The sequence below is a fragment of the Paenibacillus sp. J22P277 genome, assembly GCF_059383675.1.
The window spans coordinates 1-57,671 of the sequence record NZ_JBXENS010000012.1; the positions used below are offsets into that span (position 1 = coordinate 1).

37 protein-coding genes, 19 tRNA genes, 1 rRNA gene and 2 pseudogenes are annotated in these 57,671 nt (G+C 53.4%); 48 read left to right on the plus strand and 11 right to left on the minus strand.

Going from position 1 to position 57,671, the window contains the following annotated elements; all coding sequences use genetic code 11:
• The 20 genes from AC50YL_RS32985 to AC50YL_RS33080 all read left to right on the plus strand — a co-directional run.
• Positions 1-113 (plus strand): 23S ribosomal RNA (locus tag AC50YL_RS32985); the annotation flags it as partial.
• A 114-nt stretch (positions 114-227) separates the two neighbouring features.
• Positions 228-304: transfer RNA gene (locus AC50YL_RS32990), tRNA-Ile, on the plus strand.
• A gap of 5 nt (positions 305-309) precedes the next feature.
• Positions 310-385 (plus strand) — tRNA-Ala (locus AC50YL_RS32995).
• A 14-nt stretch (positions 386-399) separates the two neighbouring features.
• Positions 400-475, plus strand: a tRNA-Asn gene (locus AC50YL_RS33000).
• 5 nt (positions 476-480) lie between these two features.
• Positions 481-571, plus strand: a tRNA-Ser gene (locus AC50YL_RS33005).
• Between the two features lie 5 nt (positions 572-576).
• Positions 577-651: transfer RNA gene (locus tag AC50YL_RS33010), tRNA-Glu, on the plus strand.
• A gap of 13 nt (positions 652-664) precedes the next feature.
• Positions 665-740 (plus strand) — tRNA-Val (locus tag AC50YL_RS33015).
• Positions 741-766: 26 nt separating this feature from the next.
• Positions 767-843: transfer RNA gene (locus AC50YL_RS33020), tRNA-Met, on the plus strand.
• A 27-nt stretch (positions 844-870) separates the two neighbouring features.
• Positions 871-947: transfer RNA gene (locus AC50YL_RS33025), tRNA-Asp, on the plus strand.
• 14 nt (positions 948-961) lie between these two features.
• Positions 962-1,037, plus strand: a tRNA-Phe gene (locus AC50YL_RS33030).
• Positions 1,038-1,067: 30 nt separating this feature from the next.
• A tRNA-Thr gene (locus AC50YL_RS33035) sits at positions 1,068-1,143 on the plus strand.
• A gap of 4 nt (positions 1,144-1,147) precedes the next feature.
• Positions 1,148-1,232: transfer RNA gene (locus tag AC50YL_RS33040), tRNA-Tyr, on the plus strand.
• Between the two features lie 7 nt (positions 1,233-1,239).
• Positions 1,240-1,314 (plus strand) — tRNA-Gln (locus tag AC50YL_RS33045).
• An 8-nt stretch (positions 1,315-1,322) separates the two neighbouring features.
• A tRNA-Lys gene (locus AC50YL_RS33050) sits at positions 1,323-1,395 on the plus strand.
• 13 nt (positions 1,396-1,408) lie between these two features.
• A tRNA-Leu gene (locus AC50YL_RS33055) sits at positions 1,409-1,494 on the plus strand.
• A gap of 8 nt (positions 1,495-1,502) precedes the next feature.
• A tRNA-Leu gene (locus tag AC50YL_RS33060) sits at positions 1,503-1,589 on the plus strand.
• A 3-nt stretch (positions 1,590-1,592) separates the two neighbouring features.
• Positions 1,593-1,667: transfer RNA gene (locus tag AC50YL_RS33065), tRNA-Gly, on the plus strand.
• A 4-nt stretch (positions 1,668-1,671) separates the two neighbouring features.
• Positions 1,672-1,742, plus strand: a tRNA-Cys gene (locus AC50YL_RS33070).
• A 21-nt stretch (positions 1,743-1,763) separates the two neighbouring features.
• A tRNA-Pro gene (locus AC50YL_RS33075) sits at positions 1,764-1,840 on the plus strand.
• 11 nt (positions 1,841-1,851) lie between these two features.
• Positions 1,852-1,922, plus strand: a tRNA-Gly gene (locus AC50YL_RS33080).
• A 169-nt stretch (positions 1,923-2,091) separates the two neighbouring features.
• Here AC50YL_RS33080 and AC50YL_RS33085 read toward each other — a convergent pair.
• A complete protein-coding gene (locus AC50YL_RS33085) occupies positions 2,092-2,352 on the minus strand; it encodes a hypothetical protein (RefSeq protein ID WP_494837637.1) in 261 nt (86 codons plus the stop codon).
• A 266-nt stretch (positions 2,353-2,618) separates the two neighbouring features.
• Here AC50YL_RS33085 and AC50YL_RS33090 point away from each other — a divergent pair, with 266 nt between their 5' ends.
• Positions 2,619-2,963 carry a hypothetical protein gene (locus AC50YL_RS33090; protein ID WP_494837638.1) on the plus strand — a complete coding sequence of 115 codons (345 nt, stop codon included), beginning with the start codon at positions 2,619-2,621 and terminating at the stop codon, positions 2,961-2,963.
• Between the two features lie 138 nt (positions 2,964-3,101).
• Positions 3,102-3,691, plus strand: a pseudogene (locus AC50YL_RS33095) (recombinase family protein).
• Between the two features lie 86 nt (positions 3,692-3,777).
• Here AC50YL_RS33095 and AC50YL_RS33100 read toward each other — a convergent pair.
• Positions 3,778-4,083 carry a helix-turn-helix domain-containing protein gene (locus AC50YL_RS33100; protein WP_494837639.1) on the minus strand — a complete coding sequence of 102 codons (306 nt, stop codon included), beginning with the start codon at positions 4,081-4,083 and terminating at the stop codon, positions 3,778-3,780.
• Between the two features lie 95 nt (positions 4,084-4,178).
• Here AC50YL_RS33100 and AC50YL_RS33105 point away from each other — a divergent pair, with 95 nt between their 5' ends.
• The 19 genes and pseudogenes from AC50YL_RS33105 to AC50YL_RS33195 all read left to right on the plus strand — a co-directional run bounded on the left by AC50YL_RS33105 (position 4,179) and on the right by AC50YL_RS33195 (position 25,094).
• Positions 4,179-5,039, plus strand: coding sequence for a ParM/StbA family protein (locus AC50YL_RS33105; RefSeq protein WP_494837640.1), 861 nt, complete (start codon positions 4,179-4,181; stop codon positions 5,037-5,039).
• Positions 5,029-5,286 (plus strand): hypothetical protein, encoded by a 258-nt coding sequence (locus AC50YL_RS33110; RefSeq protein ID WP_494837641.1) that lies wholly within the window; start codon positions 5,029-5,031, stop codon positions 5,284-5,286. The genes AC50YL_RS33105 and AC50YL_RS33110 overlap by 11 nt, the downstream gene beginning before the upstream one ends.
• A gap of 101 nt (positions 5,287-5,387) precedes the next feature.
• Complete coding sequence (locus AC50YL_RS33115; protein ID WP_494837642.1) at positions 5,388-5,645, plus strand: hypothetical protein; 258 nt, start codon at positions 5,388-5,390, stop codon at positions 5,643-5,645.
• Positions 5,646-5,921 (plus strand): hypothetical protein, encoded by a 276-nt coding sequence (locus AC50YL_RS33120; RefSeq protein ID WP_494837643.1) that lies wholly within the window; start codon positions 5,646-5,648, stop codon positions 5,919-5,921. It abuts the gene before it with no gap.
• Positions 5,922-6,375: 454 nt separating this feature from the next.
• The gene (locus AC50YL_RS33125; RefSeq protein WP_494837644.1) at positions 6,376-7,374 is read left to right on the plus strand and encodes a copper amine oxidase N-terminal domain-containing protein; all 999 of its coding nucleotides are present in this window, start codon (positions 6,376-6,378) and stop codon (positions 7,372-7,374) included.
• A 622-nt stretch (positions 7,375-7,996) separates the two neighbouring features.
• Entirely contained in the window at positions 7,997-10,492 is a 2,496-nt protein-coding gene (locus tag AC50YL_RS33130; protein WP_494837645.1) for a DUF4132 domain-containing protein, read from the plus strand.
• A 417-nt stretch (positions 10,493-10,909) separates the two neighbouring features.
• Entirely contained in the window at positions 10,910-11,317 is a 408-nt protein-coding gene (locus AC50YL_RS33135) for a hypothetical protein (RefSeq protein ID WP_494837646.1), read from the plus strand.
• A 361-nt stretch (positions 11,318-11,678) separates the two neighbouring features.
• Positions 11,679-12,749, plus strand: a complete 1,071-nt coding sequence (locus AC50YL_RS33140) for an ATP-binding protein (protein WP_494837749.1) — start codon at positions 11,679-11,681, stop codon at positions 12,747-12,749.
• Positions 12,710-15,100: a DUF5682 family protein gene (locus AC50YL_RS33145; RefSeq protein ID WP_494837647.1), complete on the plus strand. Its 2,391-nt coding sequence runs from the start codon at positions 12,710-12,712 to the stop codon at positions 15,098-15,100. The genes AC50YL_RS33140 and AC50YL_RS33145 overlap by 40 nt, the downstream gene beginning before the upstream one ends.
• Positions 15,097-16,218, plus strand: a complete 1,122-nt coding sequence (locus AC50YL_RS33150) for a VWA domain-containing protein (RefSeq protein ID WP_494837648.1) — start codon at positions 15,097-15,099, stop codon at positions 16,216-16,218. Before AC50YL_RS33145 ends, AC50YL_RS33150 begins: the two co-directional genes overlap by 4 nt.
• The gene (locus AC50YL_RS33155) at positions 16,182-17,864 is read left to right on the plus strand and encodes a YehQ family protein (protein ID WP_494837649.1); all 1,683 of its coding nucleotides are present in this window, start codon (positions 16,182-16,184) and stop codon (positions 17,862-17,864) included. Before AC50YL_RS33150 ends, AC50YL_RS33155 begins: the two co-directional genes overlap by 37 nt.
• 8 nt (positions 17,865-17,872) lie before the next feature.
• Entirely contained in the window at positions 17,873-18,184 is a 312-nt protein-coding gene (locus tag AC50YL_RS33160) for a hypothetical protein (RefSeq protein WP_494837650.1), read from the plus strand.
• A 7-nt stretch (positions 18,185-18,191) separates the two neighbouring features.
• Positions 18,192-21,653 (plus strand): DUF4132 domain-containing protein, encoded by a 3,462-nt coding sequence (locus AC50YL_RS33165; RefSeq protein ID WP_494837651.1) that lies wholly within the window; start codon positions 18,192-18,194, stop codon positions 21,651-21,653.
• A 181-nt stretch (positions 21,654-21,834) separates the two neighbouring features.
• Positions 21,835-22,200, plus strand: a complete 366-nt coding sequence (locus AC50YL_RS33170) for a hypothetical protein (RefSeq protein WP_494837652.1) — start codon at positions 21,835-21,837, stop codon at positions 22,198-22,200.
• Between the two features lie 141 nt (positions 22,201-22,341).
• On the plus strand, positions 22,342-22,635 hold the full coding sequence (locus tag AC50YL_RS33175; RefSeq protein ID WP_494837653.1) for a hypothetical protein: 294 nt from the start codon (positions 22,342-22,344) through the stop codon (positions 22,633-22,635).
• Between the two features lie 291 nt (positions 22,636-22,926).
• Positions 22,927-23,082: pseudogene (locus AC50YL_RS33180) on the plus strand (TetR/AcrR family transcriptional regulator); the annotation flags it as partial.
• Between the two features lie 3 nt (positions 23,083-23,085).
• Positions 23,086-23,499: a TetR family transcriptional regulator C-terminal domain-containing protein gene (locus tag AC50YL_RS33185; protein ID WP_494837750.1), complete on the plus strand. Its 414-nt coding sequence runs from the start codon at positions 23,086-23,088 to the stop codon at positions 23,497-23,499.
• Positions 23,500-23,553: 54 nt separating this feature from the next.
• On the plus strand, positions 23,554-24,471 hold the full coding sequence (locus AC50YL_RS33190; protein WP_494837654.1) for an oxidoreductase: 918 nt from the start codon (positions 23,554-23,556) through the stop codon (positions 24,469-24,471).
• A 155-nt stretch (positions 24,472-24,626) separates the two neighbouring features.
• Positions 24,627-25,094, plus strand: coding sequence for a hypothetical protein (locus tag AC50YL_RS33195; RefSeq protein ID WP_494837655.1), 468 nt, complete (start codon positions 24,627-24,629; stop codon positions 25,092-25,094).
• A 116-nt stretch (positions 25,095-25,210) separates the two neighbouring features.
• Here AC50YL_RS33195 and AC50YL_RS33200 read toward each other — a convergent pair whose 3' ends face one another.
• A complete protein-coding gene (locus AC50YL_RS33200) occupies positions 25,211-25,423 on the minus strand; it encodes an alpha/beta-type small acid-soluble spore protein (RefSeq protein WP_494837656.1) in 213 nt (70 codons plus the stop codon).
• A gap of 393 nt (positions 25,424-25,816) precedes the next feature.
• On the opposite strand from AC50YL_RS33200, the gene AC50YL_RS33205 reads away from it, so the two are divergent.
• The gene (locus AC50YL_RS33205; protein ID WP_494837657.1) at positions 25,817-26,641 is read left to right on the plus strand and encodes an ATP-dependent DNA ligase; all 825 of its coding nucleotides are present in this window, start codon (positions 25,817-25,819) and stop codon (positions 26,639-26,641) included.
• A 504-nt stretch (positions 26,642-27,145) separates the two neighbouring features.
• Here AC50YL_RS33205 and AC50YL_RS33210 read toward each other — a convergent pair.
• The 3 genes from AC50YL_RS33210 to AC50YL_RS33220 all read right to left on the minus strand — a co-directional run bounded on the left by AC50YL_RS33210 (position 27,146) and on the right by AC50YL_RS33220 (position 28,862).
• Positions 27,146-27,664, minus strand: a complete 519-nt coding sequence (locus AC50YL_RS33210; protein ID WP_494837658.1) for an NAD(P)H-dependent oxidoreductase — start codon at positions 27,662-27,664, stop codon at positions 27,146-27,148.
• A 60-nt stretch (positions 27,665-27,724) separates the two neighbouring features.
• The gene (locus AC50YL_RS33215) at positions 27,725-28,144 is read right to left on the minus strand and encodes an SRPBCC family protein (RefSeq protein WP_494837659.1); all 420 of its coding nucleotides are present in this window, start codon (positions 28,142-28,144) and stop codon (positions 27,725-27,727) included.
• 61 nt (positions 28,145-28,205) lie between these two features.
• Positions 28,206-28,862, minus strand: coding sequence for a TetR/AcrR family transcriptional regulator (locus AC50YL_RS33220; RefSeq protein WP_494837660.1), 657 nt, complete (start codon positions 28,860-28,862; stop codon positions 28,206-28,208).
• Between the two features lie 541 nt (positions 28,863-29,403).
• Here AC50YL_RS33220 and AC50YL_RS33225 point away from each other — a divergent pair.
• Both AC50YL_RS33225 and AC50YL_RS33230 read left to right on the plus strand, forming a co-directional pair.
• Positions 29,404-29,607: a hypothetical protein gene (locus tag AC50YL_RS33225; protein ID WP_494837661.1), complete on the plus strand. Its 204-nt coding sequence runs from the start codon at positions 29,404-29,406 to the stop codon at positions 29,605-29,607.
• Positions 29,594-30,007, plus strand: a complete 414-nt coding sequence (locus AC50YL_RS33230; protein WP_494837662.1) for a YhjD family protein — start codon at positions 29,594-29,596, stop codon at positions 30,005-30,007. Before AC50YL_RS33225 ends, AC50YL_RS33230 begins: the two co-directional genes overlap by 14 nt.
• Positions 30,008-30,405: 398 nt before the next feature.
• Here the strand turns inward: AC50YL_RS33230 and AC50YL_RS33235 are convergent, their stop codons facing one another.
• Both AC50YL_RS33235 and AC50YL_RS33240 read right to left on the minus strand, forming a co-directional pair.
• A complete protein-coding gene (locus AC50YL_RS33235) occupies positions 30,406-32,184 on the minus strand; it encodes an extracellular solute-binding protein (RefSeq protein WP_494837663.1) in 1,779 nt (592 codons plus the stop codon).
• Positions 32,185-32,328: 144 nt separating this feature from the next.
• Positions 32,329-32,478: a phytanoyl-CoA dioxygenase family protein gene (locus tag AC50YL_RS33240; protein WP_494837664.1), complete on the minus strand. Its 150-nt coding sequence runs from the start codon at positions 32,476-32,478 to the stop codon at positions 32,329-32,331.
• 362 nt (positions 32,479-32,840) lie between these two features.
• Between AC50YL_RS33240 and AC50YL_RS33245 the strand changes: the two genes are divergently transcribed.
• The 3 genes from AC50YL_RS33245 to AC50YL_RS33255 are packed head-to-tail and all read left to right on the plus strand — an operon-like array spanning position 32,841 to position 53,170.
• The gene (locus AC50YL_RS33245) at positions 32,841-40,946 is read left to right on the plus strand and encodes a SpvB/TcaC N-terminal domain-containing protein (RefSeq protein ID WP_494837665.1); all 8,106 of its coding nucleotides are present in this window, start codon (positions 32,841-32,843) and stop codon (positions 40,944-40,946) included.
• A gap of 55 nt (positions 40,947-41,001) precedes the next feature.
• Entirely contained in the window at positions 41,002-49,677 is an 8,676-nt protein-coding gene (locus tag AC50YL_RS33250; protein WP_494837666.1) for a neuraminidase-like domain-containing protein, read from the plus strand.
• A gap of 16 nt (positions 49,678-49,693) precedes the next feature.
• Positions 49,694-53,170: a Tc toxin subunit A-related protein gene (locus AC50YL_RS33255; RefSeq protein WP_494837667.1), complete on the plus strand. Its 3,477-nt coding sequence runs from the start codon at positions 49,694-49,696 to the stop codon at positions 53,168-53,170.
• Positions 53,171-53,821: 651 nt separating this feature from the next.
• Here AC50YL_RS33255 and AC50YL_RS33260 read toward each other — a convergent pair.
• The 3 genes from AC50YL_RS33260 to AC50YL_RS33270 all read right to left on the minus strand — a co-directional run bounded on the left by AC50YL_RS33260 (position 53,822) and on the right by AC50YL_RS33270 (position 56,000).
• On the minus strand, positions 53,822-54,601 hold the full coding sequence (locus AC50YL_RS33260; protein WP_494837668.1) for an RNA ligase family protein: 780 nt from the start codon (positions 54,599-54,601) through the stop codon (positions 53,822-53,824).
• A 208-nt stretch (positions 54,602-54,809) separates the two neighbouring features.
• Positions 54,810-55,745: a site-specific integrase gene (locus AC50YL_RS33265; protein ID WP_494837669.1), complete on the minus strand. Its 936-nt coding sequence runs from the start codon at positions 55,743-55,745 to the stop codon at positions 54,810-54,812.
• On the minus strand, positions 55,746-56,000 hold the full coding sequence (locus tag AC50YL_RS33270) for a hypothetical protein (protein ID WP_494837670.1): 255 nt from the start codon (positions 55,998-56,000) through the stop codon (positions 55,746-55,748).
• A 701-nt stretch (positions 56,001-56,701) separates the two neighbouring features.
• On the opposite strand from AC50YL_RS33270, the gene AC50YL_RS33275 reads away from it, so the two are divergent.
• On the plus strand, positions 56,702-57,361 hold the full coding sequence (locus AC50YL_RS33275; protein ID WP_494837671.1) for a hypothetical protein: 660 nt from the start codon (positions 56,702-56,704) through the stop codon (positions 57,359-57,361).
• Positions 57,362-57,671 lie beyond the last annotated feature (310 nt).

Genomic DNA, 57,671 nt, shown 5'->3' on the forward strand with positions numbered 1-57,671 from the left:
TGAGATTTCCCAGTATGTAAGACCCCTTGAAGACGACGAGGTTGATAGGTTCGAGGTGGAAGCGCGGCAACGTGTGGAGCTGACGAATACTAATCGGTCGAGGGCTTATCCTAACGTCTCTTTGCAGAGACAACCAGCTAATTGTTTTGCATGAATCATATTCAGTTTTTTATGGTGTGATCTTTACATAGTTTGAAGACAGACCCACCTTGCAGTGGGTTTTTTATTGGACTTTAGCTCAGCTGGTTAGAGCGCACCCCTGATAAGGGTGAGGTCGGTGGTTCGAGTCCACTAAGGCCAACCATTCTAGGGGCCATAGCTCAGCTGGGAGAGCGCCTGCCTTGCAAGCAGGAGGTCAGCGGTTCGATCCCGCTTGGCTCCACCAATATTTCACACTATTCCCTGATAGCTCAGTTGGTAGAGCACTCGACTGTTAATCGAGTTGTCACAGGTTCGAGTCCTGTTCGGGGAGCCATTTCTGGAGAGCTGTCCGAGTGGTCGAAGGAGCACGATTGGAAATCGTGTAGGCGCTAACCGCGTCTCGAGGGTTCGAATCCCTCGCTCTCCGCCAGATATGGCCCGTTGGTCAAGTGGTTAAGACACCTCCCTTTCACGGAGGTAACAGGGGTTCGAGTCCCCTACGGGTCACCATTTTTATTCCCAAGGAGGCTTAGCTCAGCTGGGAGAGCATCTGCCTTACAAGCAGAGGGTCGGCGGTTCGATCCCGTCAGCCTCCACCATAACTGCATAGCAGTATTTCTAATGACGCGGGGTGGAGCAGCCCGGTAGCTCGTCGGGCTCATAACCCGAAGGCCGCAGGTTCAAATCCTGCCCCCGCAACCAATTACAAACATTATTGGATAATAATACGGAGCCGTGGTGTAGTGGCCCAACATGCCTGCCTGTCACGCAGGAGACCGCGGGTTCGAATCCCGTCGGCTCCGCCATTATAACCAAGTTTGGCTCGGTAGCTCAGTCGGTAGAGCAGAGGACTGAAAATCCTCGTGTCGGCGGTTCGATTCCGTCCCGAGCCACCATTTTCGTACAAGCAGTAAATTGTATAGCATGCCGGTGTAGCTCAGTTGGTAGAGCAACTGACTTGTAATCAGTAGGTCGTGGGTTCGACTCCTATCGCCGGCACCATCATGGAGGATTAGTGAAGTGGCTAAACACGGCAGACTGTAAATCTGCTCTCTCCGAGTTCGGTGGTTCGAATCCATCATCCTCCACCAGTTTTAATGGGGATTAGCCAAGCGGTAAGGCAACGGACTTTGACTCCGTCATCCCTAGGTTCGAATCCTAGATCCCCAGCCATTGTATTTGAGCCATTAGCTCAGTTGGTAGAGCACCTGACTTTTAATCAGGGTGTCGTAGGTTCGAGTCCTACATGGCTCACTTTTCTTACTTCGCGGTTGTGGTGGAATTGGCAGACACGCTATCTTGAGGGGGTAGTGCCCACCGGGCGTATGGGTTCGAGTCCCATCAACCGCACCATCATTTATGCGGTCATGGCGGAATTGGCAGACGCGCTAGATTCAGGTTCTAGTGTCAGCAATGACGTGGAGGTTCGAGTCCTCTTGACCGCACCATCTGCGGAAGTGGCTCAGCGGTAGAGCATCGCCTTGCCAAGGCGAGGGTCGCGGGTTCGATTCCCGTCTTCCGCTCCAGCATGGCGCCATAGCCAAGTGGTAAGGCAAAGCTCTGCAAAAGCTTCACCCCTAGTTCGAATCTGGGTGGCTCCTTGATTGGTTTGTTTTCAATAGCGGGATGTAGCTCAGCTTGGTAGAGCACCTGGTTTGGGACCAGGGGGTCGCATGTTCAAATCGTGTCATCCCGACCATCCTTTTTAATGCGGGTGTAGTTCAATGGTAGAACTTCAGCTTCCCAAGCTGATGGCGTGGGTTCGATTCCCATCACCCGCTTTACTTTTACAAAAGCCTTTTATCCTAACCGGATAAAAGGCTTCTTCTTATGTTCGTTCTCTGTTAGGTGGCCGGCGGGATTGTTGTCGTAGACCAGTTCTCTTACAAGGCTTGAAGCTGCTGATCGCCTTCGGTTGCGAATCCCCTATTTAACAAATAGAGATCTTTCTCATCGTCGAGGGATCGCATTAATTTTTTGCTCGATCGATCGCAGCACGATGCTTAGGTAAAGAGTAAGATCATTTTCCGATAATTCATATTCATCACTACGACCAAATAACGAATACCGGTAACGGCGTTCGCGAACGGGATTATCATCGACCCACATTTTGTTGGTTCGCATCCACTGTCGAGACTTTTCAAGATCAGCCACGACAACTTTACCTACTAATTTTCCGATTGCTAAATTAAGCCCCTTTGAATCCTGCAAAATCCTTTGCTTCTTCCAGCAGTTGTAAAAGCGCGACATGTGATTTCAGCGCGATCATTGGATCAAATCCGCTTATTAAATAACAACACCCTTACTTGATTGTTGTCTTATTATATGCGAACATGCGTTTGTGTATCAACGGATGCCAGCTCCATTTTCTTATAACGGAATTCCAATATTGTGTTTCTAGAGAAATCCATGTAATAATAACGATGAAATTTAAGAAATAACAATAACAATTAGGATAGTCAGAAGGAGTGCATTAAATGAAACATGTGATTACGAACATTCAGGCAGATGTCATTGGAGATCCGCGGCAGAATCCTGATGTGCAGTATATTCTAGGACTACTACTTCGGAATAAAAATATTATTATCCCCCTGGAGATGAATATCCTCGTTTTTGACTTAAAGGCGATATTAGAGTCAGGAGCTGAAAGAGATGATTCCTATTTGGTTCAGATGCACATTAAATTAATCCAAGCTGAGGCAAATCGAGAATTTATAATTATCACAGTTCCGGATTTCAGTTTGTTAGAGCAGATACCAATAAAACAAATTCGGCAAGACATTGAAGCTCGATGTATCATGGTGGAACATGTACAGTTCTAATTTGGAGCCAGCACAAAGGTGCTGGCTTATTATTTTGCAATTTTTTTCAAGACTTACTGGAAGAGGTGGCTTGTTGGCCAATTCAAAGGCGTATCAGAAAGCAAACTTTTTGATACGGTTTTGGGGAGAGTGAAGTATTTGAAGCTAGCTTATGGCTGTGTATCGGCGAAAGATCAGAATCCTGAACGGCAGCTTGTTAATTTTCGAGAGCTTGGCATTGATGATCGATATATTCTCGTTGAAAAACAAAGCGGTAAGGATTTAGATCGTCCGCGTTATCAAGCTATGCGCCTAATGCTTAGTGAGGGGGACCTGGTATATATCGATGCCCTGGATCGACTTGGTCGCGATTATGACGGCATCATTATGGAGTGGAAGACCAACACGCGAGAAATTGGCGCTGACATTGTTTGTCTGGATAATGAAACGTTGTTTGATTCCAGAAAGTTTGATACGATGGGCGATTTCGGAAAAGTTATGGAGGATCAATTTTTAAGTTTACTTGCTTATGTGGCTGAGCAGGAACGAAAAAAGAACCGGCAGCGCCAGGCTGAGGGTATAGAGGTAGCTCGAGCGGGTGGTGTGACCTTCGGGAGACCGCGACAAGAGATTGATGGTTCATTTATTGAAGCTTATCATAACTGGAAGTCTGGGCAGATTATCGCGACTGAAGGATGAAAAAGCCTACCTTCTATAGAAGGGTCAAGGAGTACGAGGCAGCCGATTAATAGTGTCAGAATTTAAGTTTCCTGTATACCTGTATACCTGTACACCTGTACAGCAAAACGGGGGGATTATTTGTTGCCTTAGGTTTTTAAATATCCCAAAATTGATCGGAGCGAACAGACGGATCGATTTCCCGAAGGGCTCTCATTATTTTTTTAATCGTTTTTCCGCTCGGCGTGTATTCATCGTTGCTGCATGCATTAGAAATAGTCGTCCTACCGATCTTACCTTTCACAGCGACCCATTCTTGTTTTATTCCCCTATGATCTAACCACCTTCCCAAAGTGCTTCTTTTCTTTCCAAGTCCAAACATTAAATAACCCCCTTTTCTATAAGCCTGACCAAACTTTCCGATTTCTAAACAACCTTTTCCGATTTCGGGAATAGTGGACAAGCAGTGCTCCATAGGTTCTATTACAAGCGTAATAACGTGTCCGGAAAAAAGGATGCCATTATTACCGACGTAATAAGTTTAGGAGGAGTGTTCACATGATAATTGGAATCGACGCAGGAAACCATGAGGTAAAGGTCATTGGACCAAAAGGGAAGGATCGGTTTTGCAGCTGCTTAGGTGAAGTAAGGGATCGGAAGCTTGTCGCTGTCTATGGTGATGACGACATGGTCTACGAATGGAAGGGAAGGAAAGGGTTTGCTGGATCCCTTGCAAAGTTTGAAAGTGAATTTGCCAGATCGATAAAAGGAGACACGAAGGCACATGAGGATGCAGCGTTGCGCGTTCTTCTGGCACTACACCGTTATTGTAAGAACGGGGAGCATGTGCAGCTCGTGGTTGGCCAGCCAATTAAACGGCATGAACCTGGAGAGAAAGAGAAGATTAAACTGATGTTGCGGGGGCCACATACTCTCAACGTTAATGGAGAGACAAAGAGTTTTAGCGTTGAACGAATTGAAGTTGCTGCAGAAGGGGCCGGTGCTTACTGGTGCAGTCCCCAGCCCGATGTAACGCGTATCATAGATTTTGGCAGTGGGACTGTGAATCTCGGAAGTATATGGAGTGTCGATCATGGGAGCCCCGAGTGTTCCGTGCGATTCATCGATAAGGATAGCGATACACTCGATTTTGGGATGGAAACGAATAAGAGTCAGGATGTCGCTGCTTTGGTCAGCGCAGTGGTTTCCAGAGCAAGAGATAAATGGAAACCAGAAGATAGAGTCTTTGTAGCCGGCGGTGCTGCAGAAACAGTCTTACCCTATGTAAAGGAGCACTTTGTTAACGCCGTTCTGATTACGCCGGTGTTCCGAAATGGATTAACGATCGAGGTGTTGCATCCTGTTTTCGCGAATGCGTCAGGCTTTTATGAACTGGGGCGTGTTATTTATGGCGGGTGACCGAACTGTAAAGAGTATCAGCTTTAATGAATTGGATCCATTTGAGGCGAAGCTGCTTGCACATGCCGGTCAGTTTCGGGTGTTCAGCACCTATATCAAACGACTCATACAACGGGATCTGGAGGAAAAAGGAGTGACTGCTATCCCCATATTGCATAAGGAAGAAACAAAACTCAATCCAACAGTCCTTACTGTACCGAAGGCAAATGTAACGGTATCTCAACTGCAGGTAGTAGGCTTTTATTGATCGCTCCTCCTCCCTGCTAAGAAGACGTTTAATAATGTACGGGAATGACACTTTGATGTCATGACATTGAGAATAATCGATTTGAGGGAGGCGGTAAAGCGATGAAAAGGGGAGAGCGAATCGATAAGAAGCACCGAATAACGCTGAGAATCGATGAGGTAACTCATAGTGAGATCGACGCGCTGAGCTTTCGGCATAATCTATCGCTGAATTTGTTTTACACCGAAGCGGTCGAGTTTGCTTTAAGTAGTGAAATTTTTATGAGGTTAATCAATGAAAAATACAAGCGTGACTTGCGCCGCGGGCATTTTACGTATCATCAGGATATGCAAACGATGAGACGGGGGAGGATGGTTTAAATGTCGTGGCTGGGAGAGGTTTTATTTGGACGCCGGGAACGGCAACCGGTACTCGTCTATCTTTCGAGTCGAGTGGTAAGCGGTATGGAGACGCTGGTGTATCTGCATAATTCAAATACGAACGAACTCGATCACATTTCTATAGATGATATCGTTGAACAATCATTGGAAATGACAATCCGTAAGGCATTGAAATTGTCCGAGGAAAAGAAGCCTATTGAGGAAAAGGACGAATATCATTATGCATGGACTAGGGGGAGACGTCAGGCTAAATAAAAGCAGGAGCACTTCCAGCAATAGGGAGTGTTCCTTGGGCTTCAAGTATGATATACAAGCTAAGCCTAATTAAGCTAATAATTTTTGAGATTGCTTAAGTGGTCTTCAATTCCATTTTACTGAAACGGCTGACGCCCGTCGCACCAAGACACTCGTTTTTTGTCAATCGTATTCAGGGAACTTTAACTAGAGGCTGGATGCTGGTTATGGCGTTCTGCGGAGTTTGGAAACGAACGGAACAACGAAGTGGATCATCGAACAGTTTTGCGAAGTAATTCTGGATCTGGAGCACTCGTTCGCGACATAGGAGGTCGGCGGGAACTCAGCGGCGGTATTAAAAAGCAGGCTTACATTACTGGGATATGCAACCAATTCCGCACTGACGTCGTCTTAAAGGTAATCTAGGACTGGATTACTGACCGATCAACTACAACGAATAGGAGTGGGAGATATTATGAAAAAAAAATTTGCAGCCATGATTCTCGCGACATCGATTATAACCGGTGCTTTCTACACCTTGCCAGAAAAGGACCGGGTAGAGGCGAAAGCAGTCTCATCAGTGATTCAAATTAAAGTGATGGGGAAGGTAACTACAGTGGACACTGCACCAATTACCGATCACGGGCGGGTGCTTGTACCGCTGCGCGCAGTCGGTGAAGCCTTTGGTGCAAACGTAGAGTGGAATGCCAAGACAAACACAGCCGTCGTTCGCAAGTGGGGGGTAACAGTCCGCTTCACTGCGTTTAACAGTAATGCGGTAGTCGAGCGCGATCTGCCTGGTGGTATAAGCAAAGAGACAGGGCGGCTTGATGCAGCGATGAAGCTGCACGGAAATCGTGCCTATGTACCTTTGCGCTACTTGGCAGCTCAATTTGGCTACACTGCCGATTGGCATGACCGGACAGTGTTTATCTCTTCGCACCTCGACAACAAGAAGCGCGATGCGCTGTATAATGGCAGCCTCGCTGAAGCTCGCCTAGTTGCAGTTGGCCTCATCTACGAACAGCAATATGCAATCAAGCCAATGGTGGCAGGGGATGTCGGCGAGGCTGATGGCACGACACTGCTGTTCCCCGAAGGAGAGGCGCTTCGCTTCATCCGCATCGATGGCGATCTTGCACAGCAGATCAGAATTATTGACGACCAGGCCGTTGTGACATGGGCTGGCAGAATTTCCGGGACAATCGAGGATCAGCTCCGTATCTTCATGAAACGAAACTGGACGGACAGCATTGGTGATACACCGAAACCAAGCGGCGATTTCATTTACTATAACAGCGGTATTTTCGGTGAAACAGGATGGAGCGAATACGGTGTGGTTAACTCCGAAGGAGCGTTCACGCAGACGGGCTACAGGCACTACGGTTTCGGTGAGGTGGACGAAACTGGCACACTTGAAATTGCCAAGAAAGACGAGAAGCGTACCGATGCCGTTGGAACCTCATCTGCCTAACGTCTAAAGGCAGCAGATTATTTCGATCTGCTGCCTTTATTATTCAAATAACATCATTCAGCGGGATTCGACAAATTGACATATTCCCGGACTGCATCGTCATGCGCATTGTAGATTTGCAATTACCAGGACAGCCTTTGCACCTTTCGCGAAAATTGCTGCACTACCGTCACACCGCCTCAAGTGTTCGTTCTTTCTTTGCCGTCGTAATAATCAATGGCGTTTATTTAATACACATTGAGAGCGTAACCATCGTTTTTCCGATCATGCCAACCGATGAGGCCGCCGCCCCCGTCGCTGCCTAGTAACGGACAAACATACGCGGATAGTAAGCCTTGAATTTCATAGACATAACTGCCGATTCCTTTACCGCTGGATGCATCACTACGCTGCTAGTTTTGTTCTGCATAGATTCCATTGAAGAAACTCTATTTCAATTGGGCTTTCCCTTAACAGGGAGCCCGCTTTGTGCATTGCTGATACGTTATGAATAATTGGCGCTGGCCAGCAACATGCTTGTTCCACTAGTCACAGACATGGCTGTCCTGCCTTTCACCTAGATTTCAGTAGAGCTGGAATTGGAAGTATAGTAAACTCATGGAAAGACTATTACTTTTAACCTATGCGACAGAGGATGGGATGTATGGCTAGACTTCTTACTGTGGTTTCGCTAGAGGAAATCGTTCGTTATATCAGGGGGAATAAAAATTATTATTACGAGGATAAGAATAAGCCAGCTCAAGCGCCTTCACATAAATCGGAACTGATTGACTATTTCGAAGGACGAATCGCATTCGGGGAATTGTCGAAAGGGCTGCAGTCTCCTCAAAATTTTTCGGAGATGTACCTGCATTACACGATGGAGCACGGTCTCCTTTTTGATCGTATTCTTCCGTTCCCTTCCGAATTGTCGCAGCGGATTTATCGTTTTTACCTATCCACCCAGGATGCCTATCGTCTTATCAAGCAGCAGACAGTGAACCGGAAGATCCCGGTTGCGGCGTTATTGGGGGAACTGGAGACCTATGCCTTCCCAGCAGCGGATATGATCTCAGCCTGGTATCCGAGAACAAGCTACTATTCGGATGCACGGGAATTAATAGAAGCTGAACCCGAGAGGTTTGACTGGCTTATTCGTCATGTTGACGAGTTAACCGCAGCGGCAGCCGAAATTCCCGCCGAAGTGAAAACGCTGCTTGCGGCAGACCTTGGACGCATGGATCAAACCATCTTTGCGCCTGTGCTGTACATGCTCGCGGGCGATAACTCCAAGTCCGTCCGTGAAGCCGTCGCGCAGGTGATGTCTGCAAACCGCAGCAAGTATGAGTCCTTCATACGGGAGTCGTTGTTTTCCAAGAAACAAACGTTCCGCGAGAGCGCAGTCGGCGTACTGTCCACCTGGAAAGATGAGCGATCTATCGCGGCACTAATGGACGCGTACTCGAAGGAAGGGAACGAGAAGCTTCGCTCGCTTATCGAATCTTCTATTAAACGGCGGCTGGCGGCTGAGCCGCTACAAGTTGACGACCTCGTGCGATACTGCAGGGAGAACATCAAACGCGGTAAAAGCAAAGTCGACTGGCTGCCATGGCATGAGCTGCCCAAGGTTAATCTTGTGGGAACTTCCGGCGATCCCCGCGTCTGCTTGGAATACGTGGCATCGTGCTATGCAGGAACCGGCAGGATCAGCGTACCGCTGGAAGCGATCCGGCTGGCCGGCTTTTTTGACGCGTCCTCCATGGGCGAGTGGTGCTTGGCGCTTCTGACGTACTGGCACGAGAACGAGTCGGACTCGAAGCGGAAGTGGGTACTGACGCTGTGCGCTTATCATGGCGACGAGCGCATCATCGCGAAGATGAAGGAAATGATCGCGGACTGGCCAATTATGGGCCGGACCTCCATCGCCTGTGATGCGGTACGCGCGCTTGCGGTATCCGACAAAGACGAGGCACTTCGCCTCGTCGATGCGATGTCCCGAAAGTACAAATCACGGCCGGTAAAGCTGGCCGCGGAGCAGGCTTTCGCATACGCGGCGGCGGAGCAGGACATCGATCCGGAGGAATTGGCCGACCGCATCATACCGGATTTCGGGTTTACGATGCGGGGAGAGCTGACGCTCAGCTATGGCAGCCGCTCGTTTGAGCTTCGGCTGAATGAGAAGCTCGAGCCGGTCTTATTCGACCAGGCTGGCAAGAAGCTAAAGGCGCTGCCGCAGCCGGGAGCGAAGGACGATGAAGAGGCTGCAGCAGCCGCACAGGCGCTATTTAAGGAAGTGAAGAAGCAGCTTAAGGCGACAGCCAAAAGCCAGCTTCTCCGACTGCAATCGGCGATCACTGCCGGCCGGACGTGGCAAGCGGCGCAATGGCGCAAATGCTTCCTTCATAACCCGCTCATGCAAATCTTCGCGACTGGGCTGATCTGGTCGGCCGATGCGGAAGGCGAAGCGGCTGTCGCGTTCCGCAGCATGGGAGACGGAACGCTGACTAATGTCCAGGATGAACAATTTGATCTTCCGAATTACGCCTCAGTCAAGCTGGTCCATCCGGTCGAGATGACGGATGACGACGTGCAGGCATGGCTTGCGCAGTTATCCGACTACGAGGTGAAGCAGCCGCTCCCGCAATTGAGCCGGACAACATACCGGCCGGACGCTGCTCAAGCAGGCGGCATCTATCTTCTGACGTACGCAGGCAGACAGCAAAGCGGACTTACCCTGACAGGCCGCATGCTAAAACTGGGCTGGGTACGCGGACCGGCGGGTGACGGCGGCAACTTCGACTATTACTTGCGTGAGGAGCCGATGTGCGGCTGCGCTGCGGCTTTGACCTTCAGCGGCATGTACAGCGCCATGGACGCCGCGATGGACCAGACGGTTACCGTGTATGAGCTTGAATTTTTCCATCGGCCTCCCGGCGCTGCTTCGGGTTGGATCTATGAGGCGAGAGCTTCGGAGAGTCTGTGCATGCGTGCAGGTGAAACGCCTCTGCGTTTCTACAGCGATGTGATTCACGAAGTAGAGCAGGCAACCGACAATCATCTCGGGTTCAATGAAAACTGGCGGAAAGAGCATTGGCGCAAGTTCGAAGATACGCAGCCGAAGGAGTTGTCGACCCCTTGACAGACCTATTGAGCGTCACCGAAATGGGGCTGCTTGAGCATATCGAGCGGTAGCTGGATAATCTGACATTCGACGGAACGCGTCTAAAGGAACTGAAGGCGTTTTTCCGAGGAGAATTGCCATATGGGCGGCTGAGCTTCAGCGTGAAGGAGCAGTTCGCGGACTATCCGCACTCGCAGTTTGCTTATGCTTTCATACCTCAGGATAGATACGGCAGCAAAATCATTTTTCCATACGACTGGCCGCTTGTTCATCGCGTCTGTCAATTTCTGATTAAAGGTGACATCAGATCCAACAACTCGCTCTATTTCCGGCGTTTATTGGAGCATCTCCTGCCTGCAGAACATGCGAAGTTCTATGACTTGCTTTGCGGGCAAATGGGCCCGTCCCGTTGTCCTTTCGTTCATCGTGGAGGAAATGCTCTATCTGCTTACGTTTGGCACGGAATATCGGGGCAGCACTTTCTATACGGCGTCAGATGAGTGGCTCACGTATCAGGTAATGACAGGGAGTGCCGGCCTGGCCGCAGAGCTGAAGGAAATGTCGCCTAAAGGAAGGGGATTTATGCTGGAAAAACTGGCCGCGCACGATTTTGACCGGCATCTCCCGTTTCTGTTGGAACACATGGGGGATGCGAGCAAAACAGTCCGGGACAGCGTTATCGGGCTGCTGTCTGCAGAACCTGCACTTCTCCCGTATATGGATGAATGCTTGCGCGCCAAGAAGAAGGCCGTACGCGAGACCGCGATTCGCATTATTGGCAGCTGGAGGAGCGAGGATCTACCGAGACGGCAAGCTAGAGACGACTTTCCGCTATATGGGTGACGGTACGATGACGTCGATCGACGATCAAAACTTCGCGGCCGGCAGAAGGCCACTCGGTAACCTGTTTCTTCAATAGATGCACGACCTCCTCTCCGCCATGCGCGGCAGTGAGCGCGAGCACCCACTTTTGTTTTAGCATCCGCTCCTTGATCCAGCGCGTGATGAGCGGCTTTTGACGTTCAGCATCCGTTATCGTGTAAACGATTCGCGAAACGAGTTCGAACTAGAATAGGAGACGCGGTACCATGATCGAAACGATGATTAAACCGGCTCTTGAGCCCAGCCGCCATACGGATAAAGAAAATGACAAAAGGGAGAGAACTCCGTGACGGTACATCGAATCAAAGCACCGCCCGAAGCGATGTTCGAGCGGGAACTTGCGGCGCTGCGCGCTGCGGATCACGGGCGAAAGCCCGATAATTGGCTGCTTAGTCCGGAGGCGGTGCGCACGTTTATTCTTGGGAGCCGCACGCCGCTGACTCACGATGGCGAGGAGATCGTCATATCGCAGAAGTTTTACGGCGATGAAGCGCTTGTGGAACGTTGCATCATCACGCTTGCGGGAAGCCGGGGACTTATGCTCGTTGGCGAACCGGGTACGGCCAAGACGATGCTGAGCGAGCTCTTGTCGGCCGCGATCTCGGGATCGAGCTTGAATACGGTCCAAGGAACGGCAGGCACGACGGAGGAAAGCATTAAATATACGTGGCACTATCCGCTGCTGCTGTCGAATGGACCGACGGAGGAAGCGCTCGTCCCCGCACCCGTGTATACGGGGATGTCGCGTGGAATCATGACCCGTTTTGAAGAAATCACCCGCTGCTCGTCGGAAGTGCAAGACACGCTGATCAGCATCATGAGCGACAAGCTCATGCTGATTCCCGAACTTGGGCAGCAAGGCGTCCTCTATGCCGCACCGGGATTCAATCTCATTGCGACGGCCAATACACGCGACCGAGGCGTCCATGAGATGAGCAGCGCGTTAAAACGACGCTTTAATTTCGAGACGGTTCATCCGATCCGCGACGTCAGGCTGGAAGCGGAAATCATTAAGCGCGGTGCACAGCAGCAGCTTGCGCATCTCGAGACGCAGCCGTCCGAAGATGTCATCCAGCTGCTGGCGGCTATCTTCCTGGAGCTTCGGGAAGGCCTGACGAAGGAAGGTCACCGCATTGACAAGCCAGGCGCCGTCATGAGCACGGCCGAAGCAACGGCGGTCTACGTGCAATCGGTCATGAGCGCGTATTATTACGGCAAGAATCAAATCGAAATGAGCGATGTCGTCTCCCATCTGGCAGGCACAATCGTCAAAGACAGCAGCGAAAGCTTAACGAAACTGGAGCAGTATTTTCAAACGGTCATTAAATCGCGCAGCTTGGAGGAAGGCGGCCGATGGACGGAATTGTACGAAGCACGTTCCAGGTTGGGCTAGAGACGCTGTCGGCGGTTGAAGCGCAGTTCGGGATTCGGTTTCTGCCCATTCGCCATCACAGCTTGGCGTGTTCCCATCATCTGCGGCTGCTGCTCGACGAATACCGGCCGGAGCGCATCCTGATGGAGGCGCCTTGGGATCTCCAGCATTTGCAGGAGATCCTGAGCTCCGACAAAACGCAGGCGCCGGTCAGTCTATACTCCTATTTCACGGACCATAACGGGAAGCTCGGCCCAAAAGACGGTACATATGCAAGCTATTATCCGCTGCTAGATTACTCGCCGGAACTGGTCGCCATGCGCGAAGGCAGACAACGCGGCATTCCCGTGTACTGGATCGATCTGTCCCATCCGGAGCAAGTGATGCTTTGCTCGCCTGCGGCCGGGAAGCCCGCGAACGGACAGCATACCTCGGTATACGACCGCGATCGCGTCAAAGACGAGGAGCGTTTCTTCGAACGGGTCATCGAAAGAGCGGGACACGCATCGTTCCATGATTGGTGGGAACAAGCCTTCGAGATGGAAGGGCTGCAGCTGTCGACGGCGCAATTCAGGGACCGCATGCTTTCGTTCTGTTACCATGTCCGCGAGGTGTCCGGCGAGACAGAGAAGATCGATGAGGCGCGCGAAGCGTTTATGATATCGGAGATCCGCCGGCTCGGATCAAATACATCCCGGGTGCTGGTTCTCACTGGCGGCTACCATACTTGGGGCATCGTGGATGGCCTGCTTCGTCAAGAAGATAAGAATCTGCACCCGCCAGCAGACGGAATTGCCGCCGAAAGCTACGCGATGCCGTTCGGCCTGGAAGATGCCGATCCCAAGAAAGGCTATGCGAGCGGCATGCCGTTTCCGGCGTATTATCAGCTTGTATGGGACAAACTTGCAAGCACCGTTCAGCAGCCGTTCGAAGAGGCTGGCATCGAACTTCTCCTGCAGCTGGCAAGACAACTGCGAAGACACGACGAAGCGGCAGCGACGCCGGACGTGATCGCTGCTCTCGAGCTATGCCATGGCTTGAAGGCACTGCGGGGAAAGCCGCAATTCGGCGTGAAAGAGCTGCAGGATGGCGTACTTGCGGCATTCGTAAAGGGAGAACGGACGCTCTCCAACGATATGCCCGTGCGACTCCTTGATCGCATGCTTCAGGGAAGTTTGCGCGGGCAATTGGATCCCGCTTCCGGCGTACCGCCGCTCGTTCACGATTTTTTCGAGCAATGCAGGGAGCTCCGGCTGAAGACGGCTACGACGGCTGAGCAGCAGCTGGCGCTGCAGCTGTATACGAAGCCCCGGGATTTGCGCAAGAGCCGGTTTCTCCACCGGCTGTCTTTCTTGGCGGTTGATTATGCTACCTTCCAACGGGGGTTCGACGCAAGAACCCGGACCGGTCTGAATCTGATGCAAGAGTATTGGCGGACGAAAATGACTTCGTCCGTGGACGCAAAGCTCATTGAACGCGCCTCGTATGGGGCAACCGTACTTGAAGCCGCTGAGGCTTGCTGGACAGTGCGCGTGCGGGAAGCATTGACGCTGGAAGCGATGACGCTGCTTATCGTAGAAGGATGCCGCATGGGATTGGAGCATCCGCTGGAGACGATGCTTCCTCAGCTGGAACCGTTTATCCGAAACGAAAGCTCGTTCTCACACGTTTCCGAGGCGATTCGCCGGATCGGTTTCATGCTGGACATGGCCGATCTATGGCAGCTGGGGCATAAGCAGGACCTGGAAACCCTCTACGAGCAATTGATTGATAAGGGTATCTGGCTGATGGGTTCCGTCAGCACATGCACAGCTGAAGAGGAGAATGGAATAATTAATGGCATGAAAGATCTATCCGCTCGTATTCAGGAGGGCACGCGGCCTCAACAGATGCTGCAAGCGGCCCTGAAATCGCTGATGAGCAATAAACACGCTAACCCAGCTATCGAAGGCGCTGCTGCGGGACTGTACTACGGTGCCAGGTGTCTCGAGGCTGAACAAGTGGCTAGGGCTGCCGAGGGCTTTTTCTATGGATCGCGCGTCCATCAGGCTGCACGGTATTTGAAGGGACTTTTCATGACCGCGCGAGATTTACTGCTGATCGAGCCGAGATTTCTGACTGGCATCGGCAAAGTGCTCGCGAGCATGGGCAACGATCATTTTCATCAGGTCCTGCCGGATTTGAAAATGGCGTTCAGCTTCTTCACGCCGCATGAAATCGATCAGATCGCCAAACAAGTGGCGGATGAAGAGGGAGCGGACTCGGACATGCTGACGATTCCTGTGACTGCGGCAGCCGAGACGATTCTGTCAGGCGGGAAGCTGGACGATGAAATCAAGCGTCAGTTGACAGAATGGGGATTGCTGCCATGAACGAAGAAACGAAGCTGCGCTGGCGGCTCCTGCTGGGAAGACACAGCGAAGATCATCTTCCGCTTGGCGGCGCAGCCGGATGGCAGGAGAAAGATGCCGCGCTGGAGTTTCTATATGGACGGGAATATGGCGAGGAGCGCGGCATGCGCCAAGGAAATCTGGGGCCGACCAATTTGACCGTACCGAATTGGGTCACTCGGATCCGCGAGCTGTTTCCGAAGCAGACGGTCGAGCTTCTCGAGAAACACGCACTGGAGACGTATAAGCTGACAGAGCTGGTGACGGATCCGGACGTGCTTCGCAGGCTGGAGCCAAATATGGCATTGCTCAAGAGTATCCTGCAGTTGAAGCATTTGATGAAAGGTCCTGTACTTGCGCTCGCCAGGGAGCTGGTCGATCGTATCGTAAAGAAGCTTAGCTTGGAGCTCGAAGCGAAGATCGAAGCAGCCTTCATGGGCAGTCAATCGTTGACCGAGCCGGGCTATCGGCCATCGCTGCGCGATTTGGATATCAGGCGGACGATCCGCAGCAATATGAAGCATTACGATCTTCGGCAGCGGAAGCTGTTTATTGAGAAGGTTTATTTTCATCGCAGGACGAAGCCGCGCCAGCCCTGGCACATCATCACGCTGGTCGATCAGAGCGGAAGCATGCTGGATTCCGTCATTCACAGCGCCATCCTATCGTCCATCTTCTATAAACTGCCGATGCTGCGTAATCGACTCGTCCTGTTCGACACGCAGGTCGTTGACGTCACGGATGTCGTGGACGATCCGGTACAAACGCTGCTCAGCGTACAATTAGGCGGCGGAACGAACATATCGGCCGCGCTTGAATATGCGTACGCGCATGTGACCGACCCGTCGCGCACAATCGTTGTCCTCATCTCCGACCTGTACGAAGGCGGCTCCTATGAACGGATGTACAAGTGGGCTGGAGCGATAATGGAAACGAGGACTCGCTTGATCGTCCTGCCTTCCTTGGACCGTGAGGCAGTTCCCGCCTATGACAAGCACGCGGCACAGAAGCTGGCTTCGATGGGAGCAGCAGTCGGCGCAATGACACCGGAGGAATTAACGAAATGGATCAGAACGGTCATTTCCCGCAAGCATGGGTAGATTGGTTGTCCCAGGTCACCGAAGAAGAGCTGATTCGACTGACGAATCGGGGAACGTACCAGCGGGCTAGGAAGGAAAGCGAAGGCATCGCTCTTCTAGAGGTTGTGTTCGATGGCGAACAAGCGCAGGTTCAGCTCCCCGAGGAAATTCGCACGACGCTGCATCCGTGGTTGACCGAGTGGACATGCAGTTGTCCATCCCGCTCCATATGCAAGCATATTATGATCAGCTTGCTCCTCTTGCAGGAACGATTGGTTCATGCTGCAGAAGCACGCGCAGAAGAACCAGTCACTGCCGCGCCAGACAGATTCGCGGAACTGTACGCAGTACCGTGGCAGGAGATCCGGAAGGAGATCGGAGATCGGGCCTTCGACGAGCTGCGGTTTCGACTGGAGCTGCCTGTTCCCATCACGATCCGTGAAGACGCATATCTAACCGTCTTGTTCGAGGAAAGCGGCATCGAAGTACAGCTTCCGCCGAGGGACCCGCTCCTTCATGCGTTCGTGAAGCCGGCGGGTGTGGATCGCCGCCTATATGCCGCGGAAAGCCTGCTTCGCCTTCAAAAGAGCCGCGGACTGCTGCGGCTCGAAGAACTGCGTGCAGGGAGCAACTGGCAGCCGAATGAGGAGCTGTTGTCGTCGCTGAAGAGCTTGCTCGCGGAGCTGACCTCGCTCGGACTTGCGCGCATGCCGGAGAACGTAACCGAGCGGCTGGAGCATTTCGCCGTCAAAGCACACCGCCACGACATGCCGCGAATCGAGAAGAAGCTGCGGAACTTGAAAACGCAGGCGGAGGCGTATGCGCGAAAATCCGCAGCATTCTCGGCTGCAACCTTCAAGCGAAGCATAGTTCGACTTTTTCGACATGTACATCTCATGCAGCGGCAGCAGCCTGTTTCAGATCCGCAGCGGCTGGCTGGGGCATTTAAAACCAGTTATTACGGCATTCCGCCTGTTCGTCTGCATGCCTGCGCCATTCAGCCTTGGGCAGCAGCATCCGGTTACAGCGGGACGACCGTTTACTTCTACAGCGAAAGCATGAAGCGCTGGTTTACATATACGGAAAGCAGACCAACGTACTACGAACAGCCTCATGTTTCAGCACCTGCATCATCTGCGCCATGGGGACTGAATCTGCCCCTTCAACAATTCAGCCGTTTGGTGCTGCTGCTGCGTGAAGGACGCGCCAATCGACTCGGGCGGCTCTCCTCCAGCGAGCAAAGCGCGGCGACGGCAGAAGGGCAGACACAGATGGCTGCATTAAACGTGCCGATCTATGAGCGCTGGCAGACATTGGCCGAAGATTATATCCGGCATCAAGGTGATCAGGATGACGATGATCCATCCGCGCAAGGGCCATTCGTCAGCTGCATCCGGGTATTTAAATGGGAGAAGCCTGTCTTCAACGAGAAAAGCCAGCAGCTGCTGACCGCGCTTTTGGATGCCGACGGCAGGGCGCTGCTGATCCGCATTCCATATCAGCCGGCAACAAAAGTGCAACTACGCAATGTCGAATTCCTCGCTTCTTCGCCGCACGGTTCCGGCGTCATCATAGGCGTCATTCATGCGGTGGATGGAATGCTGCACGTGAACCCGATCACATATTTTGATCAAGCAGGCTCTCGTCTTGATTTATGCATGGAATGAGGTAGAACATGGGTCAGCTCGACGAATGGATCGACAAACTGGAAGATGCGACGGATCGCTTGTTCATCGCCGGCTTAGACAGCGCGACGGCAGGCAGCCTGGAGAAACTGCGAGCATTGCAGCGGCCCTTTCAAGATGCAGGACTTCGGTATGGCTGCGAATTGATTACGGACTTGATTCGACAGCTCGAGCACAGCCGAATGAGCTTTGAAGAACGAAACGGCAGCCATGAAGCGTTTATTCGGCTGCAGTCCTTCATCGACGCAGCAAGACGGATTCGGCAGGACAACAAATTGCGAAACTATTACGGAGTGGAGTGAGTCGTGCGTGGCAAATAGTGTGGCGGCAGCAAGCGGGCTGGATCAACTGCTCATTAACATCGGGCTCGATGGAACAACAGCTGCAGAGAGCGTGCGATATATGGAAGGGACAGGAGACATGCCGGCTGGTTTGCCGATAATCGCATTCCAGCGCAATGATCATAACGGCGTCGGACGCATCTGGTCCCATATTCGAAAGCTTCATTTGAAGGGCCGTGAATCGGAACTGCTGGGCAGACTGCTGACCGTCATGCTCAAAATCGGCAGTAAATCGTTCCTTGAGGCCAGCAGCGGATATGTGGAGGATGCCCTTTGGCGAAGAGGATGTCTGACGTTAATCAGCACCTACTCCATTCCGCTTGAAATCGTTTGGGGATGGTACCTTGAACATAACGAATTATCGGAGCGTCTGGGAGAACACCGAATCGCTTTTCTCGATCTTATGGCTCAGCGCGAGCCGGCGCTGCTGCAGGAGTACGCGGCTTCCCGAAGCGGTTTCGATCAATTAATCATGACCGCCTCCCTGGCGAAGGTGGGCCTGTTAAGCGCCGCCTCTTTTATCCGGTTCGAGGAATCCTTTATTCAATGCATGGAGCGTGCGCTTCAATCCAAGACGGCAGGCAAAGCGGCTGCCATTTTGCATGCAATCCTCAGCGGCGCCGGCGCCGAAGAGATCAAGACGCTCATGCAGCGCGTCAAATGGGACTATAACGATCGCGAAACATGGTTGAATTATGCGGTCTACGTGGCAGAGGTAACGGAAGCCATGTTTCCTTTCTCGGCGTCGTTCATTCGGTTTCTCATCTTGTGGGATTCTTCATTCTTCTTTACTGTTCACTCCTTTGCTGTTTCCGGAAAGTACGATGAACGGCGGCTGCAGATTCCTGATTATTATGAGCGCTACGGTCTTCCACGGGAGATATACATCAAAGAGCTGGCCAATTATCTTTCCGATCATCGCTATGATGATTTATTACCGCTTCGTAATGAGCTGCTCCGGGATCGAGCGTGCTACGAACGAGCGATCATGCGTTCTTCCAAGCTGGAGACGCTGCAATTATGTAAGGTGCTTTGGGAAATCACCGACGGACAGCCCTATCTTGACCGTGTGGAGGAGCAATTCCTGTTTAGGGCAGAGGAGATCTTGAAATCAGAGCAGGTAACACCAGGGGATTTAGCTGCAATTATGGCTTATTTCCGGGGAGCTCCGCTGTCTCATGCGCTGAAGGACACTTGGAGGCGGTATAAAGCGAAGGGCTTGTCATTCGGAGGATTTTCAGCCGCAGAGCATCTTTGGCCGCATTCCTCACTCTTCGGACGCGTGGTCTGTTTTCTTGCGCATACGGATGAAGGCACGTTAACTTATCTTTGCAGCTGGAGCTTGAGGGAGCATGGTTTGCATTACAGCGCGTTTATCGAAGCCTATCGAGAGGCGGGCGGAGAAATAGAGGATTTGATTTCGTATTTTGTCCACACGGCCCAGCCCGAGCGGGCGGTTAGCGATGTGCAGCCTTGGTTTCAAGGAACCTTGGCATACGTTAACGCCAATATGGTGGTGCTCAGCAGCTCTTTCATCGCTTACTTGCATACGCAAGTAGATGCACCTCAGGAAAAATCTCTGATTCTTACGCTTCTCATGACGCATGACGCTGAACGTTACGCGGACATTGCCATTCCTTATTTGGCGGATGACAGCAAACTGGTCAGGGACAAAGCAGTTTTGCTCCTGTCCTCCAGCATGGAGCAGACAGAAGCCATCCTGCCGCTGCTCGTCCACAAGAAGCCGGCCGTTCGCGAGAGCGTCGTACGTCTGCTGAGTCAATGGAACAGCGAAACGGTCGAACAAGCGCTTCAAGCTTTATATAATCGCGAAAAGACCGCCAAAATCAAAGAATTGGTCGCCAATGCACTGCAAGATAAGCTGGCAGCGCCGGATCCAAACGCAGCACCGGTTGCTGTAGTCAACACCGTTCATCTGAACTGGCTGGAGCTTGCAACTCTGCCACGTCTGCGGCTGCAGGCAAGCGATGACCTGGCTGACGAAACAGTGACGCCTGCCATCTTGAATGCCTATGCCGTTCAAGGGGAAATCAAGCGCAACTGGAAGGCGCAGGAGCTGGCCGCGCCGCTCAGCGAGGAGGATTTGGCTGCGCTGGCCGACGAGGTGCTGAAGCGGTGGCTCAAAGAGGGAGCGGAAGCGAAGAAAAAGTGGGTATTGGCCTTCGCGGCCGCATTTGGCGACAGGCGCGTCGTGCTTGCGCTTCAAGCCCGAATCTCGGCATGGCCGCTTGAATCACGGGGTGCAATCGCATGTGAAGCCGTAAAGGCCTTGCTGTTATCTCCGCTGGATTCGGCCTTGCTATTTATTGATCAAATCTCGCGTAAATTCAAATTCAAGCAGGTGAAGCAAGCGGCTGCCGCTGCATTCAGCCAAGCGGCGGAAATAGCGGGCATCTCCGCCGAGGAGCTCGCAGACCGGGTTGTGCCGCATTTAGGCTTCGATGCGAATGGCCGCCGAACAGCGAATTACGGTCCAAGGCAGTTCACGCTGCAACTGATGCTGAATCATGATATTCGCATTTCGGACGAAAGCGGCAAGCACTATAAGACATTGCCTGCTCCCGCTGCGTCCGACGATGCGGAACTGGCTGCGGCATCCATCCTGGAAGCAAAGCAGCTGAAGAAGGAGCTCAAAACCGTCACCGAGTCCGTTCAAATCCGGTTGGAGCAGTCGTTTGCAACGAGAAGACGCTGGACGTACGCCGCATGGCACAAGCTCTTCGTAGGCAATCCGGTACTGCATGCTTTTGCATCGGGGCTTGTATGGGGCGTTTATACGGACGAAGCACTCGTATCCACATTCAGATATATGGAAGACGGCAGCTTTACTTCTGCGGACGAGAACGAGGCCGAGTTTTCCGAAGGCGATGCTGTCGCTCTGGTCCATCCGTTGGAGCTGGAAGAAGGCGAAAGACAACGCTGGATGCAGCAATTCGCGGATTATGAAGTGACGCAGCCGCTGCTTCAGTTGAAGCGGAATACGTTTACGATTACGAACGAAGAACAGAGCGCCTCGAACGTCATGCGCTTTGCAGGAGTCACGATTAATGGCTTGTCGCTTCTCGGCGGGCTCACCAAATTCGGCTGGGCCAAAGGTTCAATCGTAGATGCCGGTGCTTACTTTGATTTCTACAAAGAGCTCGAATCCTTTGGCATTGGTGTTCAGCTGGCCATCAGTGATCTTTCGGTCGGAATGGAAGACGAGAGAGTCACCATTTACGAAATGGATTTTTACCGTGCCGGCAAAGTTGCGCGCGGAAGTTACGTCTATAGCGAGATCAAGGATGAAGATCGCATTCGGCCGATCGAAGTTCCGAAATCGCTGTTCAGCGAGCTGCTATTTGAAGTCGACACCGTTCTGGCCAAGCGGCTGGGCGTCGATGAAGATTGGCGGTTGAATCGTTCATAATTACAAGGTTCTTTGATTCAGTATGGGTCAAGTAATTGTTAAAACTTAATGCAGCTGCATTTATCGGACTTGTTTAATGATTGATTCTTAGGAACTTAAATCAAATCCGGCTGTAGGAAGAGCACATGCGAAAACAGCTTACTTACCTAAGCCGCGCGTTGAATACAAGGGAGGTTTTAATGTGGAAGTATTCGAGCTTGAATCACAAAAAGAAATCTATGAGCAGTGGAGAACAGACAACCCAGATGGGTTTGTGATGAATATTAACACATGGGACCAAGATTCAAAGAGATACAAAAATTTGATTCATATTGCCGCCGGATGCCAATCGCTTAACGTGCCTCCAGCCAAGAATAAAGATCGTCCAGTCACACCTCTGCACCCTAAGTTCTGTTCAAAAGATATAAACGACATCATAAACCATATGAAATCGAAGGGGCTTTACCGGACGGTTAATCCGTGCCATCACTGCAAAATAAAATTTCCGGATTTCTTCACGCTTGCCAAGGAAATTCAATGGGAGCACAAAAAAATAACGACGTCCTGATGGTCTGTCATTTTTTGGCTGCTATGGACGTACCTGGTGCCTCTCGCCGGTCTTGAATCCAACTGCGATTGAATAAGGGCAGCCTGTGGGCAGCCTATCCCTTGATGGGCAGCAATACGCAGCCTCCAGGAAAGGATATAGATGATGAAAAACTTAACTCACCCACTCCCACAGAAGAGAAGAGATCAGATTCCGATCATTGCTTACAAAAATAGCACGATCTTGTTTGAGGCCGCGTCATATCAAGAAGCGATCAAACAACTCAAACGAACCTTATCTTGCAGCGGGAAGGTTATAGAAGATGCAGTTTGGGATGGTGCCTTTAATCTTGCGACTTGGCATTATAATGGAGAGGAGTACGATTTCCGAACTAGTAAGGAGAGGCAGCAGTTTGGTGTAATTCGAAGGGGAAAAACTCAAGTTGACAGCTGCTAGGGACAGAAAAATCATAGGAGAGATTAGAAGGCCATACAGCAACGGTTTTCATGTCTTGTTCACATGATACAGCAACGGTGCGAAGAACAAGCTGTCCCTGACTGGCACTTTATGATTACATGGCGTATGAAATAAATTAAATTAAAAAGCCGTCCAATAATGGGCGGCTTTATTTGAGTTTCCCCTGGCAGTCGATATGACCACCCCGTACCACAAGTGCAGAGAACGACTTCCGTTGTAACATTTCTGAAGACGCTTGATTTTAAATGAATAATTGTTTATTATAAATTCATGAGAATAAGAGATGACAATAAAATTGATTCCATTTTTCAAGCCACAATCCGGATCGTCAACGAGATCGGTCTCGCTCAGGCTACCGTCGCCAAGATTGCCAAGGCAGCCAATGTATCCGCCGCTACGATCTATATTTATTATCAGAACAAGGAGGACATGTTAGAGAAGACGTACGTGAAGACCAAGGAGTTGATGGCGGAAGTGGTGCTAGGCGGGATGGATGAGCATTTGCCGCTCCGGGTGAGGTTCGATCTGTATACACGGAATTTTGTTGATTTCATCCGCCAGCATAGCGATTATTTTCTGTTCATGGAGCAGGTGTCGAATTCTCCTTTGTTGAAGCAATGGTGCTTAGATGGGGTTCACGATTGGTATCAGCCGGTGTTCACATTATTCAATGAAGGGAAGCAGCACCGCTTGTTCAAGCAGGAGGATCTAGGCCTGCTCGTTCATTATTCTGTCATGCCGCTTGCCCAGTTGGCAAAAAGCCATATTAAGGGTGAAATTCAATTGGACGATCAAACGCTCGACACCGCCATTCAAATGAGTTGGGATGCGATTCGGGCGTAATTTTTTTTATTTATAAATAAATAAATATTCATTAATTATAAGGAGTGATATTCAATGAACACCAAAAACTGGAACGTGAGAACTATGCCGCGAATGGATGGGAAAACAGCAGTTATCACGGGAGGCAATACCGGGATCGGCTACTATACAGCGCTGGAACTGGCCAGAGTTGGGACTCGGGTTATCATCGGAAGCCGCAATCTGAGTCGGGGGCAGAAAGCTGCAGCCGCGATCGAACAGGAAGTGCCTCAAGCTCAAATCATTGTCAAAAAACTCGACTTGGCTGATCTGAATTCCGTCCGTAATTTTGCCGACGAGGTTAGGACAGAAATTAAGAAACTGGATGTCTTGTTGAATAATGCAGGTGTGATGGGGTTGCAGAAGAAGGAGTTAACCGAACAAGGGTTCGAAAAACATTTTGGAACGAATCACTTGGGACACTTTGCGCTAACTGGTTTGCTCCTTCCACTATTGAAGGAAGCAAACGGCCGTGTCGTGACCGTCTCCGCAGCATCGTCTCGTTCGGGAGCCATCGACTTCACCGATATCAATATGGAGAAGGGATATTCACCGATGGCGGGATACAACCGCTCCAAACTATGCAATGTTTTATTTGCTTTCGAATTGAATAAACGCGCTCAGGACTTGGGTGTAACAAGCATGGCTGTCCATCCAGGGACAAGCGTTACCGGCATTCAGCGCCATTTTCCAGCATGGATCCGTGTCCTTACCAGCCAACTGCTTATTCGTTTCATTGGGCAGTCAGCTGATCAAAGTGCATGGGCATCGTTGTACGCAGCTTCCATGCCGAACGTTCGTGGCGGGGAGTTCTACGGACCGACAGGGCGTTTTGAATTGAAAGGCCCTCCAGATGCCGTTCGGAGGCCTAACTTGGCAGATGATGAGCAGACGAGAATACGGCTTTGGAAATTGTCGGAGCAAATGACTGGTATTTATTATCATTTCGAATAAGTGAATTTTTTGGACGCAAGTTATACTACTCCACATAAGCTGTATTTTAACCGAAGAATAAGGGGAACGGACTCATCTCGGAGTGAGTTTAATTTGAAACGAACAATGTCATTAATCGTTATATAGAATAACAAGAAGCGACGGAGGTGTCTGAGATGGATTTTCTGAAGGGCATTGGGAAGTTGGCGGGAGATGTAACGGGCAAAGTGCTTGGAGGCACAGTGCGCGTTGCGGGTGAGCTTGTTCATAGCGATTACATTAAAGAAATCGGCAATGACGTGGAGCGAGTGACGGCGAAGACGGGGGAAATCGCTGGCCAAGCCGCGAGCGGCGTATGGGATGTAGGAGCCGGCTTGATTACGACGGATAAGCATCAAACGCAGACTGGCCTGGGTGAACTCGGAGATGTTGTAACGACAACGGTTAAAAGCGCTGGTCAAGGACTCGAATACGTGGTTGACAGTGGAATCGATTTGGTGACTGGCATTAAGGACAACGATAAAGAGCTCATGAGAGAAGGTGCCAAGAAGCTGGGAAGAGCAGCCGCGGTCACGGTTCTTGCCGTCGGCGTTGTGGATATTATCGATGGTCCGGACGGTCCGGATACATCGGGTACGGCTTAATTAATAATTGAGACATTACGCAGTAGAAGATGGCTACTTTTCGATTGACCCCGCAACGAGGGAAACGACAGAATATGAAAAAACAGGACAGCTATTAACTGTCCTGTTTTCATGTTTTATCGGAAGCTTTGTGCTCCTCCGAGGCTTTGTTCAGCAATTTGACACAGTCTGCGAGTAATCGAGCCACCTATCTTGCCGGCGTTGTACGTTGTTAAGTTTCCGTTGTATCCATCAGGAGAAAGCTGAATGCCAAGTTCTTGCGCAATTTCAAATTTAAGCTGATCAAGCGCATGTGATGCTTGTGGTATGACTAACGAGTTTTTCGCCATTTGTATGCCTCCTATATTGGGGATTGGCGTTAATTTCCCCCAAATAAGCAGAAATATGCAAGGATACGGACCCCTCGGAGACAGAGAGAATCCGGTTTAGGGATTCTTCTGTGTCCGAGGGGTGAAGCAAGCCTAAGGCGCGGTAGGCTTTTGCCAAAACCATTGATTAAAATCCGCATGTGAGTACCTCACCCGGCGAAACTGTATTGGATTGCAGAAGAGATATCACAAACAAGCTCCCACAGAAAAGCAAGTCGATCTCGCGCCCGCTAACAAAAGACAAATAAGTAACTCATTTTCGATTCAAGTAGAGAGCTTGTATGATTTACCACCTACTACCTCGTCAAAGCAGGCTTATAATGATATTGGGTGATAAAAATGTTTGTATCTCCAATGTTGTTGCAGTATGCGGCGGACAACCAGCCGTTTGATAAGGAGCATCACGTCGCGGAGCTGAAGCTTGACGGCATTCGGCTGATCGTATCGACAATGGACGGGCTGCGGCTATACACGCGGCATGAGAACGACGTCACCATTAAATTTCCAGAGCTGCATAGTTCTCCACTGCCGCCAGGCACGATACTGGACGGCGAGCTGATCGTCACCGACGCGGCCGGGAAGCCGGACTTCGAGGCGATGATGTCGCGGTTTCAATCACGGAGCAGCCACGTTAGGGCGACCTTCTGTGCCTTCGATATCATTCGGTATAAGGGCATCGATGTCACCGACCTGCCGCTGTCGCGGCGCAAAGAGCTTCTGGACGAGGTGTTTACAGAGACGGAGCATTACACGAAGGTAAAGCCGGCGAAGGGCAGCACGGTCCAGTACTTCAATGCCGTCAGCGCGCACGGGCTGGAAGGCGTCGTAATCAAGGACCTCCGTTCGAGGTACGCGATCGGTACTCGGTCGTGGTCCTGGCAAAAGGTCATCAATTGGACGCGGGCTGAGGTGTTCATTACCGGCATCCGGCGCGAGCAGCTCGGCTGGCTTACATCGGTGATGGAAGAGGACGGCCGGATCCGTCCGGCGGGGATCATCGAGTTCGGGATCAACGAGGACCACAAGCGGGCGCTGCGGAGCGTGCAGAGCCAACTCGTGTACAAGGAAGATCGGTTCGCAGTTCATTTCAAGCCGCTGCTCCGCGCGCGGGTCAAAACGCGGAACTGGACCCGCAACGGTATGCTCCGGTCGCCGGTGTTCGAAGAATTCATTCTATAGCACTTGTTCCTGGGAGCGTCCATTGCGGGCGCTCTTTTCGTATACATCAGCACCTGTGTTATTGATGGAACCCAAACCAGAAACCAATCGGATGAATAGACTGTTCTACTTCGTTCCTGACGACATCACACTCCTTTAGCATCCGTGAATGCAGCGGATTAAGGTTCGGATTGCAGGCGCCAAGCGACGAGCGTCAATAATCGTCGCACCTTAATCGGCTGCTGAGCCTTTCCGGAAAATAGCGCATGTGTCTATTGAAAATAAAGATTTAGACTGGAGTTATTGATCTAAGCGGGTTTTCAAATATAAGTTTGTCAGTCTTCGCTAAATAAGTTTTAGACTGGATTAATTATAGAAGTAGCGGAGGACTAAGACCAGAAAAATATAGTCTTAGACTGCCGCTACTAACTCAGTGATGCATTATTCGGGTTGGAGTAGAATTAGGGAGGACCATATTGGTCCTCCCTAATGAACGAACTCATCGCGTTGCTTGCCTTAACGGTATTAATTCTTGCTACTCAATTCGGCGAGCATCCGTTGACGAACGACAACCGGGTTGAGATCGGGAGACGTGATGTGCTTCACATAATCCGCGGCGCTATGTTCGATTTGGTCGTCTTTCGTTTTCGCCGCTCCATAAAATTTGAAATGCGGCAGGAAGACCATCCCGATTTGATTGGAAAATGCCTGAACGGGCCGAATCAGCTCGCTGATCGTATACCCGATCAAGCCGCCCGACTGGTAGGAGGCTTCATCGCCGCCCATCGATATGGCAACGATAAGGTCTTTACCCGCTATGGCTCTGCCGCCGGATCCGAGTAACCAGGCCGTTGTAAACACGTCATCAAGCCACTTCTTCAGCAACGCTGGGGTGCTGTACCACTGGATCGGAAATTGCAACACGATGCGGTCATGCCGAGCAACGAGTTCCTGTTCATGTTCGGCGTTGATGGCAAAATCGGGATAAGTCTTATAGAGTTCATGAACCGTTATATGATCGGGATATCCGCGTAATTCCGCCAACCAGCGTTAATTTGACACGGGATTGTCCGATATTCGGATGAGCCGCAACGACCAAAATCCTCATAGACGGACACCCTTTGCTTCAGCCTCGATCGTTTCCTTCATAACCTCCGCTCCGCGGTGCATCCGTGCGTGAATTTCGGTGCCAAGATGTTCGGGTAGAAAATCGGTTATCCAAACGAGCCTGGCATTGCTGTCGCCATGGGGGGAGACTTGAAACGACGCATGATGATGCAGCAGCGGCATGCTTCCTTCTTTTACCGCATATGCCATCCGGCGTTCCTGTGGATCAATGGACACGATGAGCTCGCGAACCGTGCCGCCTTTGGGCAGAATGAGCGTTCTTTCGTGACCATTCATGATCGTATTCTCGGTATAGCCGGGAACCAACCGACGATGGACGGCACCTACATCGCTGACCGCATCCCATACTTGCTCTGGTGATGCATCAATCAAAATCTCCTTGCGAATCGTTGGCAAATGATCACACTCCTTGAATTCATTATATTTTTGATTGAGATCTTAGTCAACTTAAAACGAGTCATGAATCCAGTTTGAAAAACGAAACGGCCGATACGGCGATTTGTTCGATTTTTTCTCCGATAACGCGGGTTATTTCCATATCCGTCATGCCTTGCGCGGCCAAATCCTGAAGAAGCTGATCCAGATAGGTCATGCCTTGGGAAACAGCCCCCCAAAACTGCATGGCCATCAGATAGGTGTCTCCCGGACGAACGACGCCTTGATGGATACCGTTGTCAATCGCCTGGACCATCGGCTTGATAAAACTCTTCATCCATTCAAACGGCGACAGTTCTCCGGGCTCGTACAAATGGTGGAGATCCAGACTGATTCGCATATAGAAACGCTGAGTCTCGGGATCCTTGATGACACGCTCGCAGATCAGCACGGCGTAGCTACTGAATTGCTGAAGCACCGGCGCATCCTGAGCGAAATAGGCCGTCGTATAAGTAAGCGACTGATCCATCATGTACTCGTATAGCTCGCGAAACAGCATTTTTTTATTTTTAAAATAGTAGTATACGAGCCCGTGTGCAAGGCCTGCTTGATTTGCAACATCGCTTAAAGTCGTGGCTGCGTAGCCCTTTGCCACATAGACGCGAATTGCCGCATGCAAAATTTCTTGCTTGCGCTGTTCTCGAATCGCTTCGTTCTGTTTCTTTGTACGGGGGGACACGTCATCACACCTTGCTAAGATTTATAAAGATAGTATACGTCATCCGATCCGAAATTCCATAACTCCAAATTGGGATTGACAAATAAGTCCATTAGGAATGAACATTCCTTTTAATTGTTCACTAATATCTGCGACCGCTCAGTCTAAAACTTTATTTTCGCAGTCTAACACTTTATTTTTCAGTCTAATACTTTATTTTCACTGAACAGCATGCGAAGGCTGCTCGGCAGCATCGATTAGTGCCCAGTCCACCGCCTGTAGATTTGCATACTTTATTCCTGATGCATTTACACGGGAAAGGGCGAAGTTTTATGAAACAGCATCGCAAACGGAGCGTTATGCCTGTGAAGAAACGGGCGGCTGTCGAGCATGACCGGGCTCCGGAGCGGATCGATTCGAACTTCAATGAGCTCGAATGGTTGGATGAGAAGACCCCACTAAATCAGAAGAGGCGCAAGCCCAAGCATTAATTTCCCACTTGCATGACGAACGTACATTCGGGTTATAATAAGATCATACGTTCGCATCGGAGGGATTGCACATGACAATCGATCGGTATGTTGGCCGCGTCGTGAACATCGTTTATTTGGACCGGAAGGGCCGGATCACGCAGCGCAAGATCGAAATCAAGGCGGTGGTCGACGGGCATATCCGGGCTCACTGTTTCAAATCTAAGGGGCCGCGGGTGTTCGCGGTCGAAAATGTCCTGGCGTTCGAGTTGGTGAATCGACATGCAGCCGGATAGAATGAAGGCGATGATGACGACCGAGGAGCGCGAGATGCTGCGGGACAACATCATTTTGCTGATGATGCTCAATATGATCGATTATAACCTTAAGCAATTGGAGGGCTCGTACAACACACTCAAGCCGCTATTCCTGATGGCGACGGACCGGCTCATTGATCTGATCAACGCCGATATCATTGCGATCAAGAAGCATTTCAGGTTTGCAAAAATTAAGTGGTGGGAGCATGGGATGAGCGATGAAAACTTTATCCTGTCCTATCGCTACGTTTGCCGCGGGTATGAGGATACCTTCGGAATGACGCGAGACGTCGCAAAGACGCAGCTGTCGATTAAGTTCGGGGAGTATTTCGCGCGAGCTATGAAGCCGTTTAAGCAAGCGGCAGCAGGAGACCATTGAGGGCTAAACAAAAAAACCGCTTACTCAGATAACTGGTAAGCGGTTTTTAATTAAAGACAGCAATCTCTAACATACATTCCATACATCATTAATTGCCAAGTAACTTCATATAACGATCACAAGTGCAGAGCTAATTGATATAAGGAAGACCGGTTCGTGGTTCACTTCAAGCCGCTTCGCGCGCAGGCCAAAACGCGGAACTGGACGAAAGAGGGCATGTTGCGATCACCGGTCTTCAAAGCATTTTTACTATCAGTTAATAACTTTAAATATTGACGTTACACATGTAAAGTCAGCGAATACCTGCCATTTCGGCTATCCTTTAGAAGGAACACATATAAAATGATAGTCGAGGTAACGATCTCATGAAACCCAAACTATTTTATAACCTTAGCTTCTCAACCCTTAATCTTCTCCAAATCCTCCAGCATGGCCTTGTATGACGCGGATGCCGTGAGGGTCTTCGTATATTGCTCCCAGTCGTTCAGGGAAACCGCGCCCATAATGACCTTGATCTTCATTTGCTGCAGATCGGCATTCAACTCCGCGTATTTGCCCGTGCTCCACATTCGGGAGAAGGCGGGAACGACTTCGTTCGCGTAGGAGGTCTTGCGCCATTCGGCGACAGCCGACTCGAACGCTGCGCGCGTCGGTTCTTCGAGCGTCTTGAGCGCGGCATCGTCCAGCAGATCGGGCTCGCCGAAGATGCTTTGAAGCGCGGAGCGGTCAGCCTGTTCGAATCCGTCGACTTCATCCCATGCTTTCGATTCGTTCATCGCAAGGCCTCGGTCCAGCCATTGCAAAATCGTCTTCGGCGCGACGCGCGACATGCGCGAGATGATATACGTATCCGGCTCGTTCGTATTCCATGGCACGATCGGAGCACGGAGCGAATCCGCCTTCAAGCCTGCCAAAGGCGTCCACGCCACTTTATCGTGCGTGAGGGATGCGACATCCCGCAAGCTCAGGGCAGCTGCGCCGACACGATTGTCGCGAATGCTCGCCATCGCTTGTTCCTCGCTCTTCACGGCGAACTCCTTGTCGATCAGACCTTCCTTATAGGCGCTGCTCAGCCATTTTAACGCTTCCGTCTCGCCGGTTCCCACCGCGAGATCCACGACTTGGCCATCCCGCAACGCGAAACGTTCCGGACTGCCGGTATACGCTTGCTCGACCCAGGCAAACGAACCGAGGGTCGAGGCCGTCACATAGCCGGTGATCCCGAACGTATCGTCTTTGCCGTTGCCGTCGGGGTCGCGCTGCGTCATTGCCTTTAGTACAGCATAGAGCTCATCCATCGTCTTCGGCTGGGCTAGATCAAGGACCTCCTGCCAGTCCTTCCGAAGCGCGGGGAAAGGCGCATCATGAGGATCGCCAGGGCGCGGAATCCCGTATATTCGTCCATTCACGGTGCGGGCTCCGTCCGTGCTCTCGACCAGCTGTTTCAAGCGCGGAAACGCCTTCAGTTCGTCCGTAAGATCCATGGAGAAGCTTTGGATCAGCTCGTCGGGATAGGAATAGCTGTCCTCGATCAGCATCATGGAGCCCATATCGCCTGCGGCAATCATGACGCGGTTCTTCTCCAGATAGAAGTCGGATTGAAGCAGATTCACGTCGACGTCGATGTTCATGTTCGAGCGGAAATAGTTCATCAGGTTCAGGGGCGGTTCGACGCTCCCGTTGTCCGCCCGAGTCGTAAGCCTGATCTTCGGCAGAGCTTGTGGATCGGTGACGACTGCTTCGCGAATCGCTCCGTTCCATGCGACATTCAGACCGGCGGCTTCGATCGCGAGACGCAGGGGAATCTGGAGCGTGCCGTCTGCTAAGTACGGAGCTGTCGGGCTCTTCTTCGTGCCGCTGCCGATGGTTACATTAACGCTGCCTACTTGAAAGACGAGCTTAGGCTTACTTGCATGGTTGGCTGTCAGCGTCTGACTGGCGGCATCCCATTTCAAGTCGTAGCCGATAGCTCGCAGCAGGTCGCGCCCGGGTACCATCAAGGTACCATTGAGAAGTTGAGCGCGAAGGGCAGTGGAGTAATCCGACAGAATCGCGGTGATGGGTCTCGGTGCGAGCTGGTGCGTAATACCTGTTTCTTGCGGAGCGGCTGCCGCAGTCGACAGTCCACTCAATAAGACGGATGCCAGCGTGGCGATCGTTAGTTTGCGACGGTGCATGAGGGGTCTCCTTCCATAATTAGACTATTATTCAAGACGCAGGAAGGAGAAGGAAGTTGCACGCTGGAATGGAATTAGCATCGCTACAGGGAAATGCTCAGCACTCCGTCCCGGACAATTCATTGGTGAACATTCGTTTGTACATCATTTGTATTCCTGCAGGTTTACCCGTTCCGAAGAGATGGGCACATAGTGAAATAGAAGCGCCCTTCTCCGACCGGAAGAGGGGTTGCTCGGCGTGCCGTGATACAGCATCCCGCGAAAGAATAAAGCGCCTCCCGGCCGAAGCGGCACATGTCACGTCCCGCTCGACGGGAACCTGCGCGTCGCACAGCTGCCAGTCCCGCACCGCGTAATGCGGCGTCGCGCCTTCCCGATGGGAACCGGGAATGACATGCATGCACCGTTATGTTTTCCCGCTGCGGAGCAGCCCCCGCAATGCAAATGAAGCATTCTCCCGAATTCGTCAAAATATAATATGATGGCATGTTACTTGGATACTACTGCGTCAGGTCGAACTGGCTGGTATGCCGACGGATGATGACGAATGGAAAAGAAAGCTATACAAAAAAATGGTCGCTTGGGCTTATTGGAATAATTCACCATTACACTGAATATTGAGGAGTGGGATACGCCGTTACAGGAGGATGACTCTTATGGTTGCATCGGATAAAACAGCAAATCCGAACAAAGATGAGCACGTATTGACGACACCTTCTATCTCATTGCCCAAGGGCGGCGGGGCGATCCGCGGCATGGGCGAGAAGTTCGCCGCCAACCCGGTCACGGGCACCGGTTCCATGAGCGTACCCATTGCGACAAGTCCAGGGCGTTCGGGTTTCGGGCCTCAACTCTCCCTGTCCTACGACTCCGGCGCCGGCAACGGCCCGTTCGGCTTCGGCTGGAGCCTGTCGTTGCCGTCGATCACGCGCAAGACCGACAAAGGTTTGCCGCAGTATCTCGACGATGCGGTTGATTCGGATGTCTTCATCCTTTCCGGCGCGGAAGACCTGGTGCCGGTTCTTCAGGCTGACGGTAAAAGCTTCCGTGACGACACAACCGCGCCAGGGTTCGTCATCAATCGCTACCGTCCGCGTATCGAAGGGCTCTTCGCGCGCATCGAGCGTTGGAGCAAGATCGGCTCGCCCGGCGATGTCCATTGGCGCTCAATTTCCAAGGACAACATTCTAACCCTCTATGGCTATGACGCGAATTCGCGCATTACCGACCCGCTCGATGCCAGCCGCATCTTTTCATGGCTGATCTGCGAATCGCGCGATGACAAGGGCAACGGCATTCGTTACCTTTACAAGAAGGAGGACGGCACCTACCACCCCCGGCCAGGTCAAGACGATCCGTTCAATCAAGTCCACCAGCGAAACCGGGGCCTTGCCTCCGATTCACGTCGCACCGCGCAACGCTACCTGCAGCGGGTGCTGTACGGAAACCTCAAACCCTTGCTGGATGCCCAGGGCCGGCGCCCACGCTACCTGAGCGATCTGCCTGATCCGCCGTCGGACACCGACGCCGATTGGTTGTTCGAGGTGCGCTTCGACTATGGAGAGTTGGATGAGGGCAACCCGTCGGGTGAACCGGAGAAGCCCTGGCTCTACCGCCCGGATGCATTCTCTAGCTACCGCTCGGGTTTCGAGGTTCGCACCTGCCGCCGCTGTGAGCGGGTGTTGATGCTGCACCACATCCCCGATCAACCGGCTGGCCAGGGCCGAGCGGCGCAACCCGGCTACCAAGGCGTGGTGCGCAGCAACGAATTCATCTACGACGACGAGATCGACCCTAACCTCAGCACCCGGCCCGTCTACAGTTACTTGAAGCAGGTGGTGCAAACGGGATGGAAGCAGGAAGGGGGGGCGACCACGCGTCGCAGCCTGCCGCCGGTGGATTTCACCTACACCGAGTCGATCGTGCAGGAGCTCGTCGAGGAGGTTGACCCCGCGAGTTTGGAGAACCTTCCCATCGGCCTGGACGGCAGTGCCTACCGCTGGACCGATCTGCATGGCGAAGGCATCCCCGGCATCCTAGCCGAGCAAGCCAGCGCCTGGTTCTACAAGCGCAACTGGAGCCCAATTCCTCAGCAGCAGACTGACGGTAGGGAGGCCGTTAAAGCGTACTTCGCCCCGCTCGAAATGGTCGCTCTCAAGCCCAACGTGACCTTGAGCGCCGGTGCCGAATTCATGGACTTGGCCGGCGATGGGCAGCCCGACGTAGTTGTCATGGAAGGCCCCGTCCCTGGCCTGTACGAACACGACGAGGTCGAAGGCTGGCAGCCCTTCCGCCCTTTCACTTCGCGCTTGAAGCGCGATTTCCGCGACCCCAACCTCAAATTCATCGATCTGGACGGCGACGGCCACGCTGATGTGCTGATCACAGAACACGATGCCTTCGTATGGCATCCCTCGCTCGCCGAAGAAGGTTTTGGCCCGGCACGCCGCGTGGCGCAGGCGCTAGACGAGGAGAAAGGCCCGCGCATCGTCTTCGCCGACGGCACGCAGTCGATCTACCTGGCCGACTTTTCGGGCGACGGCCTCACCGACATCGTTCGCATCCGCAATGGCGAGGTTTGCTACTGGCCCAACCTGGGCTATGGCCGCTTCGGTGCCAAAGTAACGATGGACGGCTCGCCCTGGTTCCACAACCCGGACCAGTTCGACCACAAGCGTATCCGCCTCGCCGATATCGACGGCAGCGGCACCACAGACATCATCTACCTGCATCGCGACGGTGTGCGCCTGTATTTCAACCAGGCTGGAAATGGCTGGAGCCAACCGCAGCTGCTCAAGGTATTCCCGCGCATCGATGACCTAGCGAACATCGTTCCGATCGACCTTCTCGGCAATGGCACCGCCTGCCTGGTCTGGTCATCGTCCTTGCCCGGTGATTCACAGCGGCCGATGCGTTACGTCAACCTGATGGGAGGACAAAAGCCCCATCTGCTGATTAAGACCACCAACAACCTCGGTGCCGAAACCCAAGTTGCCTACGCCCCCTCGACCAAGTTCTACCTGCAGGACAAGCGTGACGGCAAGCCCTGGATCACGCGGTTACCGTTCCCGGTGCACGTCGTCGAGCGTGTCGAAACCTTCGACTACATCAGCCGCAACCGCTTCGTCACCCGCTACGCCTACCACCATGGCTACTTCGATGGCGAGGAGCGCGAGTTCCGTGGATTCGGCATGGTGGAGCAGTGGGACACGGAACAGTTCGCAGCCCTTGCAGATGGGGAGACGCCGGCGGCCAACATCGACGGTGCCTCGCATGTGCCGCCGTTGCTGACCAAAACCTGGTTCCACACCGGGATTTACTGCAGGGCTGACCGTGTCTCCAACTACTTCGCCGGATTGCGGAATCACTCAGCCCGAGGTGAGTATTACCGCGAGCGTGCTTGGCTTAACAACGACGACGAGGCAAAAAATCGCCTGCTGCGGGACACGATTCTTCCAATAGGGCTGAGCGCGGAAGAGGAGCGTGAAGCGGTACGGTCCCTCAAGGGTATGATGCTGCGCCAGGAGGTCTATGCGCTCGACGGCCTCGATGCGGACGCCGACTACCCCCATGGCCATCCCTACACCGTCGTCGAGCAGAACTTCACCATCCGCCAGGTGCAGCCGCGTGGCTCGAATCGCCATGCCGTCTTCTTCAGCCACGCACGCGAGGTAATCAACTATCACTACGAGCGCAACCCGGCCGATCCGCGCGTGCAGCACGCGCTGACGCTGGAAGTGGACACTTTTGGCAATCTGCTTCGGTCACTGGCCGTAGGTTACGGGCGGCGCCAATCGCCGCTGATCGACAAGTGGGACCGCGAAAGGCAGACCAGGACCCTGATCAGCTACACCGAAAACACTGTCACCGATCCGATCGGCGCGACGGATGGCCCTGAACTGGCGAAACACACTGATGACTATCGTGCTCCTCTACCGGCTGAGGCGATCACCTATGAGGTCTACGGCTTCACACCGCCCGAAGATCTCGGCCGCTTCACCTTCGATGAGTGGGAGGAAGAAGGCTTCCAACGGCTGACCGATTTGCAAGTGATTCAGTACGAAGATACATCTCAGGTCGGCAAACGCCTAATTGAGCGCCTGCGCACGCTCTACCGGCCCGATGACTGCGGGGTCGGCAAGGAAGATGCCGGTGCGCTGCTCACACTAAAGACGCTTGAGCCGCTTGCCCTGCCCGGCGAAAGCTACAAGCTCGCCTTCACCCCCGGGCTGCTGGATCAGGTGTTCGAGCGCCCGAGCCAAGGGCAACCCGATGACCCACTGCTGCCGCCGGCTGCCCGGGCAACGATCCTCGGCGGCAAGACCGGCAACCAGGGTGGTTACGTCGACCTGGACGGCGACGGCCACTGGTGGATCCCTTCGGGCCGGTCGTTCTGTCACCCGGACGATGTGGCAGCCTCTGTTGAACTGGCCGAAGCGCGCAGCCATTTCTTCCTGCCGCGCCGTTACTGCGATCCTTTCGGTCAGAGCGCCGTGGTCGACTTCGACGCCCAAGACCTGCTGATGGTCGAAACCCGCGACGCGCTCGGCAACCGCGTCACGGTGGACGCCAACGACTACCGCGTGCTGCAGCCGCGTCTGGTCAGCGACCCGAACCGCAACCAGATCGAATTGGCCTTCGACACGATGGGCATGGTGGTCGGCACCGCCGTGATGGGCAAGCCTACGGACAATCCGCACCAGGGCGACCGGCTCGATGCCCTGTTCTCGCCCGATCCGCTGCCGGCAGTGCTGGATGCCTTTATCGACAAGCCGCGTGAAGCATCGCCCGACCCGAAGGCCAGCGTAGCAACTCAGGCCGCGTACGACTTGCTCGCCAACGCTACGACGCGCGTCGTCTATGACCTGACGCGCTACATACGCTTGGGCGAGCCGCCATTCGCGGCCACCATCGCGCGCGAAACCCACGTCAGCGATCTGGACCAGGGGGCCAAGAGCAAGCTGCAGATCAGTTTCAGCTACTCCGACGGCTTCGGCCGCGAAGTTCAGAAGAAGATCCAGGCCGAACCCGGTCCGCTCGACGTCAACGACACCGTTTCGCCCATCGTCAACCCGCGCTGGGTCGGCAGCGGCTGGACCGTGTTCAACAACAAGGGCAAGCCGGTCCGCCAGTACGAGCCCTTCTTCACCGGCACCCACCGCTTCGAGTTCGACGTCCGCATCGGCGTCAGCCCGGTGCTGTTCTATGACCCGGCCGAGCGGGTCGTCGCCACGCTGCATCCCAACCACACCTGGGAGAAGGTGGTCTTCGATCCGTGGCAGCAAACGACATTCGACGTCAACGACACGGTGCTCTTGCCGGTGCGTGCCGACAACCCGCTTCGCGATGCTGACATCGCCGGCTACTTCGGCCGCCTGCCGGATGCCGACTACCTGCCCACTTGGCACGAGCTGAGAACCCTGCCTGCCCATGCCGCAGCCTTTGCAAACCGCTACCCGGCCGCCGAGGATCGCATTAACGAAACAAAGGCCGCTGAGCGCGCCGCCGGCTATGCCGACACACCTACTACCGCCCATTTTGACGCCCTGGGTCGGCCCTTCCTGACCGTGGCTCGCAACCGGGTGATCTGCGAGGGTCACTTGCTCCACAACAAACCCGACGAGGAATTCCGCACCCGAGTCGAGCTGGACATCGAAGGCAACCAGCTCAAGGTGTTCGATGAGCGCTTGCTGCCCGACGCAGACAACTTACCCCTGGGGGCGCTGGAGCAGCGCATCGTCATGCAGTACGCCTACGACATGCTTGGCAATCGCATCCATCAGCTCAGCATGGAAGCCGGCGCGTGCTGGATGCTCAACGACGTGGCTGGCAAGCCCATCAACGCATGGGACAGCCGTGGCCACAACTACACGACAAGCTACGACGCGCTGCGCCGCCCGATCAAGCAGCACGTGCGTGGCACCTTCAGTGATCCTGATCCACTGAAGCCGAACTCCGACCCGCACACGCTGAATCCGCCGAACGAGGACGGATTGCTGGTGGACAAGATCGAATACGGCGAACCACCTTTGGGCGCCACGCCAGCCCAGGAGGCCGAGGCACAGCGCCTCAACCTGCGCACCCGCATCTATCGGCATTCCGATTCCGCAGGCGTCGCCACCAACGCAAGGCTCGACGCTGCCGGCAACCCGTTCGAGGCCTACGACTTCAAGGGCAACCTGCTGCGCAGCACGCGGCAACTGGTCAGCGACTACAAAGCCATCCCGGACTGGTCTCGGAATCCCAGACCGAATCTCGATGCCGAGACCTTCGAAGGCGGCACCCGCTACGACGCGCTCAATCGCCCCATTCAATCCATTTCGCCGCGCAGCAGCCTGGGGCGCGGAAAGGTCAATGTCATCCAGCCGGTATTCAGCGAAGCCAACCTGCTGGAACGGGTGAATGTGTGGCTGGAACGCGCGGCGGAACCCGCCGTGCTGCTGGATTCGACGAACGAAAGCCCATCGTCGGTCGGCATCGCTAATATCGACTACGACCCCAAAGGCCAACGCCTGCGCATCGACTACAAGAACGGTGCCAGCACCTTCTACAGCTACGACCCGCTCACCTTCCGCCTCACCCAATTGCTTACCAAACGCAAGGCAGCGGACTTCCCCGGCGACGACCCGCTGGCCGCTGACCCCAACTGGCCAGGCAAGCAAGTGCAGAACCTGCACTACACCTACGACCCCGCCGGCAACATCACCCACATCCGCGACGACGCGCAGCAGGCTATTTACTTCAAGAACCAGCGCGTCGAGCCGAGTAACGACTACGTCTATGACGCGATCTACCGGCTGATCCAAGTCCAGGGCCGTGAACACCTCGGCCAGGCCGGCGCGCCCATCCCGCACAACTACAATGACGCCGGCCGCGTCGGTATCATCAGCGCCAATCCACCTGGACGCTTCGCGCCAAACGACCGTGGCGCGATGGGCCGCTACACCGAGCGCTACGTCTACGACGTGGTCGGAAACTTTCTGCAGATGCAGCACGCGCGACACGATGCTGCCCTGGCGGGCTGGACGCGCACCTACACCTATGGTGACGCCAGCCTGATCGAGCCCGGAAAACAGAGTAACCGGCTGAGCAGCACCACCGTCGGCAACGCCGCGCCGGAACCCTACCGCCACGACTTCCAAGGCAACATGCTACGCATGCCGCAAATGCAGACGATGCAGTGGGACTACCGCGACCAATTGCAGATGACTCAGCGGCAGAAGGTCAACGACGGGGACGCCGACGGCGTCGCGAGACACGGCGAGCGTACCTGGTACGTCTATGACGCTGCGGGGCAGCGCGTACGCAAGGTGACCGAGTTGGCCAACAATGGCGGGATCAAGGACGAGCGTATCTATCTCGGCGGATTTGAAGTGTATCGCAGTTATCAAGGCCCATTCAATGCGCGCGCGCTGAAACTGGAGCGCGAGACGTTGCACGTGATGGACAACAAGCAGCGCATCGCGCTGGTGGAAATGCGCACGTCAGGCATTGAGGCGAATGTTCCTCAGCGACTGATGCGCTACCAGTTCGGCAACCACCTCGGATCAAGCAGCCTTGAGCTGGATGAGCAGGCTCAGATCATCTCCTACGAGGAGTACGCGCCCTACGGAAGCTCCACCTATCTGGCCGTGCGAAGCCAGACGGAGACCGCGAAGCGGTATCGGTATACGGGGAAGGAACGGGATGAGGAGAGTGGGTTGTACTACCACGAAGCGAGGTATTACGCACAGTGGCTCGGGCGGTGGGCAAACTGCGATCCCAGCAGACTCACCGGTGGCATTAATCTGTTTGCCTACGCCGAGGGCCGTCCAACACGGTTCGTCGATTCTTCTGGCCTTGCTCCAGAGACTCCTGAACAAGTGTTGGCAGAGGTAGACAGACTCCATGCTGAACGACTGAACCTTCAGGCGGGGCTGAGTGGAGCTGAGCAACAACTTAAGCGTGCGAGCGACACAGCGATGCACATTCGCGCTGACGTTGAAGCGGCCGGCAAAGGGGGCGCGCTGAGCTATTTCAGTGAGGAGCAGAAGTTTCTGCGCGCCGCGGAGCGTGATGTCGCTAAGTTGACAGAGAAGGTTACTTTGGTGTCCAGAGCGATCGAAACAGTGAAAACCAAGCTTGCTGTAGCCGAAAAAGCACTCCGTGAGCATGGACTGGAATGGTATGCGAAAGGTTTGGAAGCCCAGGGCGAGAAAGAAGCAGCGGCGGAGATCCGGAATGAATTGATAGAGACTACAGAAGACAAGTTCAAGCGGTTTGCCGAAGAGGAGGCAAAGAAGGCGGGCAAGAAGCCTCCGGGAGGAAGCGGTGGCACAGGTGGCAGTGGCGGAGCACCGCCGCCCAGCCCTCCTGCCGGCGCAGGAGGTGGAGCCGGCGAAGCCGGGGCAAAGGCGACTACGAGTACGGAAACGAAACTTGGAGAGAAAGAACTTGAGAAGGGCGGCGAGAAGCTCGCCGAGAAGGCTGCTGAGAAAGGCCTGCTCAAAGGCGCGGCAAAAGTCGCCGTGAAAGCTGCACCGGTCGTTGGGATAGGGGCTGGTATTTATTTTGTCCAACAAGACATCAAGGCGAAAGAGTATGGCAGGGCTGTTGTCGATGCGGCTGAGGCTGTCCCCGTCGTCGGCGATATCGTTCTCGTCGGAGACGTGGCCTACCAAGTCGGAGCTTGGGGTTTAAGAAAGTGGTCGAACTTTGTTGCCAATGTCACGGTTTCGAATAATCGACAGTTACGCGAACTAGATGGACAACCCCGCTATTGATTGCGCCTGTCTTTTAACGCGAGCAAGCGTAGGTTGAGCCAAGGAGGCTACCAACATGAACAAAATCATTTCGCCCCTGATACCCGACATGCGGGGCGCGGCGGTGGCCGATCTCCAAGTGGCGCTGAGACTCCTGCTGGATCGCGGCGCGATCCAGCAGGACGACGAGGGCGCTGGTTTGGAGCGCGAACAATCCACCCAGACCTATGGCCAAGCGACTCGCAATCTGGTCGGCATCTTCCAGAAGACTTATCGCCTCGAAGTAAGTGGCAAGGTCGACGAGCGCACCGCGGCCACGCTGAACGACGTCCTCAAACAGCTGGGCGCAATCGACGTCGCCCCGGCGATCCAGAAGCGCGTCGTCGCCGGCCGGGTGATGCAGGAGGACCAGAGTCCGTTCAAGGGCAGGGTCGTCCTGTTCCATGAAGGCGATCAGGGCAACATTCGACTGGGAGAGGACACGGTCGGCGCCGATGGCCACTACACCATTCGCTACGAAACCTTGCCTGGTGTGGACGGCGTCTATGCTCGCGTGGCCGCCTTGGACATGGCCGGCCGTACGGTGAAAAGCTCGGAGATCGTGCGTGGTGAAGGGCTGCTCCAGGTCATCGACTTCGTCGTGCCGGTGGCGCAGCCGATGCCGGATGCGCGTCGTGTGGAAGGGCGGATCGCCTTCGATCACGGCGCCCCGGCACAGGGGCTGACGCTCCGTCTGTATCGCCTGGGCTTCGGCGGCGCCGAAGCCGCTGTGCGACTGACCGAGACGAAAACCCTCGAACACGGCGTCTACAGCTTGCCCTACGTCGCCGATGGCAACGCGGCCAACCTTGAGGTCCGGGCGGTGGACGAGGCTGGCAATGAGGTGGCGCTGTCGAAGATCATCCGCAACGCGGGCGAACGCGAAGCCATGAATCTCGTCGCTCCGGCGTTCACCAAGCCGCTGGCAGCGGAATTCACACGTTTGGCAGGTGACTTGCAGCCGCATATCGGAGACCTCGTACAGCTCAGGAGCGCGCGGGAAACCGCCGAACGGCCAGACCTGACGTTGTTGCACGAGGAAAGCGGTTGGGATGCGAGGCTAATTGCGACTGCGACGCTGGCGACTCGGCTGAGCGCCCAGGAGGAAACCGGACTGCCGCAGGAGGCGCTTTACGGCCTGTTGCGAGCCGGCCTGCCCAGCGACAAGCTGCAGCTAGCTCAAGTGAGCATGGAGGCCTTCGACCAGGCGCTCAACAAGGCCCGCGTGGCCGGTATCGTCCAAATTGACGAGGCCGCTCTACCACAGATCCGGAAGGATTTCGAGACTTTCAGCGTCAACAGCCGGCTGGCGGTGCAAGCGCCCGGCTCGCAGGCGACCTATGGTCAGATGCTCGCCAAGTTGGACCTCGGGGAGAACGAGCAGAAGACCTTCGCAAAGCTCTACCAGAACCACCGCGGCGATGCCAAATCGCTGTGGGAAGCGGCCGAGAAATCCGGACTGGGCGCCGTCGTGCCGAAGCTGCAACGCCAGGGCAAGCTGGCCTTTCTCACGACGAACAATCCCGATCTGACCCACAAGCTCCAGGGCGACCTCGGCGAGGCAGGTCCTGATCAGCTGGTGAAGATGGGTCTCTACAAAAAGGAGAAGTGGCTTGACCTGATCGACGTTGTTCCGGCGGCGTTTGCCGGTGCGCAGAATCCCAAGGAGACCTACGCGGAGGACATGGCACGCAGAGTGCGGATCAGCTACTCGACAGAGGTCACCTGGAACATGATCGACTCTGGTGAGCTGGAGATTGAGGGAGGCAACGCCAACCTCAGTGCCTTCCTCAAGAACGCCATTGCCAAAGGGTTCAAGCTGGGGCAGACGTCCATCGAGCCATTCATCAAGGCCAACTCTGACGTGTTCGATGGGATCGCAGACGCCGATCACGATACCACTAGGGAGATGGTCAATACCCTCCAGCGTGTCTACCAGATCACGCCCGGCAACGACGCAATGAAAGCGCTACTGAACGCCGGACTTCTCTCGGCGCAAGAGGTGCTGGCCTATCCGCTCGACGTGTTTCTTGAACGCTTCGGCGAGCTCTTCCCTTCGCCGGAGCAGGCCGTGCTGGTGTATCGCAAGGCCGAGCAGGTGAGCAACATCACCTACAGCATTTTCAGTCTAGCAAAGGAGCTGGACAGCACGCCGCCGGTGCATGCTATGTCAGGGTCAATGGAGGCACGGAAGGAGGCGAAGGGAAGGCTGCTCAATACCTTTCCGACGATGGAGAGCCTGTTCGGCTCGCTCGACTATTGTGAGTGCGAAGAGTGTCGCTCCGTGCTTAGCCCGGCAGCCTATTTGGTCGACCTGCTGCAGTTCCTCGACCGCGACCCCAAGCTGTGGGCGAACACGCTGAAAGACTGGAAGACCAAGCACAAGGATGAGAATGGACAAGCGCTGGCCTATCCGTTCAAGAACGCGGGCGAGCGCGATGCGTTTTTCTCTCGTTGGCGTGCCGTGCACACGGGCGAGCCAGACCCGAACACGGAGCAGACGCCGTATGATGTTTTAATTGAGCGCCGGCCCGACCTGCCGCACATCGCCCTGACCTGCGAGAACACGAACACGGCACTGCCGCAGATCGATCTGGTCAACGAGATCCTCGAGTACTACGTCGCCAACAACAGGCTCAATGCGGATGCGGTCCGCGACACCGGCGACGAAACCACGGCCGAGTTACTGGCTGAGCCGCAGCATGTGATCACCGAGGCGTATGCCGCGCTACAAACTGCGGAATATCCGTTGGCACTGCCATTCGACCGGTGGATCGAAACCGCACGTGCCTTCAGTGCCTACTTCGATGTGCCGTTGTGGCAACTGCTGGAGACGTTCCGGCCGGTCGATGAACTGTTCGCGCCTACCACAATCTACGACCGAACGGCGGTCTTCTACGAGTCGCTGGGCCTGTCGCCGTCAGAGGTCGCCTTCTTCACCAACCCTGACCCGCTGTCGGAGTGGTTCAGGCTCTACGGTTTCGAGACGGCCGCGAAGGCACTGGATGAGGCAACCGACTCCGACACCGGCCAGCGGATCGATCTCAACTCAGCCAAGGCTCTGGCCCGCCGCCTGGATGTGACCTACCAGGAACTCACCGATATTGTTCAGACGGCGTTCGTCAATCCGGGATTGGCCGACCTGGCGCTCCTGTACAAGCTGGGTGTGACGATTGTGGATGCGCGCTTCTACATTGAGCATAAGGCGATCAATGATCAGAACCAAGACATCGTCGGCAAGCGACGTGCTGACCTAGCGCCCGCCGATCAGCAGCGCTTCGACGCGCTGACCAAGAAGCTCGACGGTAGCCCGCTGACGGGCTGGGACATCGTGAATGAGGTGGCAGCCTTCGAGCACCGACTGCACGATTTGGCGACGACGTTCAACACGCCACTGGACGCGCTTCGAGCTGCCGTCCTGGCCATCCCCTTCAGCAAGGTTCTCGTCCTGGCCGCTCCCGATGCCGGCAGTGACTTCGACCTGACGCGCCTACAGTACGCCGATGGCAACAAGGTGGATGGCATTGCCCTGCTGCGCATCAACCTCTATGTGCGGCTGTGGCGCAAGCTGGCTTGGAGCATCGAGGAGACCGACCGCGCGTTGACGACTTTCACGCCGCAGTCCACCCCGTTTGACGGCAATCAAGCCAACCTGGACAAACAGCCGCTTCAGACCGCGTTGGTTTACCTGGCACACCTCCAGGCGTTGGATCGGGTCGTCGAGGTCGGAAAGCAGAGCCGCCTCAAGCTCCTGACACTGTGGTCACATATCCCGACCGCCGGCAAACAGCCTCTTTACGCCCAGCTGTTCCTGACGCACGGCGCACGCAAGAGTGCCGAGGTCGAAGTCATCGTTCCAGGCGAGCCGAAGCCACGTCGCCTCTCCGTTTTCGACGACCCGTTCGGTCGTTACCTGGAGACTGCGCAGTTGGCGCACCTCGCCGATCAGGTTCGCTACGAGGTTCGCCTCCCGGGTGTCAAAGAAGCCGACCAGATCAACGCGGCCGCCTTTGCCGGTGAGGAGCGGATCGACTCGCGCTATGACGACCTGGGCGAGGTCCAGTACCTCAGGTACGTTGGCATCTTGACCGATGGGGAAAAGGAACGGCTTGACGGCCTAGCACCCTCCGAGGTCTTGTCGAAGCTTCTCGCAGCTGTCCAGGCGAAAGCCGCCGAGTTCCGGCTCATCAAAGGGCACCTGCTCTGCCTGCAAGGTGCGTTGGGCCTCACCGCCGACGAGATCGGCGCCATTCTCGTTGATGCGGATGCCGACTCCTCTCTCGACAACGCCGCACTCGACCTTACCAACGTCTCGATCCTCTACCGATACGGCCTGCTCGCCAAAGCGCTGCAGCTGTCGGTCGGCGATCTGATCACACTCAAGAATCTCTCCGGCCTCAACCCATTTAAGCCACTGCGTTCCGGCCCACTGGACCAGATCGATGACGACTATCCCTTCACACAAACCCTGCGCTTCGTCGAGGTTGTTGCGGCCGTGAAGGACAGTGGCCTGAAGGCCGAGGACCTTGACTATCTGCTGCGCCACCGCTTCGACAAATCGGGCAAGTACCGCGCCAACCGTGATGCCACGCTGACACTGCTGAAGTCACTGGCCGTAGGCATCCGCGCCATCCGCGCCGAGCATGCGGTGCCGGACGATCCGGCGGCGCTGAGCGATGAGGTGCTGCAGCAAAAACTGGGCGTAACCCTGCCTCCTGATGTCGTGGCGACTTTCATGGCCATGCTCAACGGCACAGTCGAGTTCAGTGCCGTACGTGACTTGGCTCCAGCAGATCAATTGCCGCAGACCGTGACGGACCAGCCGGGTATCCATGAGGTGACCTACGACACCACACGGCAAAGGCAACGGATCACCTTCCAAGGTGTCTTGCTCGATAGGCGGAAGAACGCGCTGAAGAACGCCATCAATCCCGTGCTCAATGCGGCACAGCAAGCCGTATTTGCCGAGTTACTTGAGGATGTGCAGCAACAGGCGTGCGACTTCTTCAATACGCACCTGAAAAAGCAGACCGATTCACAGCCGGAAAGTGGCATTCTGGATGAGGTCTATTTCGACTATCTGTTCGCCGCCTCGCCGTTCGCCTTCAATTGGTCGGAGAGCACGTTACAAACGTTGGATGGAGTCGGTTCCGCAGAGATAGCTGTGCCCGACCCGGTCAAGAACAAGTTCGCCGAGCGCGACGTTCTCCTGTCAGACGAGGCGAAAATTGTCCAAACCGGAGAAAACCTCTGGCACATACGCGATAGCGAAAAGGAATTCTCACTCTTGAAGGCGCGTGATGTTCTCGATATTGAACAACAGACAGGAGCATCAAGGGCCGAACCATTCTCGGTGGATTTGTTGGTTTCAGGAGGGTCCAGTCTCAGGTCGGCTTTGGAAGGCGTTGCCAACCCAACACAGGTTCCCGACGAGATCAAAGGAGCATTTGCTGCGCGCGGGATTCAATTTTCGGACCAGGCAACGATCGAGAAAACCAGTGAAATGCTGTGGACGATTACCGACCACACGGATACCTTCCGGGTCTCCAGGGCCAGCGGGCTCCAGGTCAAGATCGAGAAAGTTGGTGTCGTGGCGGGTGCCTTCCTGCCCGTCTTGCAACAACGCCTGATTCGGCAGTTCGTCGTGCAGAACCTCGTGGCCGAAACTGGCGCCGATCCAGTGCTGGTGGAAAGCCTGGTCACTGATGTTCGTTTGATCAAGGCAAACGACAAAGCGCTCCTGGCAACATTTTCCGCCATCGCCGAAGACAGGAGCGCTGAATTTGGCGATCCGTTGAACGCAACCGACAGTGCGCACTTCGAGGGTTATCTGGAGGTCGTGACGTCGGGCGCCTATCGCTTCGTTATCAACCTCGAAAAGCAGCACGCTGAGGCGGAACTGCGTTTCGACCATCTGCCGGAGCCTGTATTCCTCCAACTCGTAGCAGGCACAGACAACGCCACCTTCGGCAATGGGCTATCGGAGTTTCTGGAACTGAAAGCCGGCGTGCCCTACCGGTTCGAGTTTGAACTCAGAAAACTGAACGGCGGGAAGGCTCGGCTTTTGATGCAGGGTGAAACCGTACCCAACGGACCGCTGTCGCGTCTGAAGATCTACGACGGAGCGGCGTGGGACGCGGCGGAGTGCGCCCTCTTGCTCCTCGCCAAGTCGTTGCAGTTGGTGCAGAGCCTTGGGTTGAACGAGCGGGAAATCCGGTACGTGTTGACTCACGCCGAGGACTTTGGGAATGCGAAGCTCAGCGACCTGCCGGTTCAGACCAAGGACGATACAGATGACGAGATGGCAGCAGCTGCCACACGCTTCGGCTGGTTCCTTCGCGTAGCCGTATACCGACAGCTGAAACGCGGTCTCGCTGGCGACACTGACGACCTTGTCGGGATCTTCGAAGCCAACGCTGCGGCGTACCAGCGGCGGAAGAAGCGCAACGACGGTACGGACGACCTCAGCCAAGTCTTCGAGGCCATCGACAAGACTGTTTACCCACTGATCGCCCAACTGACACGCCGTGACGAAGAGACAGTGAAAGTGACGTCGAGGGCACTGGCCCAAACTCCTGCCTTCGCAAGCGAACAACCGCTGGAGCGGCTATGGAAGGCTTTGCAGGTGGTTGAGCGCTTCGGTGTACCCGTGGCCTTGCTGCTGGAATGGACGCGGATCGTCAGCCCGAAGGCTAGCCCGGCGCAGCGTGCCGACATCGCCTCAGACCTCAAGGAAGCGATCAAGGCGCGTTTTGAGCCGGAGACATGGCTGCGCATTGCCCAGCCCATCTTCGACAAACTGCGTCAGCGCCAGCGCGATGCCCTGGTCGCCCACGTGATGCATCAACACGGTTTCGACCGTATTGAGCAGCTCTTCGAGTTTTTTCTCATCGATCCCGGCGTTGAGCCCGTCGTCCAGACGTCGCGAATCCGCTCGGCAATCGGTGCCGCGCAGATATTCATCCATCGCTGCCTGCTCAACCTCGAACCGGCTGTCGCCGCCTCGGCCATTAATTCAAAGCAGTGGCAGTGGATGAAGCGCTATCCGGTGTGGGCTGGCAACCGCAAGCTATGGCTGTTCCCGGAGAACGTGCTGGAGCCGGAGTTTCGCGACGACAAGACGCACCTCTTCACGGAACTGGAAGGCAAATTGCTGCAAAGCGACGTGAGCAATGACGTGGCCGAGGATGCCTTCTTCACCTATCTCAAGAAGCTGGATGAACTGGCGCGGCTCGACATCGTTGCCATGTACTGCGAGGAAAGCCAGCTCGATCCGGCGTCGAACTTGTTGCACGTCATCGGGCGCACGTATCTCGAACCCTATCGCTACTTCTATCGCCGCTACGCCCACGGCATGTGGACAGCCTGGGAGCCGATGCCGGTTGAGATCGAGGGGAACCACATCGTGCCCGTCGTATGGCGCGACCGCCTCAACGTGTTCTGGGTCACTTTTATCGACAACCCGGATCCTGACGCAGGACTCTCTGACGATGCATTGGACTTCACGAAGGTGGATGTCCAGTACCCGGCCGGGACAATGTACTCGGATGTAAACGTCATGAAGCTGTCTGTTGCACCTAACAAAGAGAACCCTGCGGGCAAGAATCTCACGGAACTGTCGTTGGGCCAACTTGCAGGTGGAGTTCGCTCAGCGATGACGCGCAAGCTGGTCAAGGTGCAGCTCCATTGGAGCGAGTATTTCCAAGGGGAGTGGAGCGTGCGCGAGTCCGGCGGCTACAGCGCATCACTCGAAAAGAAAGTCCCGCTGGACTTCGACAGCGCCACGGTATTCATCCACGCTACCAAGGAGTTCGAAGGCAACGAGGAACGTGGGGTGATGATTCACCTCGGCGGGACGATCGATAAGGCATTCCGTGTGGTGAGCCGTAACAGCCGTCCAAAGGGGGTCTCGGGTGCGGCGACGCCCCCGCCAATGCCGTACAACGCGAAGAAGATCCAGGCCAACCGCTATGAAGGCAGCGACGCATTCAAGGTGACTTTCAACCAGCGGATCGTGACCGAGGTGGGAAAGGAACCCATAATCACAAATGCGACCTCTAGCATCCTGCAAGAAGAGGGCGGCGACTTCACGATACTGCCCTGCGCCAACACCATTTCCCTTGGCACGCCGGAAATCGCCTCGCTCGTGTCGCCCTTCTTTTACCAAGACGACCGCTCGAACACGTTCTTCGTCCAACCCTTGTTAAAGGAAAAGACGATCGAAGAGTGGCAAGAGTGGGTGACTCGGACACCCCAGCCGGAGGTCGAGTGGGATCACCCGCATTGGTGGGACAAACTGGACATCCAACCCTTGGTGCCCAAACTGAAGCTGCCGATCCCTGTACGCCCCGAAGATCCAATGTGGAAGACGCAGATCGATCCCCGGGCGCGGTTCGAGCTCACCCCGCGGCAGGATTGGCTGGTGAACCCGCAGACGCTTGTGCAGTTCGACGGGGAGCTCGTCGGGTCGGCCGGACGCGCCGGGTTGTCGGTCCAGCCGGCAGAGCGTGTGAGCACCCCCGAGGGAGCGGCACCAGCCATCACGGTGAACGCCGGTAGTGCCATTTCGCCCGGGAGGGCTGTCATCGCTACCGACACCACGGCGCTCGCAGCCGCAGGACTATCGCTCGGCGGCGCCGGGCTTAACATCATCGGCGGCACCGGTCTGAATTCGGCGCTGCTCAAGAAAGTGAATCTGCCCAAGGGCATGTAGAACGGGAGGAACGACCATGAACCCCAGCATCGCCAACAATTTTCATGCCTACGTCGACACTGAGCTTGTCCACTTCCACCCAAAGCTCGGCTCGGCCGGCGTAATCACTACAACGGAGACCAAACACATCATCACCCAAGAGCGCGAGGTCAGCTACCAGTTTGAAACGCATGCCCACTCGTTCGTTCCTGCCTTGATCCGCCGATTGATCGAGCGGGCCGTGCCCGGCCTGCAGGCAGCCGACACGGACTACCAACGGAATTCGGATGGATCGTTCGTAACATTGCCGGATGACAAGTACAGGCCGGTCTTGTATGACCCCTATTTCTCGCAGAACCGTTACAACCCGTCGGCACTTGTGAGTGAACCGCATCCGGTCAAGGACCTGGACTTCTCTTCCGGCGGCGCGTACGCCGTCTATAACTGGGAGCTGTTCTTCCACGTGCCGCTGATGATCGCGATGCACCTGAGCAAGAACCAGCGTTTCGCTGAAGCACAGCAATGGTTTCATTACATCTTCGATCCCACCGACGACAGCGACGGGCCGATACCCGCGCCAGCGCGGTTCTGGAAGGTCCGTCCGTTCCATTACACGCACGTTCAGCAGATCGAGCAGATCCTGAACAACCTGTCGACGGGCGCCGACCCGAAGCTGCGCGACGAGACGATCCGCAGCATCGAGGCGTGGAAGGATTCGCCGTTCCGCCCGTATGTCATTGCACGCTATCGCCAGCAGGCCTACATGTTCAAGACGGTCATGGCCTACTTGGACAACCTAATCACGTGGGGTGATTCGCTCTTCCGACAGGATACGCGCGAGGCCATTGACGAAGCGATGATCGTGTATGTCCTGGCCGCGAACATTCTTGGCCCGCGCCCGCTGCCAGTACCTAAGAAAGGGACGCTGCGGCCGCAGACCTACGCCAGCCTGCGCGAGGATCTCGACAAGTTCGGCAACGCCTTACGCCGCTTGGAATCCGTCGCACCATTTGATCTGACCCCTCACCCGAGTGAGGCCGCCGATAACCAGCGTATGGCCGTGCTGAACGGCCTCGGCAAGGCGCTATACTTCTGCGTGCCGCGCAATGACAAGCTGCTCGGCTATTGGGACACGGTTGCAGACCGCCTCTTCAAGATTCGCAACAGCCTCAACCTACAGGGCATTTTTCGTCAATTGCCCCTGTTCGAGCCGCCGATCGACCCGGCCCTGCTGGCCCGCGCCGCCGCTGCCGGTTTGGACGTTGGCGCCATCGTCAACGGTCTCAACCAGCCGCTGCCTTTGGTGCGGTTTTCATTCCTCGTCCAGAAGGCTGTTGATATCGTCCAGGAAGTGAAGTCTTTGGGAAACGCGTTGCTCACCGCCATGGAAAAGGAGGATGGCGAGGCGATGGCGCTGCTGCGGGCGAAGCAGGAACGGACGGTGCTTGAGATGGCCGAACACGTGAAGTACGCCCAATGGCAAGAGGCGATTAAGAATCGCGAAGGCTTGGTACAAACGCTCGCAAACGCCGTTCAACGCTATACCTACTACGAACGGCAACTCGGCAAGAAGCCCGACGAGATTGCCAAGGCCATCCCAGACATCGGCGACCTGGACAAGGACAGCCTTGAAAAGATGAAGTTCGCGATGAAGGAACCTGAGGTCACATTGCGAGACATTCCGGTTGATATCGCTGACGGCGGCGCCGGCACGGTTGGGAGCGTCACACTCGGCCTGATGGGCGCTGGCGATATCACGGGCGGCAAGAAGCTCAACAGCCATGAGACCGAGGAACTGAACAAGCTGGAAATCGCCCATGCGTTGCCCGGCGCTGCCAAGGCGCTGCAGGCGTCGGCAGGAGTCCTGAGCCAAATCCCACAATTCCCTATCAACCTGCACTTCTGGGGCATAGGGGGAACAATTGAACTGGGAGGCCGACAGTTAGCCGCCGCGGCCAATTTCGGGGCAGACATGGCCCTGTCTGAGGCGAACACGATGACCTATGAGGCCAACCGTGCGTCCAAGCTCGGCGGCTACACCCAGCGTGAGCGCGATTGGGCCCTTCAGAGCGTAGCTGCCGCCGGCGAAATCAACCAGATCTTCAAACAGCTCCGCGCAGCGCAAATTCGTGAGGCGATGGCCGAACGTGAGCTGCAAAACCACCAACAGCAAATCAAGCACGCCCAAGAGATTGAGTTCTTTCTCACGAGCGAAAAGAACCCGGACTGGACGCAAAAGATCGATCCCAAGGACAAGAAGACCACCAACAAGGCGCTGTATGCGTGGATGAAGCGCGAGGTGAAGGGGCTATACGCGCAGTGCTTCCAGCTCGCGTTCGACGTAGCGAAGAAAGCCGAACGGGCGCTGCAACACGAGTTAGGTAACCCGGGACTCAGCTATCTCCAGTTCGGCTATCTCGCGGGAAAGGAAGGTTTGCTGGCAGGCGAGAAGCTGTACCTAGACATCAAGCGCATGGAGATGGCCTACCATGACCAGAACCAGCGTGAATATGAGCTGACCAAGCATGTCAGTCTGCTGCAGATCGACCCAATAGCGCTCATTCAACTGCGCACCACCGGACGATGCACGGTCCGCCTGCCTGAATCGCTGTTCGATATGGATGGCCCAGGGCACTACTTTCGGCGCATCAAGTCCGTGGCGATCAGCATCCCTTGCGTCGCGGGTCCGTATGCGAGTGTGAACTGCACGCTCACACTGCTCAAGAGTAGCACGCGCATCAACCCGAGCTTGCGTGGCGGAGAGTACACACGCCAAGAGGACGATGACCGCTTCAGTGATCACTTCGGAAGCCTGCAATCCATCATTACCAGTTCCGCTCAGAACGACAGCGGCCTGTTCGAGGCCAACCTGCGCGATGAACGGTACCTGCCATTCGAAAACTCAGGGGTGATGAGCGAATGGCAACTACAACTGCCAGCGAATCCCAGCAACAAGGACCCGGCGCAGTTCGACTACGAAACGATCAATGACGTGATCTTGCACCTTCGCTACACCGCGCGTGAGGGGGGCGGATTGCTGCGCAGTGGCGCATTGACCAATCTGAAGGAAGCCATCAAAAATGCAACCGCTGCAGGCTCTGTCCGGCTCTTCTCCGTAAGACAGGAGTTTCCTTCTGAATGGGCCAAGTTCCTGACCCAAACGCCGGCTGCTGGTCACCGGTATGAATTGGCTCTCACCTTGGGGCCGGAACATTATCCGTTCTGGGCTAGAGATCTGCTGAATGGTGTGTCACGAGTGGACATCTTGGCACGCAGTACGAAAGCCCAGCCCCCTGCCAGCATGGACATCTTTAACCAGGTTAATGATCAGCCGCAGGAGGCGAAGAAGGATAACCTAGCCAAGGCCGCAGAACTGTCCAACTTGCTGGTCGGCAAGCTTACTGGCGGAGCAGCCGGCATCGCATTGCCGGCAAAACCGAAGGGAGAGTTGAAACTATTCTTCGGCGAAAATTCCATTGCCGACTTGTGGCTTGCAATAACCTGGAATGGATAGTGGCCGTGGCGAAATGAATCAGAGGCTTAATATCAACTCTATTTACTGACTAACACGATCATCGTTTATATCATTTAACATACTGTTCATCCCATTTAGCCGTACCAGCAGGATCGCGATCACTAACAACATTTAATCATTAGTTGCCCATGCTGCGTTTTCAATATTATCGAGTAAAAACACCGCCAAACGTGATGGTTCACCATTCACGTTTGGCGGTGTTTTTGTTTTTTAACACGGGAAGCTTCAGATTGAATCCATTTGAATTCCTTTCTGGGATTCATATTCAAACACATCTGGACCACTTGAAATCTGTCTTCACAGCGGCGTTTCCTATATACGGGCCGATGACTTATATCCTCGAACAGGCATTCTATCGGATCTACCGGCAGTGGGACTTTGTTTCCGGACACAATGTTTATGAAGGGCAGTTGGAACATGCCGAGTTGTTCCCACAAATGAGGATTTATATTATACGATCGACGATGTCTCAAAGGTGATTCTAGCCCGACCGTTGGAGCAAGAACCTGACCCGCGGATCGATCCAGCAGCCGTCTGCGATGGTTGGACAGACATGCTCTCATGGAGTATTAGGGGGAAGGGGAGCCAATAACATTCATTTGCCTTAAAAAATTCGACTTACTTATCTGATTATTTTCTGATTGTTCTCTCGTAATCTTCAAACCGAATTTTTCTAATTAGCTTTCTATCAAACGAACGCACAATGATTCCTTCTGATTTACCAACAGAATCAATGCCAACTTTCGTATGTTCAAATTTCTTTAAATAATCAAAAGTATCTTCTAGTGATGAAGGGAACTCAGAACCATTTATTTTAGCGAGAAGAGGGGCACTTTCAATTTCATTTGCTTCTACGAATCGAGTTTTTTCATCTTCGTTATAGAATGGTTGATTACCATGTTCTCGCCACTCTGCAATCTTATCACTTGGTAAAGCAAGAAGATGGATTAGTTCATTTTCAGTTAAAGAAAACACATCGAAAACTCTATAGCCTTGAGTTTTATTTTCAGTATAATTTTTAGAGGCTTTCGTTTTGCCGCCATATGACTCCTGATATACGACGGTTAAAGCCCAATCACCTTTAGGAAAGTTGTTAACAATAAATTTCTCAGCTATAGGCTTTAAGAAGTCCGCTATGTTCCCATATGGATTACCAATTCTATCTCCCTTTGCAAATAGTAATTCTTCTCTAGAACCAATTAAATAATCAATCTCATTATATTGATTTTTAAAGTAAACAATTCTGGAATTTTCTCCGTCCACTTTCTCATAAACATATATTTTATCTGCTTCTTTTAAATAACCTCGTTCTTCAGTCAAATCTTCATTTAATTTCCCACGTTCACCGAGTTTGTGATATGTAAGAATACTAGGATATTTAGTTAAAGAGTTGATTTTCTTTAGATCCATTTTTTGTTACCTCCCTTAAAACTATCTTTATAAAGGTCCCTTAGCGAACTCTTCTAGCGGCTGTAGATTGTTATGAATTAATACCATAAACGAGCCTCTTTCAAAATTGCTTCCACTATTTCATGAATGCCGCTTATTTAGGGGATTGGCATTAAATTTTTGCTTAAAATCAATAATATACATTTTATCCGCTTAATAATTCGGTCTATTATCGATTTTGGTTGTAGGGTCTGGTTTGTGGGAGTAAGGGCTGAATGGTCATCATCGCTTCCTTTTTTGCCTGATCATTAACGTGGGTATAAATTTGAGTGGTGGAGATGTTTGCATGGCCAAGCAGCTCTTGTAACGTTCGTAGATCAACTCTTCCGGTCGCGAACAAATTTGTAGCAAATGAATGTCGTAATTTATGGGAGGACAGTGATACGTCCTTATATTGATGATGGGACTGTTTAAACAAATGGAATGTCTTCTCCGCCACATCTTGGATTGCGCGCTTGGAGATTCGGCGTCCGAGACGTGATATGAAGAACGCTGATTCCTGGCTTCTCCTTGGCTGCAATCTTTCTGCGCGGCATAATTGCAGAAGTTCGATCAGAGAGGGAGGAAGTGGGATATATCGCCATTTTCGTCCTTTGCCAAGTACAGCAAGTTGACTGGCTTGTTCATTGAAGTCAATCAGGTTAAGCCGATGAATCTCACCAACGCGAAGTCCACAATACGACATCAGGGCGAGGATCGTAACATCGCGAGCCTGATAGCGGGTATTAACCATCTCAAGTAATTCTCCAAGATTATGCTGCTCGATGTACACGGGAACTCTGTTCTTTTCTATTTTTGACTTTGGCACATCTACCGCCGGATTTGTTTCCGTGCGATTAAATTCCATCATTACCTTAAAAAAAAGCCGGATAGCAGATAACGATCGATTTCGGGCACCGTCACCCGCGCCATGTTTCCGAATCTTTGTAAGATGAGCCATGACATCAATTTTGCGTAGTTCATGGCTAGGCTTCTCAGGGTTATTGTTTAAGAATGCTTGTACGTCATGTAGATAGCCGTTCTGCGTGTCTTGCGAATAAGATCGATCCTTCAGCCAAATTAGAAACATTTCCAGATCTTCATCATGCAACTCTTCTATGTTCATTCAAATCCCACTCGCAGCGGATCCATACCAAAGGCGCTCTTGTTGCGAGGAGCTGAGCTTTAAAAAAATGGCCCCCGTCTCCAACATATTCTCAGTAAAATCAAAACCTGCATGTTTTAAAATTGAGCGGAAATCACTGACCATCGATCGGTATTTATCTGACTCTACTGCATAACAGTCCCTGCGTATTGTGATTTCTCTATGCGCCCGAATTTCTGAAATTAGGCTAAGCAGGTCATCAAGTTTATAAGGCAATGGGTCCATGCCTCCTATTAAAGTCTCTTAAAATCCGAACTGCATTAAATATGAATTTAATGCGGTTCAAATTGTTTTCGACATACGTTTTCTTTTTCCTTCTAATCTTACTGGCTTGGACAAAACCAATGAAGTTTCGGAAAGTGTATTCGCTGCACGATGTGCTCGACGGTTCTCCTGCGATGGTGTGCAATTCAGTGCCGTTCGTCATTACTAGATGCTGCCACCGCGAACTTCTTCAAACGCTCCATATTGGGATGTAATGTTATTTCTGAAAGTACGCGGTAACGGATAAACTTATTAAAAAAGCCACATGCGAGAACTGTCCTAATTACAAATCATTTATTATAATTATGCTGAAATTGTATACGTCAAAGAGAAGCACACATCGGAGAAAGCTGTTCCTAGACCACAAGAACAGTTACAGAACCCTGCTGATAAAGCAGTGTCAGGGCGGGGTACAGTACCAGGAACATTTAATAAACCCAGTTTGCTAAGTTAGTTAATGGATTGGATAATTCCATGCTAAGAATTGAAGTGAGGGTGGCGTAAGACATGACGGTGTGGAGTACAACGATGGAACAATTAAAGCCATTTATAATAGGTTTAACCAAAAGTAGATTCATAATATACTAAATAACTTACCTAATAATGCTCCAGTAATATAAAAAACCTAATTAAATGACGAGTGGAGATAAAATATGGATAAAAAGAATTTACAAAAAACCATAATAGTTTCGTTTTCTTCGTTTGCTAAAACAAACAACTTTATTTTTCATAAGCCTAATTTAATGCTGAGGATACAACAAGATACTCTGCACATTATCAATTTTGATATAATGAGTGAAGGCTTTTATTGTACTATTGCTATTCAACCATTATATGTTCCAGCGGATACTATTAACCTAAGCTTTGGAAATAGATTGAATCGATTTAAAACAAATTATTCAGGGGTTTGGGGGCATGGGAATCAACAGGATGTAGAAAACGATCTTATGCATGTTAAAGAATTGCTTGAAGATAATGTCTTGCAGTGGTTTGATGAAGTTGGCAGTCCTACTGGCATTATTGCTTCGATTGAAAAGGGTTTATCAAAGGATATAATTGTAGGGTTTCCACCTATGTTTAGAAGTCTTTATCTTGGTTTAAGCTACGTATTCGTTAACTATCTTGAACTAGCATACCAACCATTAAAAAGTGTTAGTGAACTAAGTGAAGGTGATAAGAGAGAATGGGTTGTTAAGCAGCAAGAATTAGTAGAAGGTTTACTATTTCTTATGGAGAATGAACCGAGTAAATTAAACAATAAGCTTAAAGAAATTATTAGACAAACGAAAGAAGATATAAGACTTAAAATATAGAAAAAAATTAAGAATAGACGTAAACCACATGGGAGTACAATTATCCATGTGGTTTTTTTGTCGATGCAAGTATCATTCTGAGTATGTGGGTCTGTCAGTTTGTGTAAACTCCTATGCTTATTAGAAAATCATAAACCGGATTCGCTAGAACCCTCATTACGCCGAGGGCGTGTACAGTCGCAGAAAGCGTATTACTGTACACATTTCCTGAAGACTGGGAGGACAATGTCCTTATATTGATGATGGGATTGTTTAAACGAACGGAATGACTTCTCAGCCACATCTTGGAATGCGCGCTTGTAGATGCGGT

Bases quoted from the DNA above. Each gene is read 5' to 3' on its own strand.
- AC50YL_RS33090 (WP_494837638.1), top strand. From the start codon at position 2,619: ATGAAACATGTGATTACGAACATTCAGGCAGATGTCATTGGAGATCCG.
- AC50YL_RS33105 (WP_494837640.1), top strand. From the start codon at position 4,179: ATGATAATTGGAATCGACGCAGGAAACCATGAGGTAAAGGTCATTGGA.
- AC50YL_RS33110 (WP_494837641.1), top strand. From the start codon at position 5,029: ATGGCGGGTGACCGAACTGTAAAGAGTATCAGCTTTAATGAATTGGAT.
- AC50YL_RS33115 (WP_494837642.1), top strand. From the start codon at position 5,388: ATGAAAAGGGGAGAGCGAATCGATAAGAAGCACCGAATAACGCTGAGA.
- AC50YL_RS33120 (WP_494837643.1), top strand. From the start codon at position 5,646: ATGTCGTGGCTGGGAGAGGTTTTATTTGGACGCCGGGAACGGCAACCG.
- AC50YL_RS33125 (WP_494837644.1), top strand. From the start codon at position 6,376: ATGAAAAAAAAATTTGCAGCCATGATTCTCGCGACATCGATTATAACC.
- AC50YL_RS33130 (WP_494837645.1), top strand. From the start codon at position 7,997: ATGCGACAGAGGATGGGATGTATGGCTAGACTTCTTACTGTGGTTTCG.
- AC50YL_RS33135 (WP_494837646.1), top strand. From the start codon at position 10,910: ATGCTCTATCTGCTTACGTTTGGCACGGAATATCGGGGCAGCACTTTC.
- AC50YL_RS33140 (WP_494837749.1), top strand. From the start codon at position 11,679: ATGTTCGAGCGGGAACTTGCGGCGCTGCGCGCTGCGGATCACGGGCGA.
- AC50YL_RS33145 (WP_494837647.1), top strand. From the start codon at position 12,710: ATGGACGGAATTGTACGAAGCACGTTCCAGGTTGGGCTAGAGACGCTG.
- AC50YL_RS33150 (WP_494837648.1), top strand. From the start codon at position 15,097: ATGAACGAAGAAACGAAGCTGCGCTGGCGGCTCCTGCTGGGAAGACAC.
- AC50YL_RS33155 (WP_494837649.1), top strand. From the start codon at position 16,182: ATGGATCAGAACGGTCATTTCCCGCAAGCATGGGTAGATTGGTTGTCC.
- AC50YL_RS33160 (WP_494837650.1), top strand. From the start codon at position 17,873: ATGGGTCAGCTCGACGAATGGATCGACAAACTGGAAGATGCGACGGAT.
- AC50YL_RS33175 (WP_494837653.1), top strand. From the start codon at position 22,342: ATGATGAAAAACTTAACTCACCCACTCCCACAGAAGAGAAGAGATCAG.
- AC50YL_RS33185 (WP_494837750.1), top strand. From the start codon at position 23,086: ATGTTAGAGAAGACGTACGTGAAGACCAAGGAGTTGATGGCGGAAGTG.
- AC50YL_RS33190 (WP_494837654.1), top strand. From the start codon at position 23,554: ATGAACACCAAAAACTGGAACGTGAGAACTATGCCGCGAATGGATGGG.
- AC50YL_RS33195 (WP_494837655.1), top strand. From the start codon at position 24,627: ATGGATTTTCTGAAGGGCATTGGGAAGTTGGCGGGAGATGTAACGGGC.
- AC50YL_RS33200 (WP_494837656.1), bottom strand. From the start codon at position 25,423: ATGGCGAAAAACTCGTTAGTCATACCACAAGCATCACATGCGCTTGAT.
- AC50YL_RS33205 (WP_494837657.1), top strand. From the start codon at position 25,817: ATGTTGTTGCAGTATGCGGCGGACAACCAGCCGTTTGATAAGGAGCAT.
- AC50YL_RS33225 (WP_494837661.1), top strand. From the start codon at position 29,404: ATGACAATCGATCGGTATGTTGGCCGCGTCGTGAACATCGTTTATTTG.
- AC50YL_RS33230 (WP_494837662.1), top strand. From the start codon at position 29,594: ATGCAGCCGGATAGAATGAAGGCGATGATGACGACCGAGGAGCGCGAG.
- AC50YL_RS33235 (WP_494837663.1), bottom strand. From the start codon at position 32,184: ATGCACCGTCGCAAACTAACGATCGCCACGCTGGCATCCGTCTTATTG.
- AC50YL_RS33245 (WP_494837665.1), top strand. From the start codon at position 32,841: ATGGTTGCATCGGATAAAACAGCAAATCCGAACAAAGATGAGCACGTA.
- AC50YL_RS33250 (WP_494837666.1), top strand. From the start codon at position 41,002: ATGAACAAAATCATTTCGCCCCTGATACCCGACATGCGGGGCGCGGCG.
- AC50YL_RS33255 (WP_494837667.1), top strand. From the start codon at position 49,694: ATGAACCCCAGCATCGCCAACAATTTTCATGCCTACGTCGACACTGAG.
- AC50YL_RS33260 (WP_494837668.1), bottom strand. From the start codon at position 54,601: ATGGATCTAAAGAAAATCAACTCTTTAACTAAATATCCTAGTATTCTT.
- AC50YL_RS33265 (WP_494837669.1), bottom strand. From the start codon at position 55,745: ATGAACATAGAAGAGTTGCATGATGAAGATCTGGAAATGTTTCTAATT.
- AC50YL_RS33275 (WP_494837671.1), top strand. From the start codon at position 56,702: ATGGATAAAAAGAATTTACAAAAAACCATAATAGTTTCGTTTTCTTCG.